This window comes from Mucilaginibacter sp. PAMB04274 (genome assembly GCF_039634385.2).
Classification (GTDB): Bacteria; Bacteroidota; Bacteroidia; order Sphingobacteriales; family Sphingobacteriaceae; genus Mucilaginibacter.
The window spans coordinates 2,075,891-2,133,561 of record NZ_CP155081.2 but is presented as its reverse complement, the minus strand read 5'-3'; the positions used below and the strand labels follow the sequence as shown (position 1 = coordinate 2,133,561).

The following is a 57,671-nucleotide window of genomic DNA, read 5'->3' as shown; positions in this document are numbered from 1 at the left end:
CTTTCGGTGGGCGGGTTTCTCTCCCGCCTTATCGTTACTTATGCCTACATTTGCTTTTCTATAACCTCCACATGCACTTGTCGTGTCATGCTTCGCCGGCGATAGAATGCTCCCCTACCAGTGTATATAAATATACAATCCATAGCTTCGGTATACTATTTAATGCCCGTTTATTATCCATGCCCGACCGCTCGACTAGTGAGCTGTTACGCACTCTTTAAATGAATGGCTGCTTCCAAGCCAACATCCTAGCTGTCTGTGCAGTCGGACCTCGTTAGTTCAACTTAATAGTAATTTGGGGACCTTAGCTGATGGTCTGGGTTCTTTCCCTCTCGGCCCTGGACCTTAGCACCCAGAGCCTCACTGCAGCGTATATTATTCAGCATTCGGAGTTTGTCTGGATTTGGTAGGATTTGACTCCCCCGCACCCAATCAGTAGCTCTACCTCTGTATAACTTTACCGCCACGCTGTTCCTAAAAACATTTCGGGGAGTACGAGCTATTTCCCAGTTTGATTAGCCTTTCACCCCTACCCACAAATCATCCGGAAACTTTTCAACGTTTATCGGTTCGGTCCTCCAGTACCTGTTACGGCACCTTCAACCTGTCCATGGGTAGATCACAAGGTTTCGCGTCTACCTCCTCTGACTGCACGCCCTATTCAGACTCGCTTTCGCTTCGGCTTCGTGTCTTAAACACTTAACCTTGCCAGAGAAGAGTAACTCGTAGGCTCATTATGCAAAAGGCACGCCGTCACAGAACAAGTCTGCTCCGACCGCTTGTAAGCACACGGTTTCAGGTTCTATTTCACTCCCCTGTTCGGGGTTCTTTTCACCTTTCCCTCACGGTACTGGTTCACTATCGGTCTCTCAGTAGTATTTAGCCTTACCGGATGGTGCCGGCAGATTCCTACAGGGCGTCTCCGACCCCGCAGTACTCAGGATTCTACTAGGTTATTATTCCTTACGCGTACGCAGCTCTCATGCTCTATGGCGGGCCTTCCCATGCCCTTCCGCTTCAGTTTAATATACCACATCGTAGTCCTACAACCCCCACTATGCCGTAACATGGTGGGTTTGGGCTGTTTCCCTTTCGCTCGCCACTACTCAGGAAATCACTATTGTTTTCTCTTCCTCTGCTTACTTAGATGTTTCAGTTCAGCAGGTTTGCGCATTATTGCAATCCATCTTCAATGGATTAGGTTTCCCCATTCGGAAATCTACGGATCAATTCATATTTGCTAATCCCCGTAGCTTATCGCAGCTTATCACGTCCTTCATCGCCTCTGAGAGCCAAGGCATCCCCCGTGTGCCCTTTCTTACTTTCTTCTACACATGCCGCTTTTGCTCGGCATGGTATGCTTTATTTAGATAGTTACTTTGTTATCAGGTTTTCCAGTTATTCCTTATCTGCCTTGCGGCTTATAAATAGTAACTTGATTACTTACTAACTCGTAACTGTCCTTCACTGTTGTTTTCTCAGTTTTACAATTACTTCTTCCAATATGTCAAAGAACTTTCGAATTAGACAGGCAAATGATTGCTCATTTGCTTATCACATCTGTGTGGAGAATAACGGATTCGAACCGTTGACCCCCTGCGTGCAAGGCAGGTGCTCTAGCCAGCTGAGCTAATTCCCCATAAAAGATTTCCCTTTGTAGTAGTCTCGAGCAGATTTGAACTGCTGACCCCTACATTATCAGTGTAGTGCTCTAACCAAACTGAGCTACGAGACTTTGTTTAATGGTTACAGCCACTCTATATATTATCTATATAGTACTGATATGGCTTTTCTTTTCTGGGTTTCTTCTTTTTTCTTCTAATCTTAAGAAATACATGTGCGTAGCAGGATTCTGTCTTTTTACTTACCTCTCTTTTTCGGCTCGTGTTACTTGGTACTGAATACTGCTCCAGAAAGGAGGTATTCCAGCCGCACCTTCCGGTACGGCTACCTTGTTACGACTTAGCCCCAGTTACCGGTTTTACCCTAGGACGCTCCTTGCGGTTACATACTTCAGGTACCCCCAGCTTCCATGGCTTGACGGGCGGTGTGTACAAGGCCCGGGAACGTATTCACCGCGTCATTGCTGATACGCGATTACTAGCGAATCCAACTTCACGGGGTCGAGTTGCAGACCCCGATCCGAACTGTGAATGGCTTTTAGAGATTGGCATCCTGTTGCCAGGTAGCAGCCCTCTGTACCATCCATTGTAGCACGTGTGTAGCCCCGGACGTAAGGGCCATGATGACTTGACGTCGTCCCCTCCTTCCTCTCTACTTGCGTAGGCAGTCTGTTTAGAGTCCCCACCTTAAATGCTGGCAACTAAACATAGGGGTTGCGCTCGTTGCGGGACTTAACCCAACACCTCACGGCACGAGCTGACGACAGCCATGCAGCACCTAGTTTCGTGTCCCGAAGGACTGATCCGTCTCTGGATCATTCACTAACTTTCAAGCCCGGGTAAGGTTCCTCGCGTATCATCGAATTAAACCACATGCTCCTCCGCTTGTGCGGGCCCCCGTCAATTCCTTTGAGTTTCACCCTTGCGGGCGTACTCCCCAGGTGGAATACTTAACGCTTTCGCTTAGACGCTGACCGTATATCGCCAACATCGAGTATTCATCGTTTAGGGCGTGGACTACCAGGGTATCTAATCCTGTTTGATCCCCACGCTTTCGTGCCTCAGTGTCAATCACACTTTAGTGAGCTGCCTTCGCAATCGGTGTTCTGTGACATATCTATGCATTTCACCGCTACTTGTCACATTCCGCCCACTTCAACTGTATTCAAGCCCATCAGTATCAAAGGCACTGCGATAGTTAAGCTACCGTCTTTCACCCCTGACTTAATAGGCCACCTACGCACCCTTTAAACCCAATAAATCCGGATAACGCTTGGATCCTCCGTATTACCGCGGCTGCTGGCACGGAGTTAGCCGATCCTTATTCTTACCGTACATTCAGCTCTCTTCACGAAGAAAGGTTTATTCCGGTACAAAAGCAGTTTACAACCCGTAGGGCCGTCTTCCTGCACGCGGCATGGCTGGTTCAGAGTTGCCTCCATTGACCAATATTCCTTACTGCTGCCTCCCGTAGGAGTCTGGTCCGTGTCTCAGTACCAGTGTGGGGGGTCATCCTCTCAGATCCCCTAGACATCGTCGCCTTGGTGGGCCGTTACCCCGCCAACTAGCTAATGTCCCGCATGCCCATCGTTGTCCTATAAATATTTGATCATTATGCAATGCTGCACTGTGATTTTATGCGGTGTTAATCTCTCTTTCGAGAGGCTATCCCCCTGACAACGGTAGGTTACATACGTGTTACGCACCCGTGCGCCACTCTCATGGGGAGCAAGCTCCCCAATCCCGTCCGACTTGCATGTATTAGGCCTGCCGCTAGCGTTCATCCTGAGCCAGGATCAAACTCTCCATTGTAAAATGTTTTGTTTGTATCCAGACCCTATTACTCAAAATAGAAATCTGATTATTTGTATATCTTTATACAGTATTCAGTGTAACTCCAATTTCGAAAGGTTTTCTTTTTTTTGATAGAGTCGACAACCTTAAGTTATCGCTCCCGCTACGCTACATGTTACTTCTTAAAAGAACTTTATCGCTTCCCCGTCACGGTTCCGCTTTTTATATCTGCTCATCCTAGCGATGAGTGATTTTGCTTTTGTTTTTCCCTCTCTTTCCGTCCGCTTTCGCTTTCGTTCCGTTTGGGAGTGCAAAGGTAACTAAGTTTTTGATTTCTCCAAAATTTATTTCTAAATTTTTTTGAGACTCCTCAAACAGCTTTTCGCCGTTTTTCTTATCCCTGTGCCGCTTTTCAATCTATTCCCGATCATTGCGATTGGGAGTGCAAAGGTAGAAATCTTTTTGACATCCCCAAAACTTTTTTTAAAGTTTTTTGTGATGCCCCGACTGGCTATCCGCCTCTCTTCGGATCTCCTCCTCTCTTGCTGACGCATCTTCCAATGCTTCAACAATCCTTCGCCCCTTTTCAATGTACTAACCGCATTCCTTCGTTTGCGGGTTGCAAAGGTAGCGCTTTTTTCCTTTTTATAAAACCTTTCTCCTCTTTTTGTGTTACATCCCCCTTAACTCCCTACCCTTCAACCCCTTTCTTTTTCTAAAACGCTGCTTTCAGTAAAGTCGGTCATTAGCTTTCGATTCTATAAAGCACACCCCATTCTAGTTTATTACATAATCTTTTCCTTATATATATAGATATCTATAACACAACCTTCGCCGAAATTTTCCGTATAAGAAGGCAGTTATAAAACTAGCATCAACCCCTTTTTTGTGCAGTAATTAATGGATACTCTGGTAGACATCGCATCATTTTACAATTTCTTACCTACTGCAAGCCTTATTTTACGGCCTGATGAACCCCGTTTTACCATTGAAGCGGTGAATGATGCTTTTTTAGCCGGCACGGGTACCACTCGCTCCTACCTGATTGGCCAAGGTTTTTTCGAGGCGTTTCCGCCCGATAACGAGGATGACGGTAGCCGGACTATGAATATACGGAATGCGTTTACCTATGTATTACAACACAAAAAGCCACACCGGATAAAAAAGCATAGGTATGATCTTTCTTTGTCTGAAGACAATCCGATTGTTGCCCGATACTGGAGTGTTGACACTTACCCCCTATTAAATGATGATGAAACGGTACAGTATATTGTACAAGGGTCTGTAGATATTACAGCGCTGCATATAGCTGAAATAGAACTAAGGCAAAAGCACCAGCAACTTAAACTAAGCAATGAACTTTACGCTTATGTTAACAAAGCAACCAACGATGTTATTTATGACTGGGATATAGAAAACGACCATATTGGATGGGGTGATGCTTTTTTTCGCCTATTTGGCTATGAGGAAGTTGCAAATTTTCCACTGTCTAAGTGGTCGAGCCTGGTGCATCCGGCGGATGTGACTTTACTAGAGAAAGACTTGCATGAGGCATTGCTTGACAGCAGTCAAAATAATTGGAAAGCAGCTTACCGGCTAAAAAGGCTTAATGGCGATTATGCTTACGTGGAAGAGAACGGTTACATTATAAGGAACGAAGTAAACCAGGCGGTGCGGATGATTGGTGTATTACGAGATGTTACTGAAAGCACGCAGTATGTGCGACAAATTGAAGCACAAAACATACAGCTTAAGGAAATCGCCTGGACGCAGGCACATTTGGTTCGGGCTCCCGTTGCCCGAATTATGGGACTAATAAATTTATTTAATGAGCCGGAAACCGAGGAGTGTACAAGAAGCAGACTATTATCGTGCTTAAATAAATCTGCTGCCGATCTGGACTGCATTATCCGGGAGATTGTGGCAAAAAGCGAGGCTGATAATTTTGATGGTAAAAGCTCTAACTAAAATTGATTGGTTGCTATATGTTGGAACAAGTAACCGTTAATTTAACCACCTATTATAAGCGGCCATAATCTATTGTTTATATAAGCGTAACTTTAGATGAACCTTTTTTATAAAGGCAGCGGTTAATTTCTTTTAACAAGTCATCAATATCAAATGGCTTACGTACAAAGCCTTCGGCTCCACAGGTTTCTACAATGGCTTCAATGTTGGGTGCAGTCGAAAAAATAATAACCGGCACATGCTTCAGTATCTGCATCTTTTTTATCTCACGGCAAAGCATATGGCCTTCCTGTTCATTAATCCATTCATCTAATACAATTAAATCGGCATTGTCATTTATCCATTCAGTTACAGGGCGTGGGTTTGCTGCAACTACTTCGTAACCTTCGTCTTCAAGTATAAGTTGTACAATTGCCTGGATGTCGTCACTGTCTTCAATTAAAAGTATACGTTTCTTTGCCATGGTTTAACCGCTCGTATTTAATGAGGAAAATTGTATGCAAAGATAAAATATTACTTCATCATACACACAAGTAATACATGAGCCGTGTTGTTAGCACTAATACGCACTAAACAAATGAAAAAACCATATGTAATTTGCCACATGATGTCTACCGTGGATGGTAGGATTATCTCGGCCAATTGGGGAGATCAACAACTTATTGACACTTATTCAGGCTTTTTTGAGAAATATCACGATACTTTTGAAAGCGAGGCCTGGATGTGTGGCCGCGTGACAATGGAGAGAGATTTTTCGGGAGGAGTTAAACCCGAGCTTATAACGCCCGAACAACCTATTTCCAGAATAACATTTATTGGGGATAAGAACGCGACTTCATTTGCCATTGCAATAGATGCCCACGGAAAATTAGGATGGGACAGCAACACAACCGGAGGCGACCATATTGTTGAAGTACTTACAGAAAAGGTTAGCGATGAATATCTGTACTACCTGCAACGAAAAAGCATTTCGTACATTTTTGCGGGCGAGAAAGAACTTGATTTTGAGCTGGCATTAAATCAATTGGGGGAATTGTTCCCTATAAAAACGCTGATGGCAGAAGGCGGAGGCCATTTGAACGGTTCTTTATTAAACGCAGGATTAATTGATGAGCTAAGCTTATTACTGCTCCCAATTGCAGACGGTACGCTAAAATCGCTCACGACATTTGAGGTAAGTGAGTTCTTGCAGAAAAGTCCGGCCACTTTAATGCAACTTCAAAAAGCTGAACAATTGGAAGATGATGTAATATGGTTAAAGTACCGGTTTAACAAGAAAGACGATAAATAAAAACCATGAACGGCTTCGACGTTAAGATTATCACTTTACCTGATGCAGATACAAACATCGCTAAGTATCTAGCCGACCTGTTTGCTCAAAACTCCTCGCCCTATAACGAGCTTAAGTATGAGATTCAACGCGAGTATCGTTTTAGTGGATCGCCTGAGGTTACTTCCATGAAATTCGACAGGGTGATTTATGACCGCAACTCGGGTGAAGGCAGTTTTAGAGTGGTGCTGGATATCAATTTTACGTTTGGTTGCGAAGACATAAAAACTGAGAAAGAGGATCAGACATCTGAATGGACCTTTGCCATAAATGCTGCTAACCAGGTAATTCATTTTAAAGGCTCCCCTTATATGGACAGCAGAAGCACAGCCGACGAATTTTGATCTTTTTGCGCAAGCCCGAATTTCTTGTTAAATCGTAACTCGAACCGACACATTGGCGCCCTGAAAAGTGGTAATATCGTTTAACTAGGTAATATCTTTCCGGGTGGCAGCAACGAGGCCTATGTTATCGCATAATTGCCGAAACGGGGCTACCGTATGCTTTATAGACAGCACAACCTCCCCTGCTCGCGTACTTGGCTAATAGTATCAAGCGTCAAGACGATATGTTTTCACTTAGGAATTCGTGGTGGGTATTTTTAAGTAAATGCGGAGGATTGTGCTTAAGGATCTGCTTATATTGGTTTAAATCAGCATTGACTGCACTTCATCTAATATTTTAAGAAATGGTATGGCCACTACAAACTTGCAGTTCCACCGTTCAACATAACTTAAGTTTTTTACAATCTCTTCTTTTATATTCCATGGGAAGATCACAATATAATTGGGTTTCTGATCTTCCAGATAATTTTCGTCGACAACCTTGATGTGGCTGGCCGGCAGATATTTGTTTTGCTTATACGGATTGGCATCAACTACAAAGGATATTTGATTATCGCCTACGCCGCAATAATTTAGAAACGTGTTTCCTTTTGCTGCTGCACCGTAACCGGCAACCGTTTTACCGGCCATTTTTTGCTGCAACAAAAAGTTATTGAACATGCTTTTTGCCCTAATGGCTTTCTCCTGGAAATTATTATAATACTCAAGCGTGGTCATGCCTTTACTCGCTTCCTTTTGTAGCAGCGTACGGACGTTGGCTGATATTGCCTTGCTTTTATCATCTTTGTGCTTGGCATAGATCCTCAATGAGCCTCCATGGGTTGGTATCTCATCCACATCAAATAATTCTAATCCCTGCGATTCAAATATTTGCTTTACGGTATGAAACGACAAGTAGGAAAAATGCTCATGATATATGGTGTCGAATTGATTGTTTTCAACCAGCTGCATGAGGTGAGGAAACTCCATGGTAAGCACGCCGTCGTCTTTTAAAACCAACTTCAATCCGGCAACAAAGTCTAATATGTTGGGCACATGTGCCAATACGTTGTTTCCAATCAACAAATCGGCTTTTTTTCCATCTTTTACCATCTCTCGGGCCAGCTCTGTCCCAAAAAACTCTATAATGGTTTCAATGCCTTTACTTATGGCTACCTGGGCCGTGTTGCCGGTTGGTTCGATACCTAAAACAGGTATGTTGTGTTCTTTAAAATACTGCAGCAGGTATCCATCATTCGAAGCAATTTCAACAACCTGAGAAGCAGCGTTAAATCCAAATCGGTCAATCATGCTCTCTGTATATTGCTCTGCATGCTTTAACCAGCTGGACGAATATGAAGAGAAGTAGACATACTGATTATCAAATATGGTGTCACATTTTTTGTACTCTGCTATTTGCACTAAAAAACAATGGTGACAAGTGTAGACCTTTAGTGGATAAAACGCTTCGGGCTGGCCAAGCTGCTCTTGTGTAAGAAACGAGTTAGAAGCAGGGGATTGCTGAAGATCGATAAAAACGTGTGAAAGCTTTGTTTTACAAAATCTGCATTTCATGATTTGGATTGTTTGTTGTTAAACAAATAAGGATTACTTAACCATTCAAATAAAACTACACTGCAGAAAGGCTTATCAAAATAGGGAAACCTTTTTGCGATTCCAGCTAAATATGACGTCTTCGTATAAAGTTACTGAGGTATTCGAGCTAATCACTTATTAACCCATGGAGGCGGAAATGTATTGAAAGACTTTAAAGGCTATTCGAACTAATTGGTTTTAGGAAGAGCATGGGGCTGAAAATTATTAATTACCCATGTCTTGGCTACCCTAAAATTACATACATATTTGAAAATTATTGCCCTTTTAATTCATTGTGTAATAGATTGAGCATATGTGAGAAGAGATCATTACAAATCCACAATGTATTAAGATCAGGCATCGGTACTAACACGTTCAGCATTCATAACACCTCATGCCCATGCTGTTAACTTTTAGCTGTTAACATGATTTATTAATTCATGTTGGAAGTAATTCTTCTGTTCGCTTCTAAGTCTGTCAACAGTTCTGCCGACAGGTAAAATAACATCTTTGTAAGTAAGAACTTGATCTTTAGGCACATCGTTTTTTAATATGCAATTCTCTGCCACACCTATTGGTAGCAAGTCCTCCAGTTCCACGACGTCAGCATTTTCACATAAACCGTATGTCATATAATGTCCTATTCCATCAATTATATCACCGGCTTTCAGATCCTGTTTTGCAGCGGCCACAACTTCCACGTAAGGCTTTCCAATAGGTGTTAAGGCAGCGTCGTTAAAAAGTACAGCCCTTGCAACCGTTTGCGGAACTTCGAAATGGCATAAATGGTAAGGCGTATAAAACAAGTACAACGGGCCTTCACCCAATTTATACAAGTTAAGATAATGACGTTGTACCGGATCATCATGTGTTCCTAAAACAAACACACCCGGACCAGGCTCAGCGCCAACAACATAATCCACAATACCCGCACCTTCCAGTAGTTTTTCAATGGGGTAAACATTCGCAATATCCTTTAGCGGGGTGCCAGTTGGTACTGTAGGGCCAAGCATACCGCGCCTGGCAACCTGCATACCGGTACCATTAGCTACAATGGCCTGTTCAAACGAAATTTTGCTACCATCGGCAAAAGAAGAAACCATTGCTGGTTTTTGCCCCCATTTTTTGGCAAAGGCCTCTTGTGTAGTTGGGTTACGGTACGGATCATGAAGCCCCTTGATATTGCCGCATAAAACGGGCTTCACCCCTATGGACTTTACAAACCGGTATAAATTCATTTGAACACCGGGCTGGTCGCCATCGGCATTGGTGTACACCACGCCGGCTTTATCGGCATATACTTTAAGTATCGGGCCAACGGTTCCGTCCACTTCGGCATCCATCAAAATCAAATGCTTTTTGTTTTCGATAGCGCATAACGCCACGTTAACACCAAATTCTACGGCTCCTGTAACTTCTATTATAGCATCAATGCCTTCGGCCTGGCAAAGCAACATAGCATTATCGGTTGTGCTGCATACGCCGTTACGTACATTTGCTTCCAGCTCCGATACTGTATTTACCTCCTGTGCATCCAATACGCCTGCTTGCTCGTAAATCTGCTTCGCTTTTTCCGGATTACGGTTTGAGATTGCTACCAGCACTATACCGGGCGAATAATTACAAATTTGGAGCGCTATGCCCTTGGCCATAAAACCGGCCCCAACCATAGCAACCTTTATAGGGTTGTTTTCGGCCTGGCGCTTTGCCAGCGCCGTATCAACTATTATCATTTAAACCTTGTATTTTTAATAACTGATGGAATTCTATTGTGAACCCCATGCGAGTACCCTCTCATCAAACCGTGCATGAGCCTTGTCTTTCTCCGAAACGAGTACCGGCTTAAAGGGCCAGGAAATACCGAATGCAGGATCATCCCAACGGTAGGCCCGTTCGGCAGTGTTGTGGTAAAACTGGGTTACCTGATAAGCAACCGCTGTACAATCTTCAAGGGTTAAAAAACCGTGCGCAAAACCTTCGGGTACGTAAAGCATACGGTAATTCTCTGCACTTAATTCCACCCCTATCCATTCCTTAAAAGTGTTTGATTCGGGACGCAGATCTACTATAACATCGAATATCGAACCGCTTGTACATCTCACAAGCTTGGTCTCGGCATGAGGCTCATTCTGCATGTGCATGCCACGTAAGGTGCCGCTTATTTTGTTGAAGCTGACGTTAGATTGCACCAGGTTTGTATTCAAAGCATGTGCTTCAAACTCGGTTTTACAGTACGACCGTGCAAAAAAACCACGTTCATCCTCCAAACGATTTATATCTACTACAAATGCACCTTTTAATTTCGTTTCAGTAAAAATCATAATTAAGCTGCTTTAACTTTAGATGATGAAGATTCAGCTGTCTTGCAGGTCCATTCCAGTTTGTGATTTATCAGATCCTGATCCTGAAGATGCGTTAGGACCTTCAACCTCATTGATAATGAGTTTCTAAAATTATTATCAGCAAAGTTCATGGCAAGTAATCCCTCATGCAGCTCTTGTATCGTTTGTTGAAGTGTATAACGCGGCTGATGATGGGGCGCTAACAACTTAAATAGATTAAAATCTACCTTATAAGATCTTTTATCTGGCAGTGTATCCGGATTAAAGGTTACTGTAGTTTCAGGAATTACTTCTGCAACTGTATACGCAATTTGTCTTACCTGGTAGTTCCACTCATTGCAACCGGCATTAACAGCTAAAAACGTTCCGCTGCTATCCGGATTTCTACTCACAGCCCAATCAATTGCACGGGCCATATCTTTGATATGTATCAGTGGTCTCCAAGGGCTGCCATCACTCAAAATACTTATTTTGCCTCCCGCTACAGCTCCGGCCACAAAATCATTTAATACTAAATCTAACCTCAAACGGCTGCTCATGCCACAAGCAGTGGCAAAGCGCAGGCATGTAACAGTGAAACTGTCATCGGCTAAGGGTTTCAAGTCCTGCTCGGTCAGCGCTTTTGAACGTGCATATGCAGTGAGTGGATTTAGTGCCGATTGCTCGGTTTGGGGGCCGCCTTCTGCAGCGCCGTACATGCTGCAGCTCGACGCAAATATGAATGCCTTCACACCAGCAGCTTTTGCCGCCTTAGCTATGGCAACGCTAGACTTATGGTTCACATCCATAGTCACTTCTTCGTATCGGGTACCCATTGGGTCATTAGAGATGGCTGCCAAGTGGACAATTACATCTACATTATGCAAAACCTCCGGCGACAATTTCCTTACATCGCCAAATACCTGCATATCCAATTTATTTTCGGGTAATGTGGTTGTGTTAGTTAAACAAGAACCAAAATATCCCATATCACATCCAATTAACATTGCACTCGGATAGGTTTCCCGCAGCTGACTTACCACAGCGGGACCGATATAGCCCATGTTACCTGTAATCAGTATTTTCATTTTAGTTAAGGATTGTATCTAAGACTAATGTTAAATAGAAAACTTTTTGCATTTGGGCTTTAAGCATATGGAACCAAGGGGCTTTACCAGATTGCCAAAGTTCCTCCAAGATGGATTTGTCTCTTAAAGTATCCATAGGTTGCCAGAAACCGGTATGCCGATAAGCCGATAACTCGTGATGCTGAGCAAGATATTCAAGCGGTTCATGTTCCCACATCACATCTTCTGCTGGTATGTAATCAAACACTTCAGGCTCCAAAACAAAGTAACCTCCGTTAATCCAGGGCATATCAGAGTGATTGGGCTTTTCATGAAAACGGTTAATCTGGTTTTCGCCGGGCTGCAGGTTAAAAACTCCAAATCTGCCGGGCTGCTGCACGGCGGTTAACGTCGCTAATCTGCCTTGTGCTTTGTGAAATTGTATTGATTCAGCAATATTTATGTTGCTTACGCCATCGCCATAAGTCATACAGAAGGTTTCGTCGCCCACATAATCTCTGATTCTTTTCAGCCTACCGCCGGTAAGCGTGTTATGTCCGGTGTATACAACTGTTACACGCCATGGCTCCGTTTTGTTGTTGTGCACCTGCACTGTATTTGCAGCCATATCAAATGTCACATCTGAATTATTGAGGCAGTACTGGGCAAAATATTCTTTTATAACGTGGGCTTTATAGCCGGTGCAAATAATAAAATCGTTAATGCCATGGTAAGAATAGATTTTCATGATGTGCCAGAGTATTGGCTTGCCACCAATAGTGACCATGGGTTTGGGAAGGACGCCTGTTTCTTCGCTTATTCTTGTTCCTAAACCTCCCGCAAGTATTACTGCTTTCATAATTTAAGGTTAAGTGGTTTTATAAATGGTTTTCTGTATAAGAATGTATGGGCTTTCAGGATAGAGCGCTGTGAGCGCAATTATATTTTGAAGTAATACAGCGGATATTAACTGTATTATTATATGCTTTAAAGGGATTTGAAACAACTGGGTCGGCCACTTACTATAGATTTTTAAGCCCTGATTTATTTACAAAGCTATAGGGCTCAATTTTACCGAAATCGATCTTGCTAATGCTCCAGTCGGGTGTATAATCGGGGGTTAAAACCCACGATCGGGAAACCTTAACTATTTTATTTTTACCTTTTACCAAGGCGGCATCAAAATAAGTTAAATATTCGCCTAAAGAATCTACATCGCCCTGTGATACACAGTTTCCACTTATCATTGCTTCTTCTGGCGTAAATACAGCCCCACTGAAGTAAGCGCTCCTACCGGTGGCATTTAATATATAAACCGAAGACTCTACCAGGTAAATGTCTTTTTTGGCATCGCTGCAATAAACTTTTTTAAGGGTTTCATTTTTATACAACACTGCAATACCATCTTTTTTATAAAGCACGGTTTGCGCCAGGCAAATACCCGCAAATAAATTAGCAATCAGTACTAAAATCAACGTTTTCATTTTGGCTATTTAAGGTTAAGGAGATCGGCTGTATCTGCAATGATTGGGGCGCAGCCTGAGCGGCTAGCGATATCAAAGCATTATAATTGGGCTATAGTAAAGACATAAAGGCAGTGAGACGGCCTTTAAGCAACCCTTATAGTGTACCTGGATAGCAAATGGATTGCCTTTTTGCCTAATTTGGCGGCAGGCAATTCTACCAGCTTATTAAAAATGGTTGATAAATAAAGCGAAAGCACCGTACCAATACCCAAAGCAAGCTCAAAAGGCGCTGTCGGCATCAATTTGTATACTACGTATAACACGGGTAAATGAACAAGGTATAAACTGTAAGATACCTTACCAAGTTTTAACAGCGGCTTTGACTCTACCCAATGTTTTGTACCGGCAACAGCAATAGCTGCCACCATTAAATGAAAAGAAGCGATACTGGTTAACCAGTCACTAATCAGGAAACTGTATTTGAGTATGGCACCAGCCCCCAACACATGCAGTACACTGAAAGTAAGGTGCGATGTAGTGTAAACCAGCAAAGCTGTAACTAACATAGCATTCCTCATTAGCTTGGGTATAGACCGATATTTACTAATGATAAACGATTGGTAACGGGCTAGCAATGCCCCTAGCAAAAACATGGAGAAATAATGACAGGTGTATACATAACTATTGTTGTAACCAGCCGAAGGATTAACGCCATGTACTATTGCAAAACCAGCTAACACACTTACCAATAAACTAAGGCAAATTACGATACGCCAGTTAAGCTTTAAGATAAGTAACAACACCGGAAATAAGATGGCCACCCTCATTTCATGCACCAATGACCAAATAACGGTGTTTATAGTATCGGTTTTAAAGTTTCCGACCAAAAGTATATGGTCAACTAATAAACTGTTTGAGTAAGTAAATTGCCACTGCGACTTCAAAAAGTTGTTGTAATGCACAGGTGCATTGTCTTTAAAAAATGTGTAGAGCACTAAGCTTAATAATACCGCTACTATGTACGGAATATATATACGAGCTACCCTCCCAATGAGGAAAGACTTGTACTCAAAACTTTTATTTGCATACTGGTAAGTTAGCACATAGCCGCTTAGCAAAAAGAAAAACACAACAGCCTCATGCGACGAGCTTATAATGTGCAAAGGAGTTTTGTCAAGCCAAAAATTACCATTTGGGAAAATACTAGCCAAAACATGGCCCAGCAACACTGTGAGCGACGCTAATCCGCGCATAGAATCAAGTGTTTTGATCCTGCCTTCATGAGGTGCTGCTTGTACTTCACCTAAGGTATTCAACATGATATTTGTATTTGACTGTTATGAGGCTACCTTATTGGGTACAGTATGCATAAACCGCATTTTTGTATCAGGCAACTCTGTTTAATCTCGATAGAAAAAGCAACTTTGTGGACATGCTAAAAAGCATTTTGTTCGCTTTTAAAAATATTGGCTACGGTATAAAAAATAATCTTAAGATCAAGACTTACGGACCAGTTTTCCAGGTACCAAATATCATGTTCTACCCGTTTAGCCATTGATTCGGTTTCACGCGTTTCGCCTCTGAAGCCATTCACCTGCGCCCATCCGGTTATACCGGGTTTGAGGTAGTGCCTAACCATGTACTTATCTATTACATTGCGGTAGTGCTGCGTATGTTTAACCATATGTGGCCGCGGCCCCACAATGCTCATATTACCAAGTAATACGTTAAAAAACTGCGGAAACTCATCTAAACTGGTTCTGCGCATAAACTTGCCTATGGCAGTTACCCGACTGTCGTCTCTGCTGGCTTGTTTATGGTCCGCCTCGTCATTAACCCTCATACTGCGAAACTTATAACACCAAAATTCACGGTTATTTTTTCCGCTTCGCAACTGCCTGAACAACACAGGACCGGGACTTTGTATTTTAATTATAATAGCTAATATTGGATACAGCCAGCTCAGAATAAAAACAATTACAAGAGCGCTAAAAACCAAATCAAACACCCTTTTAACAAAACGGCTGTTCATTTCCTCAAATGGCTCGGTGTTGGCGTTTATAACCGACAGATTACTGATGTGGTTGTATCGTTGAAGCTGTGGAAGTGATTCGTTAAAATGCGGAACCAGTTTTAACCTAACGCATTGGTTATGCGCTTCCACCAATAACGTATCTATTTCACTTGTCTTCTCTGGCGATACTGCTACATACACATCGTTTATGCCATTATCAGCTGCATTTTTAATTTGCTCACATGTTGCTACCAAACTCATTGGAGTTTCGTTGACTATCAAGCAATCATGCTGGTCTAAAAAGCTTTTTAAATCGTACCTGGCGTGAGTTCTACGCAAAAAATTAGCTAGTTGATCACTCGTTTCAGATATACCAACTAAGGCTATCGGTTTTTTAAACCTAAATTTCAGCTTTAATATGGGCTCTACTAAACGGTACGTAAGCTGACTGCACAATAAGTGTATGTTTAGCAGTAAATAAAACAGCAAATAAAGCGCAACAGAAACCTTTACCTGGCTGGTTATTAATATGTAAGCTGCAAAAAAAGTAAGGTGTACCAAGCCACACTTCCACCTTAAGGCAAATAGTAATTTGGAGCTGTAAACTGTTTTTTTGTGGTATAAATGCATAAAGTTAGCATTTAAAACCCACAGCAGGTTATTTACAAATAATAGTTGCAAATAATAGTCGGCCGAAAAATTGTAGTGTATTGAAACGGTAATGTGGTAAGCAATTATAAAAGCAATGTTAATACATACAAAATCAACAGCAGCTAAGATGATACGTAGTGAGTATAAATAACGGTTCTGCATTAAATTTGAATTTAAATTGTAAGCAATTCAATTATCTACTATCCAACTGTTCAATGTATTGCATTTAGCAACCGCTAAGCCTCAAGGGCTTGCGGTTGCTGATATTTGCTTAAAAAGTCGTTGTACGCTACCCTGATACCATCTGGCAACTCAACAGTATGCTTCCACCCGCTGTTGGCAAGTTTGGATACGTCCATGAGTTTACGGGGGGTACCGTCTGGCTTGGAAGTATCATAGGTGATGTCTCCTTCAAAACCCACAATTTCCTTGATCATTTCGGCGAGTTCTTTAATAGACAGATCCTCTCCCACCCCTATATTGATAACACCAGGCTCATTATAGTTTTCCATCAGATAGTAGCAGGCATCCGCCAGGTCATCGGCAAATAAAAATTCGCGTTTAGGTGTGCCAGAACCCCATATGGTTACTGACTGAGCATCGTTTTGTTTAGCCTCATGAAATCTACGGATCATAGCTGGTAATACGTGCGAATTTTCAGGATGGTAGTTGTCATTAAGCCCATACAAATTAGTGGGCATTGCCGATATGAAATTGCACTGATATTGAGCCCGGTACGCATCGCACATTTTTACGCCTGCTATTTTCGCAATGGCATAAGGCTCGTTAGTGATCTCAAGCGGACCGGTCAGTAAGCTATCTTCACTCAAGGGCTGCGGAGCAAGCTTTGGGTAAATACAGCTCGATCCTAAAAAGAGGAGTTTCTTTACGCCGGTAAGGTATGCGTTATGAATAACGTTATTTTGAATTTGCAGATTTTCATATAAAAAGTCGGCGCGGTAAATGTTATTGGCTACTATGCCACCCACTTTTGCGGCCGCTAAAAATACGTAGTCAAACTGTTGCTCTTCAAAAAACGCTTCAACATCACCCTGCCGTCTGAGATCTAACTCGGACGATGTACGGGTAACAATATTAGTGAACCCTTCCTTTTCTAATTTACGATGGATGGCAGATCCTACCATGCCTCTATGGCCCGCTATAAAAATTTTTGATGCTTTTTGCATATGCTTAAATTATTCGTATTGGTTTTTGATAACGTAGCCTGAGTCTTTCAGCAGTTTTTCACGTTGGAACAGGTCTACGTCCATGGCAACCATCTCGGCCACCAAACCTTGCAGGTCATACTTCGGTTTCCAGCCCAGCTTGGTCATTGATTTAGTTGGATCACCAATCAGTAATTCTACTTCCGTAGGACGGAAATACTTAGGATCTACACAAACTACTTCAAGGCCTTCAGGCAACTGGTAGTCTGGGTTTGAACAGCTTACCACGTAACCTTTTTCCTCTACACCTTCGCCTTTGAATTCAACCTCGATACCCACTTCAGCAAAAGCCATGCGCACAAAGTCGCGTACATAAGTGGTTACACCGGTGGCTATCACAAAGTCTTCAGGTGTTTCCTGCTGCAGGATCAGGTACATTGCCTCCACATAGTCTTTGGCATGTCCCCAGTCGCGCTGTGCATCCAGGTTACCCAGGTAAAGCTTGTCTTGCAAACCCATGGCTATCTTGGCTACCGCACGGGTAATCTTACGCGTTACAAAGGTCTCACCCCTGAGCGGGCTCTCATGGTTGAACAGGATGCCGTTACAGGCATAAATGCCGTAGGCTTCCCGGTAGTTGACCGTAATCCAGTAAGCATACAGCTTGGCTACGGCATAAGGGCTTCGGGGATAGAAAGGCGTCGTCTCACTTTGCGGAACGGCTTGTACCAAACCGTAAAGCTCTGAGGTGGAAGCCTGGTAGATGCGGGTCTTTTTCTCTAATCCTAAAATACGGATAGCCTCCAGCAAACGCAGGGTGCCGATACCATCGGCATTGGCTGTATACTCGGGCGTATCAAAGCTTACCTTAACATGGCTCATCGCACCCAGGTTATAGATCTCATCAGGCTGTACCTGCTGGATGATGCGGATCAGGTTGGTCGAGTCAGACAAATCGCCGTAGTGCAAAACCAGGCTGGGATGTGGTTCATGCGGATCCTGGTACAGGTGGTCTATCCTATCGGTGTTGAACAACGATGAACGGCGTTTGATGCCATGTACTTCGTAGCCTTTTTCCAATAGTAACTCCGTTAGGTAGGCTCCGTCCTGACCTGTAATGCCTGTTATCAGCGCTTTCTTTTTCATAAATTATAGGGGATTTTTATTTTTTTTGAGAATGTTGTATAAAGCGCCGCAAGCAAATACTACAGCCGAGGCGTCAAAAATCGTATCGGTACTTTGGTGGGTTAAGCACCTGTGTTGGCTCATTAATGTTTAGATAAAGGATGTTTAGAAACGTTAGTTCCTGAGCTGAAAATTCTTTTGTATCTGTTAGCCAGCTTTATTTTTTTGCCTAGCAAATGCAATGTGAATACCGGCCCATAGTATAAGTACCTTCTCCACATCCTGCGAGGCTCCAAAATAAGACGGCCAAACCATTCCAAACCTAACGATATCCACATTCTGGCGGGGCGTTTAACGGTACCTGCATAAAAGTCGAACACTGCTCCTATCGAGCCAATTACCTTTGTATTAAGCAGCTGCTTGTTGGTATGAATCCACTTTTCCTGCTTCGGTGCAGTCATACCAATAAACAAAACATCCGGAGCATGCTGATTAACCGCAGCAATCATTTTTTCGCTGTCTTGTTCATCAAACACCGCCTTATACGGCGGAGCGTAAGTATGTACACTTATGTTAGGGTACTCCTTTTGAATGCGGTCCTCAATTTTCTTCAGCGTAGCTTCAGAAGATCCAAGATAAAAGCATGAGCCGCATTCCTCGTTAAGTTTAGTCAGCAAATGCTGGTGTAAATCAGCACCGGCTATTTTTTGGATTTTCACATTTTCTAAAAAAAACGATGCGAAAACCATCCCTACTCCGTCGGGCAATAACATGTCCGATCCCATTAAAGCTTCTTTAAACTCATCGTCCTCTTCTGCAATGCAAAATGAATATTGATTTATCGTATTTACAATAGTCTTATCTTGAAAAGAAAGATCCATCAAGGAACCATTAAATAGCGGATAACCCATGCAAGGAGTGGAAGAATTATTCATAGCAATATTTGTTAGGTTTATAATAGGTGTTTATTGACAACGGTTAAGGGAATAAGAAGGCTTACAGTGTTCTTATAAAAAGCCAACTGCCTTAATGGTCTCTAAACCGAGACCCTGGTACAAATGGCTTATAATAACCTTGCTGCTTGAGATTTTAAAAGCGCGATAAAGTTTTTTGCCTGCAGGTATCTAAACAGGTATTTTGCTAAATGTTTAAGTAATCCTCTATGGTGTTCGGCAACTCTTTTTGTAGAAGTAAAGTTCATCACATCAAACCTTTCACTATTAATTAGTATGAGCTTTTTAATGTGTTCGTCTATATTCACAGAATTGGACTGAAAACCGCTTGGCGGTCTTTGCTGCAAATTTGTATTGCGGTATCTTAGAACGAGTGCGTGTCTTCTAAAATTAGAAATGTTGCCGGAAGCGTGCCATGTAAGGCTGTCAAGAATAATGAATTCTCCTTCAAACAAGTCAATCTCAACAAGCTTTGCATCAGCAGAAATCTCTTGGGCAGAAGCCAACACTTCACTGTCATTATAAATATCAACACCTCGGTGCCTAAGGTCCTGAGGGGTCAGCTTAAACTTGTGAGATGACGAAATAACTTTTATACATTTCTTACACTCTGCACTGCTTAAGCCTATCCATACGGTCAGCCCTTCCCAACCTGTATGTTCAACGTCAACATGCCAATCGTGTGCTTTATCCGCATGGCCTATCAACTGACTGCCAGACAGCAAGATATTATCACCAAGCAGGAGCTTCATTTTTTCTAATATCTCATCGCGAAGCGCAACGCTGGCTATTGTTTGGTTGGTTACATGCCGCTGTCTGTTTTCTGAGTATTGCAGCTCGAGTGATATATTGTCTAACGGGAATAAACGTTCGCCTTCCCCTTTTTTTAGTAGCGGATATGGGCCCGCGTACCCTTGTTCCAGGATATCATCTAAGTACGACATGACTGAATTAATTAGTGTGAGTACATTTCGGGCGGCCAATAATAATGGTGTATCAAGAGCTTTGATTTTCGCTAATTGCCTGATTATAAATATTGATCAGTTGTTCGTAGTTATTGTCGGGCGTATAATATTTCATGTACGTGTTGACGGCATTTTCGCGAAACTTATGTTTCTCGCTCTCTGCATATTTATCCCAAAGGTTTATAGTTTTCCTCAGGCTTTCGGCATTGCCAGGTTCAAAATGAAGCCCGTTTACACCATGGCTTATAAGAGAGGATGCAGCACCAATATTAGCAGCAATAACCGGGGTTGATACCGCAAAAGCTTCGATAATTGTAAGCCCAAAAGTTTCGTACCATATTGATGGGAATATTAAAGCGGTACATTCGCTCATGGCTTTTGAAATATTTTCTTTATCCTGAAAGCCAATGTATTTGATATTAGCATTCACTTTTGTTGCCGCTAACACCTGTTCTTTATAAGGACCATCGCCGATGATGTTTAATGAAAGTGACGAATTAGTAAAGGCATCCATTAATACCTGTATACCCTTTTCATCACTCAGGCGCCCTACGTATAAAAACTCATTGTTTCTGATACTATGAGCCGATTCGTTATGCTCCGTAAAGTTGGGCTTAATAACCAGTTGAGCTTGTTTAACTGATAACTGACTTTCTTCTATTAGTTTTTTAGAATAGTCGGTCAACACAATAAAACGGTTAACCAATTTCCACACGCCTAAGGTATGGTTTAGCCATATGGTAGCTGATAACCACATGGTTAACAGTGCCGAGCCTTTATAAACCCTGTTAAAAACCGCATTTAACGGAAATGTTGTTTTAAGACTGCGCAGGTACAACTTGCCTTTGCTAAAAAGTGTACCCGACGGGCATATTAAGCGATAGTTGTGCAGCGTGTAAACTACTGCGGCACGCTTCTTTACTGCATACAGCACCGATGTAGATCCTGTAAAATGCAAGTTGTGAATGTGAACAATATCTGGCTTAAACTCGCTGATTTTTTTCTCTGTTGCGAGGTATGATTTGATATTGAACGGCAACTGCAGCAGATTAAACAGCGGTACCGAGTTATTTGAAAAAAGCAAAAGCTCTACCTCATTGCCCTTTGAGCGCAGCAAATCGAGTTCTTTGGCAACCGTAACATCTTCGCCTCCCAGGTAATGGTAGGCACAATGAATCAATAAAATGCGCATATGTGTGTTTTGGAGTTAATCCGGATGTAATTCTCTTGCCAGCAGTTTCTGCTTCAGTTTCCTGCTATGGCAAAATTTACCGATGCCAGTATACCTTCGGCAGACAGCTGGTGGTTATAGTGCTGCACTTTCTCGGCAGCGTTTATAGAAAGCTTTTTTAGTTTAGAGGGCGTTTGCAGTAAGTCGCAAATGTGCTCCACCCAGGTATCTGTGTCTAACGGCAAAACGTATCCGTTAACATCATGAAGTATTAAATCATTAGCTACTCCTGCGTTTTCACAGGTAATTACGGGCAAACCCGACGCACAAGCCTCATTGGCAACAATGCCCCACGGATCATTAAGTGTAGGGAAAAGAAATATTTTAGACTGAGCATAGTACCATGGCAGGCGTTTGGGTTGTACAAAGCCAGCGTAATCATAATCAACTCCGTATTTTATTAATAAGGATATCAGATTATTCCTAAGCGGCCCGTCGCCTAAGATCAGTACAGTGCACTTACCCATCTTCTCCTTTACCTGCCGGGCTACTTCTGCAAAAAACATAGGCATTTTGCGCTCAATTAATTGGCCCGAAAACATCAGGTCATATTTCTTTTGCTCGGTATTTGAGTTAAAATCGCCGTTTTCGATACAAAGACAGGATGTAAATACTTTTTTCTTTGGTATCTCATAGCTTTCATACAGCTTGGAACTACCAGCACTAGCTCCTATAAAAGAAGCTGAGAATTTAAAAACGATTCGGCGTACCAGTTTGTGAACTGCAGACAAGCTTTTCTCTGAATTATAGGTACCATCGGTAAACGGTATAAACTTTTTGCCCTTGATCATGCACCATAAAAAGCCATACAACATGGTCGGATTGAAGCCGGTTGATATGACCACATCCGGGTTATGCTGATTGAGGAATTTGATAACACTAACATTGTTATGTATCATTTTATCGGCTGTATTGCTCAGATATACCATCTGATAATTGCCTTTATCAAATTTCCATTGCCTGTTAGGTTCTAACTCCGAGCAATAAAAAACAGTGTATTTAATTTGAGTACTTGCAGAAAGTATCTCATGCATTTTTTCCCTGTACGGTGCTGGTATATTAGTTAGATACACCACGCCCGTTTTAGATTCATTGGTCATGATTGATGGTATAATAGAATGCCGAAAGCAGAGTACGACAGTAAGGCACCCCTTATTTGTACAAGCGGATGTGCTAATAGCAGATTAGCCTAGGGCTATAGATAGTTAAACAGTTGCTGATGTTACCGAGGTTGCACTTGCAGGCTTATCTCCTTTTTTACTTTTAAATAAGCCGATGATAGGCGCCTCTACAAAGCGGTAAAAAGCACAACCAATAAGAACGGTTGCAAGTAGGATGGCAACTGAACCGATGTTGTTGGCAAAGTAAGTTTGTATCTTTAATACGAATAGGATCTTTATCAGTATAGAAATTACGGTTCCGTGTATTAGGTATAATGAGTATGACGCATTGCCTATGTAAACAAACAAGGGAGCAATGGACTTTTTGTAAAAAACAATCCCGCTGATTAAAATTGCTGCAGGCACGCCAAAAAGGTAAAGACGACTGATGTAAGTGCTAAATGCATTGGCATCATTGTTTTTGGCCATCCAGTATATCACCCAATTAACAGCAAACCACATAAAACCAATCGTTGATAGTATGTAGTGGTACTTAAATTCACGATAACGATTGTAAAAGTAAGCGATTAGGCAACCGAAGAAAAATTCAATAATAATGGGGTTAACCAACATGTTTAGTGCAACACTTGCTGGTTTTACATCTGCTGCGTACAAAGCAAGTATTACAGCAGCCCAAACAAATAACACGGCAAACAAAAATTTCTTTCCTATAGAATAAGCAACAGCAAATACAACGTAGAACAATAACTCAAAAGTGAGTGTCCAGGCTATGCCGATGATGTAAATCTTTTGTGGCACTAAAGCCAATGAGCCTAAAATGATACGCCAATCTTCTTTATAAGGTTGCACACCTTCGGGCGCTATTTGGTATGCAATGATAACAGCCAGAGTAACTACCCAGTACACAGGGTATATCCTTACAAAACGTTTTTTTAGAAACGTAAAGGCGTTAAAATCTTTACCCATGCAGGTATGCAATATAATGAAGCCACTGATTACGAAAAAAACGTCTACTCCTGAATAACCTGCATCGAAGAAGTTATTTAAGAAGAGGAAATTAAGCTTGTTATCAATGATGTGCGTACCATGAAAGAATAACACAGAGACAGTGGCAAAGGCACGCATTACTTGTACGCTATCAATTGTTGCAGATATTTTTACCATGCTAAAAGTGTATAGGTGCAATGTCTATTTTTTGAAAACCTGCCACAGAACGGGCAGTAAGGTTTTCATCCACAATTTTGTAAACGCAAAAGGATAATAAAGCGGAAAATGGGTTTTTATAAACAGCAAATATTCTTTGTAAGCTAATCCCTTCGGGCTTTTTAAGTATTTAATGCGATCTGATAACCGCGATGTTTGCGATTTCCAGCTTTTGCCGTGATCATCCGTGCAGTAGCCTAAAACTGCTGGTGCCACTATTACCTCAAAGCCGGCCTTCTTAACCTTAAGTGTATAATCGTAATCGGCAATACCATGTGTATAATGATCCGACAAAATACCTACAGACTTCACAATGACATCAGGTACGAGCATAATGTTGGCATTACCTAAATCGCATTTTTGATAGTCGTCATTATCATACACCAAAGCACTTTTAAGGTAGTACCTGGAGGTGAGCTTTTTACCACCATATGAAATTCCGCCAGTGAAAACGTCCTGGGTACTTCCAATGCATACGCAATGCGTTTGCTTTTGGGCTAAAACCTCTTTACTGCAAGCCAACAGGTTGGCAACAGCGTTATCAATTAACGTTGTGTCATCATTCAGGAGCAGGTAATAGTCATAGTTACCTTTTCGGGCTTCATTCCATGAATTCCTCATGCCGCCTGCCCAAAACAATTGGCCAGTTCCATGCAGAATATAACTATCCGGAAATATTCCCTTTACAGCATCCACCGTATCGTCGGCCGAGGCATCATCGGTTAAATATATGTCGATGTGTACATCAGCAGGCAGTTTTTGCACTTTCAGACTTTGCAGGCAAGTAATAGTCTTGTCTTTACGGTTAAAAGTGGTGAGTAATACAGCAATCTTTGTCATTATTGGTAAGAAATAAATACGCTCAGGAGATACGGTTAAAATGCTGTTATTGTAATAGCACTACCTGTATTACCTGGCTTTTTACTACTTTTTTTCTGTTACTTGATAAAAACTTGTTTTGTATTAAGCCGGTAAGATGCGAAGCGTTAAGTGTAGGATATGATACATTGCCGATCATGATCTTGTCGTTCTCAAGCACGATATAACCTTTGCGCCATGAAAGATGAGCACTGTTAGTCATAACCTGGTGAAACATACAAAGCATAGTGTCTAAAGTGGCCACACTGTCTGTGCCTGTTATTTTATCTCTAGAAATGTTCAGAGCCTTGCCGGTGTGCAGGTTTGTAGCTGTCAAATTTTGCGCCTGAGCGTTTATGACAAATAGTGTGAGCAAAGCGGCCAGCATAAATGACGGAATCAATTTTTTAGTCGAGATCGTTTTCATATTCTTTAATGTTTAAGTAATTAAAATTTGGCAAGGGTGAAAGTTTAACGCAGAACGGAATTACCTCAATGGTACATTTCTATCATCTGCTCTACATTGGCTACGCCATGCTTTTGAGCTACATATTGCTGGGCGTTAGTGGTCAGATGATTATATCGCTCTTCGTCCTGGCTTATTGCCATAATTTGGCTGGCAACCAGGCCTACATCCGAGAAATCGGTAATGATGCCGGTGTGGTCATTTTTTATCAGGGTGTTCAACCCCGGAGCATCATTTACAATACACAGCAGGCCGGCAGCCATTGCCTCCAGGCAGGCATTACCAACACCTTCAAACAAGGAAGGCATGACGTAATAATTACAGCCCGACAGGAATTGAGCAACGTTATGGGTATGGCTAATAAATGTTACATGTTCACGCAGGCCGTTCTCATAAGCCCACGTTTTCTCTTTGTCTTCAAGCTCACCGCAACCAATGTGCGTATAGTGGCAATCGACGCCTTTGTCAATCAACACCTTTACCAGTTCCAGCACTTTTTGATGCTGTTTCTCAAAAAGGCACTTACCTACGCTTATGATCTTTATGGGGTACACATTTTTGACGTGACCGGCAGCTTGATTTTCTAACTGCCTGGTTTTGCTAAAACTGTCAACGTTTATCCAGTTGTGAATAAGTGTTGTATTGGTATTGTAAATAACTTTCTCTGTTTCCTTAACGCTCTCGCTTATAGAGATAAACTTCACATTTAGGAGCTTTAAAGCAAGGAAGTGGTGAAACCTCCGCCGACGTTGCAGGTATCCGGTAAACAAAAAATTGTTATGTACAGTGGCTACAACCTTTTTTACGCCTGCCCAATTGGTAATAAATGCCTTGTATATAAATGCACCTTCGGTATGTATGTGTACTACATCAAAACCGCCGTTTTTAATGAGCGAATAAAGCTTTGAGAAAAAGGACAGACTCTTTTTAAACGGAATATGCACAACCGTCCAACCCAGCTTTCTGAAATAATCGGCGTAAATACCTTCCACCTGCCCGGTAGCTAAAATGGTTATTTCAAGGCCGGAAGCTTCAAACTTTTCAGAAGCAGTGTGCAACATTAACTCAGCTCCTGAAAATTGCAGTTCGGCAAGTATGTGTAACACTTTCATGCGCTTAGTACTTCTTTATAGGCTGTTAAATACTGATTGATGACCACTTCTGTAGAGAACATTTTTAAGGCTACTTCGCGGGCCGTGTTCGATACCTTATGGTTAAATTCAGGTGATGACAGGTGTAACAGTTCGGCTGCTATCTTATGTTCATTATTGATGTCTACCAGTTTACCACCGCCATTTTCCAACATCCAGGGTATCCCACCTGCTTCTTCGCCGGCAATTACCGGGATGCCCATGGCCATAGCTTCAATTAATACCATAGGGCAAGATTCTTCGAGCGAGGTATGCATGAAAATATGCGCTTCAGATAAGGCAGTCATTAATTCAGCAAATGGTTTTTCGCCATGGAAATGAATATTACCCTTAATATTGTTTTCTTCACACCATTTATATGCATCCTCACCGATGCCGTGTTCGGTGCCATATAAATTCAATTGTGCATTCGGGTGTTTTTTGCTGTATTCTACAAATGCTTTGACGCCCTTGGCCACGTTTTTCCGTTTATGAAAGCCGTTGTTAATCATCGTAACATTTATTTCGTTACCTACAGTTTTATTGGCATCATAAAGTGAAAAAACGCCGGCCGGCTCAAAATTGGGTATTACGGCGGCCTTTAGTTTGGTAAAGAAAGTTAAACCCTTTGCGGTATATGGTGATACAGCAGTTAAATGTTTAGCCTTTCTGAGGCATATTGCAGCTACAACAAGCCTGATTAAACGATATAGATCTGTTTGCGACTTCAGCACTTCAATAGGCGAATCATGACATGTTAAAAGCGTAGGCACTCCTGAATCTAAAGCAGCCCAGCCCCATTCGTATTGCCAGTGCGCATGTACAATATCAGGCTTTGATTTCAGAATGGCATTTTTTAGATACCTCCGTTCGGCCTGAAAAAGATCTTTACAGCAATGCCGGGCCCTTTTGCGCGAACAACCTACATAAACGTGCAGTTTTTCGCCGTGCCATTCCCGCTCTTCGCCTACATTCAGTTCAGGAGTAATAGAATAAACATGTACTTCAAATCCTTTTTCTAACAAGGCTGTAATTTGATGGTTAACGGGCGTGCCGCCCATACCTTTAATATCAATTACACTGTCTGGCGCTAAATGCTTCGCTAAGAGGGGCAAAAATATGGGTCCGCAGATTCCAATTTTCATTATATCTGTATATAGTTAGTAAAAAGGTTTTCTTAATTAGATTCGCAGTATGCAGTACTGCTTCTATTTTGCTGTGGTACGTTTTATACCTGATAAGTGAAGAACTTATCCATAGAAACCGTGTCTTTGTTGTTGTGCATAAAAAATATTGGCCGTCGGCCTAAGAATGCAGCCCAACCCGAAAATGTACTTGGCGGACCAATAATATAGTCGCAACTGGATAGCACACACAAATCTTCAATGTCTGAGCCTTTGGCGTAAACCAGGTGCAGATCATGCGTATTATCAAATGCTATTTTTTCGTTAGAACATATGATGAATACACAGTTGCTGATTTGCTCAGCTATCTGCACCATTTGAGCATAATAAAAACTCAAATCGAAGTAAAATTTACCACCGTGCCAGGTGGCGTAATCGCCGCGGCGTACATGGATACCAACCAGGGCGGCAGGTGCAAGTTCATGGTGTATATTTTGTATAAAGCTGTGTGGGCGCGACGAGTGCTGTCCATGGAATGAAAGCACATTCTTGATCTCGTCTTGCTGATCTTCCACTCCGGCATAAAACCTGAACATCCAATCGGTTATAAAAATTGAGGACGGAAAGCTTTTACCGGCCTCCTGTTCATCAATCACATACCGTTTATTAATCACAAGTGCCCCTAAGAACTGTAAGTTGCGATTAAAGGTGAGGTATTTAATGAATTTTATAACACAGTATGAGAACCACTTTTTACCTAAAGTTTTGCTAAAAGTAAGCCGTGTGTTTTTAACTTTTTGATCGTCCAGACACTTTTTAAGCTGTTCTGAATATGGATAAATGATTTGGTAATCGTACTTGTTGGCAAATGCAATCAGATGCGCCAATATAGCCAGCTGATTACCTAACTGACCAAAATTAGGCAAGTAATATATTTTCTTAGTCATGCTAAATAAGTACGTTAAAGAACAGCAAACGCTATCGTTATTTAATAATCAGTTCCAAATCCGGCGATTTCACTTTTCGGATAATACCGTTATAAATAACCAGCAAAATCAAAATGACAACTGTGTAATTAGACTCCCGCAAAAAAATGATCTTATATTGATTGAGCAGGAAGAACAAGAACAGCGTGGTGAAACCCAACAGCAAATCGGCATCAAATGATGCTATGTTTTTAATACGCCGTGCTATAATGCCCCGGTATATAGTGAGAATAAATATCAGGATGAAAGCTACAGCCCCGGGTATTCCCCAAAACACAGCAATGCTTAGATACAAATTATGGTAATCTCCAATTGGCGGATTTGGAATGCCAAAGTGAGCAGTGTTGTAGTCATCAGGGTGAGCAAAATACCCCTCTCCTATCAATCCCTTCGACCGCTTGATTTTTTCAAAAGCATAAGCAAACAGTCCGCCTCTGCTTATTTCGTTACCTGAGGCTACGTCAGATACACTTTTTATCTTCATCTCCTGGCTACGCTCAATAAAAGATGAAATATCGAATATTTTAATTTTGAAATTAATACCAACACCCAATGCTATAATCAGCAAATAAGGAACGATTGCTTTCAATTTCATCCGTTTATACTGGCTAAGCAATATCACTAAGATTACAAACGGCAACAGAAATAATGAAGAACGGGTTACGGTTAAGATGATTGATAACACTGACATAATGGTGATACCAACAGTCATGTAATAGAATTTTTTGCTAACCTCTCTAAACGATCCGGATATAATACCCGGCAGCAGCAAAGCAACCATTGAAAGTGAGTACTCCGCATATGCTTCAAAGTTCACGAAAGTGCCCACGCATCTGAATATATCGTTCTCATACTCAATATTCTTTTCCATTGGCAAAAGCGGTGTTGACAAGCCTATTAACCCATATTTTTGGTTAAGCGATACAACAAGCTCGAACATACTGAAAAAGAACAGAATGGTAACAAATCTGATTATGTCTGATTTACGAACCGGAATTTTGGAAAGTTGGTATATAAGCAATATGATGCCTGAGAAACTCATTAAACCACCTAATTTACCTAGTATGCTCGCATGTACATTAGCCGTTAAACTAAGCAACTGAAATGCAAAAAGTATTAACAGCAAACCTTTAAAAGAGCGGCTAAAGGAGGATGTTCCTCTAAACACCTGATGTCCTGAAAGACCAAAAAAGCCTAAAGCAAGTAACGCAGCAATATTAAAAACGCCGCCTTTATCATTACCAAAAACATAATGATTAGCAAAAAACAGCTGTATCAGTAATGAGAAATTATCCTTCTTAAGCAATGTGTTCAAAAACACAAGAACTATAGCACCGAAGGCGGCCAGGTTTACAACAGGCGAATATGCCGTTAAACAAAGCGTACCTAAAAAACAAACGCCAAACACCTTTGCACCAACATGTATAACAGATTCATGCTCTTTAGGGTTAACCGTATTGTCAAAGAACCACGCGGGTAGTTTAATTACCATATAATAACAAAATTTAGTATGTCCTGGTTAAATGATAAAGGCTTTTCAGATGCCATTTTAAACGCAGGATAGGTGTATTGGCTTTTAAAAAATAATGTGCTATGTGATAAGAATCAAAATCGGCGTTGGCTTTAACTGGCTGGTTGGCCGATATATCTATTACATTACCCCAAGGGATAGCTTTGCGATAAAATGAACTTTGATCTTCACTGTTATCAGCATGTGCACCCTCAACGCCTATATTAGTAATGAGGTTGCCCCGAGGCACAACTGACAAGCCCTGATGTTTAAACAAGGTATATTGCCATTGGTAGTCCCAGGTATCTTTAGCGAAAGTATCTTTCTGATACATACGCTGAAAATTATCGATCCAGAATTGGGCCTGAACCCGGCTTTTTAACTGCTGGTAGAGCATCTGCCCGTCTTTTACTGGGTTCCAGGTCTGCATTTCAAAATCATACAGGTCCCACGCACGTTTCCAGGTAGCCCAACCCCACACATGTCCAATGCGGCTAAAAAAATAACTGGAGGCGCCGGTTTCAAACTCATCGTTCCAGCGAGTACCGGCCACATGCATTACTGCAGTATTGTTAGCATACTTATTTAGCATATGGGCGCAATACTTAAAAAAGGTTATATCGGGCAGGCAATCATCCTCGAGTATTATACCGCTTTGCTCGGTCTTGAACATCCAGCTTATTGCAGAGCTCACCGCCCTGCCACAACCCATATTCGAATCACAAAACCACTTTTCTATTTTACAATCCCATGTAATGTTCTGTTCGTCAAAAATGGACCTGCACTTTTGTACAGCCTTTGCTTCCTCATCTCTTCCATCACGTGCAGCGTCAGAAAAAACGTAGAGTTTACTTGGTTGCAGTTCTTTAATCCTCTCAAACACTTGTAAAGCAGAATCCGGCCTGTTAAATGTGATTAATAGAACAGGAATATCGAACGATTGCTCTCTCATAATTTAAATAGTAGCGTATAGTTATAATTGTGCTAAACGGTGTTCCCTGAGCTTTTTTGCGATAAAGAAGAGCAGCACAGTCACCAGTACCAGGTGTGTAAACGCTGTGGCCATAGCAACACCTGTTTGCCTGAAATAGTAAGCGGCCAATGTGTAAGTTGTAATGCTTAATGTTGCGCCCAGTATATTTAAGGCCAAATTAACCTTGGTCTTTTGCCATGCTAAAATAATGGCATCTAAAAGCGAGTATATAATGATTAAGCCATACGTAATGGCTAATATGTTAGAGTACCGGATTGCCTCGGTAAATCTACCGGCCGTTAAATAATGCATTAAGTACGGCGATACAAATACAAAAACAATGGTGGTAACAATTACCAGCGCCACTACCATAATACCCGTTTTTTTAAGGCCTTTTATATTGTAGGTAGAAGCATACTTATAAATATCGGGTTCAAATGCCTGAAAAAAGGATTGTAAAGCGATGAACAAGTAATTAGCAATGCCTTTACCTATGTTGTATAAACCCATTTGTACAGGCTGGTTAAGTTTTTCAACAACAATGTTATCAAAACTCATTAGCGGCCAAAACAAAAAGGAAGCAGGTATTAAAGGCAGCACTTTGCGCATGGCTATCTTTACCGTTGCCTTATCTAGCCTTAAGCTCTGCCCTTTCAATATGGTATACAAAGAAATGATGAAGAACAATATCTCGACTACAAATACGCCCAGCATACGGCCCTTTAAACCCATATCTGCCGATATAATGAAGTATAAAGACAGTAATATGCCCAACACTCTGTAGCCGGCTACAATAAGCAGATATTTTACTGGCTGATTACCCAAACGGTAATTTACCTGGACAAAGCCTTTAAATATGCCCACTACACTGGTAGCGAGCGCTAGTAACGCAAATGGGTAAAAAGGTATTTGTGAGTGCGAATACTTTAAGTAAACATAAATACCCAGGTAAGCAATTGGAAAAAACAGGAGGTTCCAAACCAGCGTAAATATAATAAGCGTGGTTTGTATAGCTCTGCGCTGTTCTTCGGTCTCTTTAAAAAAGACCGACATATAGTACGTTTGCAATGACAGGCTGGAAAAAACCAGCAGGAACGAAGCCAGCGTTGAATAATAGCCATAGTAACCATATTCTTCGGCCGATAAATGCTTCGCAAAAATTGGCGATGTGATGAACGAAACGCCAAAGTTTATGATAGGTACCAGCAAATAAATGCCGGTTGACCTGATCTTATTGATGACATTTTGATTTAAAATTAAATTTCTTAGAAAAAGGAGCTTGGAACTAATGAATGCTTCGGGCATGTTATTCGGCATATTGTAAGATAATGCGTAGCGGTATGTTATTTATTTTGGCAGCCCTGCCCGAGAAACTACTATCATGCGATCCCCAAATCTCGCGGCACATACTTAAACAGCACAGATCTGTTAGCGCTGCTATGATCCCTGCTTTCGAGTCGCGGGTTCTTACCGATATGCCGGTTATGATATTGCCGGGAAACATAGCGGTAAGGATATTAGTAACCTCTTGCGAATCTGTAGACAGATAGAACTTTGCTTCGGGATTGATAGCAATTGTGCAGCTTATTTCATTGACAAAGGCATCCAGTGGCGATTTTTCGATAGCATTAATGTTATCTGACCTCCTGATGTGTACTCCTGTAACCGAGCTCAGATTCAATAAAATCTGCTGGCTCTCACGCTGTATACTTTGGGCAATCTGTACCTGAAAGTTACTACTATCGGTATAAAACTCGTAGCATGTATCTATATAAATGCCGCTGTGGTTATGAACCAGATTGTCAAAATAGCTGTTTAAGGCACCCTGCCCCCATCCATGTTGCCTAATTTCATTTTCGATAGCTACATCTGTTACCGAAAAGCTGGTTAACGTGTTTACCACTCCGTCAATTGCAATTGTTAGCAGCCTGCGTTTTACTTTTGCAAAAGAATTACTGCCATGCAGATTCAATTCAATCACAGTCATGTTGGGCACTGGTTCAAAACACTCCGAATATTTCGCATTCAGATTGCCGTTTCTCTCCCAAAGAACTACAAGCTTTAAAGAGGCAGCTTTTGAAAACTTGTACGCTGATTCGAGTACACGCATGCGGTTGGCTATGCCACCTACAGGCCGCACTAAGAGCAACTTCATATCAATTCTGTTTAAGGCTGAAGTTAGAATCTTCTTAAAAAGGATTTCATCGTACTGCCAGAAGCGTACTCGGTAGCATATTTACCGTAACCGTAGCTCGAGTATCCCTGATTATAAGTATAGCTGTACTTATCTTTACGTATACCATTGAATATGATATTCATTTTAGGCACCTGCTGCTGTTTGAACAGTTTTTCGGTAACGTCTAATTCCCATGACTTGGTCAAACCCTGCCTGATTACATAAAGGGTAACATCACTAACACGCGATAATACCATGGCGTCGGTAACAATATTTATGGGTGGAGTATCCAATAAAATATCATCGTAACTACTGCGCAGTTCATCCAATAACACATCTATCTGCTCTTGCTCCAGCATTTCTGAAGGATTAAAGGTCGATGTTCCGGCAGTTATGACAAACAGGTTGTCATCATAATTTGAGGGCTGGATAATTTCGTCAACACTCGCAGTTCCATTAATATAGTCGCTTAAGCCTTTGTGGTTAACAGCCAATTTAAAGTTCTTGTATATCTGAGGCTTACGTAAATCGAGCTCCAGTATAATGGTTTTACGGCCCGACGCAGCCAAGGTGGCACCCAGGTTACTGGTTACAAAGCTTTTACCTTCGTTTGCAATACTTGAGGTAAGCATGGTAACCCTGCCTCTTTGCCGGGTGGCGTGCGCAAAATGGAGATTTGTTCTTAACAACCTGAACTGTTCACCAATCACAAAGTTATCGTCTTTGCCGCCAATAACCATAGCTTGCTTACCCTCATGAAAAACAAGCTCACCTAAAACAGGCACCGTTGTTTTACTCGCAATATCATCGCGGGTGTTTATCCGATCATTTAAACTATCGCGGCAATATATTACACCAAGGGGTATAAAGATGCCTAGCATAAACGCAATGATATAAATGATGCGTTTGCTTGATGACACTACGTAATTGTAATCAATTAACCGGCTATCATTAATAGTGGATGCATAACTCAGCGCCGCTTCCTCACGTTTTTGCAGCAGGTATACGTATAAGTTTTCCTTGTTGGTTTGCTGGCGCTTAATGTTAATAAACTGGCGCTCTTGCCCCGGAATATTCTTTATAGAGGACTCAAAGCGATTGCTGTTTGATAAAAGTTGACGCTGGCTTGCCTTTAAAGATGCCTTTATCCCAGAAATGTTGTTTAGAATTGACGACTTGGTTGAGGCAATTTGTTTATCTACGGCTTCAAAAATAGGGTTACGTTCGGGTGTTGTAGCCAGCATCTTATCGCGCTGTACTTGCAAATCCATTAACTGGCGTATCAAGCCGCTCAAACCCGGATCAGATATACCGATAGTGGCAGGCGCGCTGTTTACGCTCATTGATGATTTTACGTAGCGTTCAACGCCACCTATAATGTCAAGCTGTAAGGCAATTTCATTTAATTGAGTATCGTTATTTTTTACGTTATCTAAATAGAGCTTAGCTTCTGATGATACATCAATTAAGCCTTTGTCACTCCTGAATCCTTCAAAGTCTTTTTCAACCGACGAAAGCTCACGTGTAACATCCTTTAGCCTGCCGTCTATAAATAATAAAGCATTTTCGGCAGCGCGTTTCTTCTGCCTAACTGATTGATCATTGTAAGAAGACACTGTGTGGATCAGTATATCTCTTCCTCTTTGCAATACATTGTCTTGTAAAGACAATTCAATAACGGAGGCCAGCTTATTTAACCGGCTTGATTTGATTTTGTTAACATAACCGTTTATTACCTGCTCGGTGTCTCTAATACCTACGATTATATCTTTACCAATGTATTTATTAAGATTAGCCGTTTTATTTAGGTGCCATATACCAAACTTGTTTTTGATATTGTCTGTAAATTTAAACGTCTTGTTGCCTCCGATGGAGTTCTTTAACACAAACTCGTTCTGATTTTTGATATGGATAGCAAGCGACTTGGCAAACTTATCGCTGGTTTGCTTAGTTACTACTAAATGAACAGGTGTGCTGCTATAAATATCTACATCCCTGAACTTTGACGGTTTACTATAAGTTGCATAAAGATTTAAGTCTTTAATTACTCGTGCAATAAGGTTTCTGGACTGCAGTATTTCGCTCTCGTTGTCGATCACCTTCGATGATTCAAAAACGTCCATTTTTTGCATCATCTTATCAACCGAATTCTGTTCCTTATTTTCCTCAATGAGCAGCTTGGCTGTTATGGTATAAATAGGATCTGTATACTTGGTATAAAAGAAAGCACAAATCAACGCCAACGCTACACCCAGCACAAATAATGGCCAGTGATAAAAGTATTTGTTGAACGTTACCTTAAACGAGTTCGTTTTGGCGCTATCCTGCGTATACTCAAACGGAGCAATAACAATTTTTTCGTTATTCATATGGGTATTTTATTTACGTGTGAGTATAATGGCTATAATAGAGAGTGCCGATAATACTAAACTAATGGTGCGGTAATTATTATCTACGCTGGCAAACTTGTTTTTACCAGGTTGCACGTAGATCACATCATTACTCTTTAAGTAATAATAGGGTGAATCAAATATATCTTTTGAAGTAAGATCGATTGGTATAAACTCACGTTCGCCGTTAATTTCTCTAATCAATAGTACTTTACGTAATGCTGTGATGTTCAAGTCGCCGGCTAAACCAATGGCTTCATTAAGTGTTACGCGCTCACTCGGTATTTGAAAAACACCCGGGTGCTCAACATCGCCTATCACTGAGATTTTGAAGTTGATCATCCGCACATTAACTATACAGTATTTAAGAAAAGGTGTAAGCTCTTTCTTGAGTCTCACCTCAAGCTGCGATACGGTGCTTCCAGCAACCTTTATACTGCCTAACAGTGGCAAAACTATTTCGCCTTGTGTGTTTACCAAATATCCTATTACCGGGTTATTGGAGCTAACGTTAGAGGTACCATTAATAGAAGATAGATTGTAATTAAATACAGCGCTTGCTTCGGGGTTGGAACTGCTGATGTTAATACCCAGGATGTCGGCCGGCTGGATGGTGAGTGGTGTGTAATTAGTTATGCTTTGTTTCGTATTTCTCGATTTATCTAAATTTTGAAAGTACGGGATCTTCTTGTATGAGTTACAGGAAGAGTAAGCCACCATAATAGAAATGAGCACAACAGAAATTACTCCTCTGAGCTGGAAGATTGATTTTATCACGATAATATTTGTTTATGTAACTGAATAAAAGATGGATACTTTGATTTGAGCCTGATAACCTTAGGCGTAGAGGGTGTTTTTTGCAATCGAGAATAGCTTCGCCACTCCGGTCACACCGGCTATTTTTTGTTGAAGAAGTAACCTTTAAATGCTAACGCTTTTTAAAACTAAAGCTGCGCACTGATTACTTACCGACAAACATAAGGCAAGCCAGTAGCAAATAAAATAGCGCTAAGATGGATGTACGTTAAACGTGAAATCAACTGGGAAACGAGATACGAAACTTGGGAAACAGCACAGTTGACTGAGAAAAAAATGCGTGATTCCACAAATAATACGGTAATAATACTTTACACCTCACGAACTAAACGCAATTGAGGTGTGATTTGTGACAAAGACCGTATAAAATGCGAACCTTTTACCGGCCTGTTGTATAGAAGTGATAAAAAAAGCGTGTCGCTTAAAAATTTCTATAAAAAATTTCGTCTTAGAAATGGCCTTTAGAGCTATAAATAACTGTAACGAAAAAAATAATAACAAATATTTAAAGATTAGGCGATTTGTTGCATGACGGTATAAATCTCTAAGTATAATTTTACGATATAATCAAAGCAAATGTTTTATTAATTAATAAGAAAACATATCTGTTCGATATATAAATGCTCAGTTTTTCTCATGCGCTTATACATATATACACATTGAATAACCGGGAGATAAGTTATTGAACTGAAAAAGGATTATAATACAGCATAACAGATGGCTGTATTTAGCTGATAGTTACAACTGCATTTTATAGTTTACTTGTTTGTACCGCTACTTAATAATTAATTATACACTATGATAACAACACAACCTAACGCAAGATCATCTGCGGCGAAGCGCTGGATGGTTGTTTACACCCGCTCTAAGTGGGAAAAAAAAGCTAACAGGCTACTCGAAAATCAGGGAGTTACCAGTTTTTGCCCTTTAATAAAGGTAAAAAGCAACTGGAGCGACCGGACTAAGATTGTTGAAACCCCACTCTTTAACTCCTATCTGTTTGTTCACATTAACCATTTTGAACATGACAGTGTACAACAAACGCCAGGCGTTGTAAACTTTGTTAAGCACTGCAACAAACCTGTAGTGTTAGAAGATCAGGAGATTAACCGCATACATACCTTACTGGCCTCCCACTCCAATTTAGAAACGATAGGCGTTGGACGCTATTCGGTTGGTGATGTGGTTAAAATTAACGAAGGGCCATTGGTTGACTGCCAAGGCGAGATATTGCAAATTCAAGGCAAATCAGTGCTGATGGTGCTTGAAAAACTGGGATGTGCAGTAGTCATCAAGGTTGATCAAAAAAGCATTAATTAAGCTGATGCCTCACTATAAAAACAAACTCTGCAATTAATAAAATTATTATGTCAACAGTTATTTCCTTAGGTACATATATGAATAAGCATTACGGTCAGATAGTGGAAAAAGTAATAAGGCGAGATGGTTACAGCATAAGTGAACTTGCACGCCTGATGAACGTAAACAGACGTTCTGTATACAACTGGTTCAATAAAAAGCGTTTAAAAACCGATATCGTGTTCAGGATAGGCGGCGTGCTAAACTATGATTTTTCAACCGAATTCCCTGAACTGTTCAGGGCTAACGAATTTGGCTACTTAAATGATAATGCCCCCGTGCAAATGGCACATGATGAGGTGCAGACTGAGCCTACTTTTGACAAGCAATGGAAAGATAAGTATATTGTATTACTTGAAAAATACAATGAATTGCTTACGCAAAGTATACAAGTTAATGCCCGCCATTAATTTGTACACAGCATAGTTCAGACCCATGTAACTAGCTTGTCCTTGGCAAAAGTCGGCGTTTTATCCTGCTGCCTTGCCATTACAGATTCAAACTTAACGTTGCAATACAACGCACTACCTAATAAGTCTGCCTCTCCTTAGGCAACATAATAGCTACTAGTAGCTATTGCACATACACATTTCAATCATTTATCTTTATTTAAAAGGGCCTTTGCTAATAAAAGGCCCTTTTTCAGTACGGCAGAATGCCTCATTGTACTGCTTACTATTCTATCATCCTAAAATTTAAAAACGATGAAAATAATAGATCACCTGCTTGTTAACGATGATGACACACCTGTTACGTTCAAAGCCACACCTAATCATGGTGGTATTTACACCCCTCAATACCTTGTAATGCACTACACGGCAGCAACTACAACCTTGTCTACCGTTAGCTGGTTCCAAAGCACTTTAGCTAAAGCTTCGGCCCATTTACTTATTGCCCGTGATGGCACTGTTACACAGTTTGCTCCGTTTAATGTTATTACATGGCATGCCGGCAAAAGTCAATGGAAAGGGTTAGTAGGGCTGAATCAGTTTTCAATTGGCATTGAAATGGTAAATGGCGGGCGTTTAACAAAAAGCATAGGAAAATGGATATGCCCGGTTGATGCCAAAAGGGTACCTGATGACGAAGTGGTTATAGCAATCCATAAAAATGAGAGCAGTAAGGCCGCATGGCATGATTACACCGAGAAACAATTAAAGGCAGCAATAGAAATATCTGCTTTACTGGTTAAAACTTATAATTTAAAAGATGTGGTGGGCCATGAGGACATTGCACCCATACGTAAGTCAGATCCAGGCCCGGCATTTCCAATGGCCAGTTTCAAGTCCAAGGTTATGGGCAGAGAAACTGATTTTGATGAAGATTTTGTAACCTCAGCCGATGTAAACATACGAGCCGGCGCAGGCACTGCTTTTGCCACCGTTGCCCCACCTGTACCTGGTGGCACACCAGTGAGAGTGCTAAAAACAAACGCCAACTGGAGCTTTGTAGAAGTTCTAAAATCGGTGAATGGAATTATGGACTTAGAAGGTTGGATTGCTTCCCGATTTATTGTTTTGGAGCAAGGAGTAAATAGCTAACATTGCTTATATTATTCCAAAAGAGACGGCAAACTTAACTAACTGCGAAAGTGAGGTAATTCCTAACTTATGTATAATATTTTTTCGGTGGTTGTTTACTGTGTGTATCGACAAAAAAAGCGTGTCGGCAATCACCATACTGCTTACACCCTTTGCTATTAAACAAATAATTTCCTTTTCGCGAGCGGTTAACAAATTGAACAGGTGGTAATTTCGTCGTACAAAAATATCATCAGCAATTAAGTTACCTAACTTCTTGCCTGCAAAGCTTAATGAATTAGCTTCAACCGCTATATGAATAAGCTTAGGTGACTCTGCCTGGTCTTGAATGGGATATAATTTCGAAGTAGTTAAATACCACTTATATTCCGTGTCACTATCCGGTCTTACACGCTGAAAAACTGATTGCGATTTGTTGTAATCTCCAAGAGCAATAAAGTGTTTGAGATCTTCCTTTAAAATTTCAATTTCTTGTGCCGGAAAAAAACGACTAAAGTAATCGCTTCCCAAATTCCGCAATTCTTCGCTGCTATGCCTTAAAAAGTCACAACCATTTTTGTTCATGTAGGTATTGGCCATTATACCAAAGTCCTGAACCATAATACTACCCGGAATATAATCTCCTACGTCTTCTATACGCAGTATGTTTTTGTTAATATTCACCCCCAAAACATGTAACTGCGCGCGGCAGTTATTAATGTGTTCTGATTGCGTATGCGCTTTCATAAACAATTGTGACAGATACAGATCTTAACATATCGCTTCGGCATAAACCATAATCTGTTGGCCAACAATCAAGGTCAACAAATTATAAAATTAAGGATCGTAAAAATCGTGCGGGTATATCTGTCCAAAAAGGATTGAGCTTTATTTAAAGTTGCCAATAAGTAAAACTCAGCGGGTACTTTGACAGTGTAACGGTATAGTGTATAAGCTCGTACTTTTAGTTTTTATTTACATTCAGCCCTGTTAACCAGTGGTATCGGGTAACCAATATTTCCACATTGTATCTTTTAATATTTTCGTCATCAGTAAATAAGTAGGTAGTCATTTTCCCCTCAATAGATATTAACGCGCCTTTCTTAAAATACTGAAGATCAGGTTTAGCGATGTAGGTAGGCATCACAATTTTGTGATGCTCAAGGTGTTCAACCTGTTTGCCATTTTTAACAAATGTTTCTGATGTAAGTATCGAAAAATATATGTTATCAGGGTTATTTCTTAACATCTCTAAGTTAACATCATTTTCAATGACACCGGTAAGAAAGACCCGGTTTATTCCTGCGTTCCTATACATTTCTGTTATTATCGCATTTAAATAGTGAAGTATTGTTTTTAGATATCTGCATTTAATAGTAATTAAGACTTCTTCATATCGTACCGGCTATCCGGCTGTGTCTTTACATATAGTAAGCTATACTTGTTTATGGAACAAAATACAGCTTAAACTATACATGTTGTTACAGGTTAAGGTACTTGCGAATAATATGTGTACAGATATAATGTATATTCTCATTTAGCTACACACAGGTTCAACTCAAACTAAGCAAGTTTTTCATAATAGGTAAACACACTACGTACTATACCTTATGAGCTTGTGTACTTACAGGTAATAATTTTGCTAAACATTTAAGTGGCACAATACACGTGCTGCGAAATATCGTAGGTAGCAATTTAATTATATGCACCTCCCGCATCACATCAATTAAAGTAGGAAAGTGTTATGGTTGTTACCCACGAAGTGCTCTGTATAAGGCCCCCATAAGTATATTGTGAATTAAACTGTATACCTGAGTGATAAGCTTATTGCTTTAATTTGAAGTAATGGCGTTAGAAAAGTCATTTCGGTTATGAAAATGTTTTATACAGTTGTGACGGCGCTGCTGCTACTGGTTAAAGAGTACTTTACAAACGAAAAGTTGAACGATTCAACGCACTAACTTCATATAAAAACCGGGGCCGTTTTTGTCTTACAATTGCCGCCTTACATTCCATTTATGCTATTACGTTAACCCTTACATCGAACCCCTCAATGAACATTAAATTTTACCATCGCTTTTTTAAGCCATCTGATATTGATAACCTGCCACACCACTATTTTTATGGTGCAACAGAATTGGAAAAACACAACATCAATGTTTCAATTTGCGAAGACTCATCCCTGGGTAACAGACTGATCAGGGGAATGAAACTTGCTTTAAAGCTGATCTTCACCAGTAAACCTTACGATGCACTGTACGCTGCAACTGCTAACGGACTCGAACTGCTGGTACTGCTCAGAAGTATGGGACTGTATAGCAAGCCGATAGTGGTATGGCAGCACCGTGCACTGAAAAATACAGATAAGTTTATAGTTAAAAAGCTGCTCCAGTTTTACTACCGCGGTTTTGATAAAATGCTGATGTTTACCGAAAAACATGTAAAGGAGTCTGAAGCAGCTGGCGTAATAGCACCCGACAAACTTACCTGCTTAAAATGGGGACCTGATTTAAAGTATTACGACAATATTATAAATAAAGAGCAGGAAAGCTCAAACGCAGCAAACGAAGCTTATTTCTGCTCTACAGGTAGAGAGAACCGCGACTTCCCGACGTTAATTAAGGCGTTTGAAAAGCTACCAAACTCTAAGCTGAGAATTTACACTACAAGGCAGCACGGCAATATGAACAATGAGCAAATATTGGCCGATGCCTGTAAAGATGCACCAAATATCAAAGTATCTATTGTAGATGGGTTGGCAACACAAAACAACTTTCTATCTAAAGAGATCTATCGCAGCTTTTGTACAATCATTTGTACTAACGAGCATAACTATACGGTTGGCCTTACCTCTTTATATGAAGCAATGGCCTTAGGAAAAGCAGTAATCACTTCCAATAACCCATACTTTCCTATTGATGTTGAAAAAGAAGGGCTCGGAATTAAAATTGGATACGGCAATAGTGATGACTGTATAAAAGCCGTAAACTATTTATCGGAAAACAAGGAGGTCGCTGCAGAAATGGGAAGGAAGGCCAGAAGGTTTGTTGAACAGCATTATAACCTCGATTCACTGGCCTACGATGTGGCAACTACATTAAGGGCAGTGTCTAAAACGCCGCAATACAGTACACCAACAGCATCATATTAATCACCTTTGAAAAACACTACTTTAAGTGTTTTGATGCACACCTCTGCAGGCACTTGCATTTTGTTTACTAATAAGATTTATCGTCATCAGCAAAAGGCAACATGTCAGGAATAAATAAAGTAATTTTAATAGGGCATTTGGGTGAGAACCCCGATTTAAGGCGCCTGGCCGACAATATCACTGTATCAAGCTTTCCGTTAGCAACAACCGAAATGCAGAATAAGGATGGTGGGCGGGTTGAAGTAACCGAATGGCACAATATTGTAATGTGGCGCGGAATGGCCGAGAGCGCCGGCAGGTTGCTCCATAAAGGCGACCTTGTTTACATTGAGGGCAAGTTACGTACCCGGTCTTTTGTGGACAAAGCAGGTGTTAGAAAAGCTGTTACCGAAATTATGACCGAAAACTTTGTGGCGCTCAGCAAAACCACAGACCTTGCTGAGATAGCTGAAGAATAGCCTCAAAAATAAATAAAAGCCATCCTAAAGGTGGCTTTTATTTATTTATAGTAATTATACAGTCGTGCGTCGTGAATTCTCTGTTACGCTTGCACCTCTACCCTGCCCGGGTAAACTTTTAGGGCTTCTTGTAAGCAAATCATGGCGCTTTGTAAATCCGCACGGTTAAGTACATAGGCCATGCGCACCTCGTTTTGGCCGGCACCTGGTGTGCTATAAAAGCCGGTTGCAGGGGCCATCATTACGGTTGCGTTATTGTGACTAAAGCACTCCAGCATCCACTGGCAAAACTTGTCGGCATTATCAATCGGGAATTTAGCCACTACATAAAATGCACCACCTGGATTAGGACAAAACACACCGTCCATTTGGTTCAGTGCATTTACCAATACATCGCGTCGGTGGGTATATTCCTCATTTACGGTTTCAAAGTAAGCATCGGGTGTATCCACAGCAGCCTCTCCGGCTATTTGCTCTACCAAACCCGGACTTAAGCGCGCTTGGGCAAATTTTAAACCTGCCTTAAGTACTTCTTTGTTTTTGGTAATCAAGCAACCTAAACGTGCTCCACAGGCGCTGTAGCGCTTACTTACAGTATCCATCACAATTACGTTCTCTTCTAGCCCGCTCAGGTGCATGGGCGAAGTAAATTCCCGTCCATCATAACAAAACTCACGGTAGGCCTCGTCCGAAAACAAGTAAAGATCATACTTCAATACCAATTCCTTCAACGCTTGCATCTCCTCGTTAGAGTATAAATAACCGGTAGGATTATTAGGATTGCAAATGATGATTGCCTTAGTCTTATCTGTAATCAGTTTCTCGAACTCCACAATAGACGGGAGCGCAAAACCATTCTCGATATAAGACAAAATGGGCTTCACCACAATATCGCTCTGACAGGCAAAACCGTTGTAATTGGCATAAAACGGCTCCGGAATAATCACCTCGTCGCCCGGGTTAAGGCAGGCCATCATGGCAATAGTAATAGCCTCCGAGCCACCGGTAGTTACAATAATGTTCTCGGGAGCTATACTGTAATTGAGCTTGTTATAGTATTCGGTAAGTTTTTTTCGGTAAGATAACGTACCTTCAGATGCGGTATAAGCCCAAACTTTAAAGTCGATGTTCTTAACCGCATTCAACATGCCCTCGGGCGTTTCAATATCCGGCTGACCAATGTTCAGATGGTATACTTTTTTACCTTCCTGTTTAGCCTTTTCGGCAAATGGCGTGAGTTTACGTATGGGCGAGGCCGGCATATGCTGCCCCTTTAAAGAGATACTTGGCATTGGGCAAAATTACAAAAAAGGGCCGTAAACAAGCAGAGGCGCAAAAATTTGCGCCTCTGCTTTAAGAACTATATAATAATGTATTATTTACTGTTGGTAACGCTCTCTACCACTTCACCTAAAATGATCAGATTTTTTACCGGTGTTTTGGCATTTGAGGTAACCACAATGGTTTTACTGAATGGAGAAGCAACTGCAGCATTGTAAGTGATGGAGATAGTACCCTTCTCACCTTTTTTAACCGGTGCTTTGGTGTAATCGGCAATGGTACAGCCGCAGGTTGGTCTAACATCCGTCAAGATAAGCGGCTCAACGCCTACATTGGTAAAAGAAAAAACAGTAGTTACCGGTTTGCCTTTAGCAATTTTACCGAAATCGTGTTTTTCTTCGTTAAATTTAAACTCAGCCTTTTGACTGTCCTGAGCAAATGCAGTAATACCCAAACCCAGAATTACGGCAAATAGTATGATTATCTTTTTCATATGTGTTGTGGTTATAGACACAAATATAATTTAATAGTTTAACAAGTAACAAAAATCGTGCATAGTTTTAAAAGTTACAATAGGCAGGGGCTTTACGCATATTAGCTATGCAATTATTTTTTATTTTTACCGCCTAAACAAATTATGTATGCCAGAAAGCACACTACCGGCTACGGGCAATTTTACGGAACACGAGTTGAGCTTTAACGATTTTAAAAAAATTGTTATTGAAGACTATCGTATTGGCTATGAAAGCAGGCAGGCAAGCTTGCTGGGCCGCCGCGAGGTGTTAACCGGAAAAGCCAAGTTCGGGATTTTTGGAGATGGAAAGGAAGTAGCGCAGCTGGCAATGGCTAAGGCCTTTAAAAAAGGCGACTGGCGCGCCGGCTACTACCGCGACCAGACTTTTATGTTTGCCACCGGCATGAGCACGCTTAAAGAATTTTTTGCGCAGTTATATGCCCACCCCGATATTGAAAAGGATCCGGCATCGGCAGGCAGGCAAATGAATTGCCATTACGCCACCCGCTTTGCCAACCCCGACGGCACTTGGGTAAACCAGGCCGAAACCATGAATTGCTCGGCCGACATATCGACTACCGGCGGCCACATGCCGCGCTTGCTGGGTTTGGCTTATGCTTCGAAACTATATCGTCAGAATAAGGAGCTCGAAGAGCTAAAGCAATTTTCAGTTAATGGTAACGAGGTTGCTTTTGGTACTATTGGCAACGGCTCAACTTCCGAAGGTATCTTTTTAGAAACCTTCAACGCAGCCGGTGTATTGCAAGTGCCTATGGCTATCTCCATTTGGGATGATGCCTATGCTATTTCTGTACCTGCAAGTTTGCAAACCACAAAAGAAGACATATCCGAAGCGCTAAAAGGTTTTCAGCGCGAAGACGGCACCAACGGGTACGAAATATTTAAAGTACGCGGCTGGGATTACCCTGCCCTGTGCGAAACTTATACCATAGCCATTGAGCTTTGCCGTACGCAACACGTACCGGTACTTATACACGTTACCGAAATAACCCAGCCGCAGGGTCACTCCACCTCGGGCTCGCATGAGCGTTATAAACCGGCCGAACGTTTGGCCTGGGAGGCTGAGCACGATTGCCTTTTGCAAATGCGCAAATGGATGATCAATTCGGCCATAATTAATGATCAGGAACTTGATGAGTTAGAAGAGGCCGCTAAAAAGCATGTGCGTAACTGTCAGCGCGAAGCCTGGAACGAATTATCTGCCGAAATAAAAGCTGAACTGGAAGAAGCCGCAGCTTTGATCGAACAGCTTGCCCAGCACTCCAGCGTGCAACAACTTTCGGCCATTGCAACTGGCTTGCGCGCCTGCGTTGATCCCGGCCGGCGCGATATTGTGAACTCTGTACGCAAAGTGCTTCGTTTAACCACTCGCGAAACCACACCCGAAAGGCAGTCTTTGATTGACTGGCTGAACGGCGAGAACGAGCTGAACCGCGAGCGTTTCAATTCTAAACTGTTTACCGATACCCCACTATCTCCGCTGCATGTGCCCGAGGTACCGGCTAAATTCTCGCCCGATGCAAAACTGCTCGACGGGCGCGAAATACTAAATGCCTGCTTTGACGCCGCTTTTGAGCGTGATGAACGTATTGTAGCATTTGGCGAAGATGTTGGCGCCATTGGCGATGTAAACCAGGGTTTTGCCGGCCTGCAAGCCAAATACGGCGACCTGCGCATCACCGATACCGGCATACGTGAGGCAACCATCATTGGCCAGGGTATGGGACTGGCTATGCGCGGACTTAAACCAATTGCCGAAATTCAGTACCTCGATTACTGGATTTGGGCTATAACCGTATTGAGTGATGATTTAGCCAGCTTAAGCTACCGTACCCGCGGTGGTCAAAAAGCGCCGCTCATTATACGCACACGCGGACACCGGCTGGAAGGTATATGGCATTCGGGATCGCCAATGGCCGCATTACTGGCTAACCTGCGCGGCATACACATTTGTGTTCCGCGCAATATGACACAGGCTGCCGGCATGTACAATACCCTGTTGCAGGGTGATGAACCGGCCATGGTAATCGAGAGCCTGAACGGCTATCGCTTAAAAGAAAAACTGCCGTTAAACATAGGCGATTTTACCGTGCCGCTGGGTAAGGCCGAAGTTTTAGTAAATGGCACCGATGTAACAGTAGTATCTTACGGCTCTACACTGCGTATTGTAGAAGAAGCCGCTGTTGAGCTGCAAACCTTGGGCATTAACATAGAAGTGGTTGACCCGCAAACCCTCTACCCTTTTGACCTGGATAAAGCCTGCGTAAAGTCATTGCAAAAAACCAACAGGCTTTTGGTGGTAGATGAAGATGTTCCGGGCGGTGGCTCAGCTTATATACTGCAAAATATACTGGAAAACCAGGGCGGTTATAATTACCTGGATGCAGCACCAAAAACCCTATGCGCCAAGGCCCACCGCCCCCCTTATGGCTCAGATGGCGACTACTTCACCAAACCATCGGTTGATGACATAATAGAGGTAGTATATGCCATGATGCATGACACCAACCCGGCTAAGTATCCGGCTATTTATTAAATAAACAATGTACAGGCCCTTCTTAAAATAAGGGCCTTTTTTATTATAACCCTACTGCCAAACACACATGAAAGTATTCAGCATTTTATGTATGGTAACAATGATGACTGTTTGCGCCTATGGTCAGGATACCGTACGCCGTACCTATACACGCACCATTCAAAGCAGCACACGCTTGGATACCAACGAGGTTGTTTATAATGAGCAAGGTAAGGCTTTGCATTATTATCAATACCTGCGGCTACTTAACTCAGGCGAGTATACCGTTACAATTAAGGGCGGCATGCCCGGCGACCCGACTGCTAAAAAGTTTTTAAAACGCCTGAGCGTTGAGGAGCAGAACAGGCAGTACACAATGATGAAGAAATTCACCATTATTAAAAGTCCGCAATTGCAGGAGGGCATGGAACTAGACGTAATGCCGTTATTACAGGTAATGAAACCTGCCGAGCTGAGCAATAAGGTAATCGTTTTAATATTTTGGAGTGCAGGCTGCCCGCCCTGCACCGAAAGTTTTGCCGATATTAACGATTTTTTGAAGCAGATACATAATCCAGAAGAACTGGTGGTTTTAGCCATAAGCAGAGACAGCAAGCAAGTAGCACAAGCCAAGCTGAAAGAGAAGCCCCTTTTATATGCCCAATTTTTAAATCAGGCAAGCGCTGCATACAGTGCTTACCAGCTTAATCACATGCCATCATACGTGGTGGCCGATAAAAGCCATATCATCCGCTACTCAGCCACTGGCACGGGGCAAACAACGCTACCATCTTTCAAGAGCACCATAAAGGCAGTATTACAACAGTAACTTCGTTAAGGCCCTCCCAAACAAAGAATTGTTATCCCAAAACTGAGATACGCCTTTTCAAATAATAACTTTAGCGTACTCACTTAGAAAAGATATGTAATGTATGCTAGAATTAAATTGGCGCTAAGAACCAAATATGCTTGCAAAACATAAGATATTGTTGGCTTCCAAATACACTTATAAAAGTTAAGAAATGAACATTTTAGTCACCGGTTCAGCAGGCAAATTGGGTACGGTGGTGATGCAACGTTTAAAAGCTGCCGGATATAACGCAATTGGTGCCGACTTGGTTCCTGGCGTTACGACTGACGTTTTACTAAATGTAAACCTTAAAGAACAAGTACTTGAGGCAACACGCCATATAGATGCTATTATCCATACCGCAGCCATTCATGGCCGACACTATGATCTGGGTTACTCCAGGGAGGCATTTATAGACATTAATATTTACGGAACGCTTAATTTGTTGAACGCTTGTACCAAGCAGGGCATCAATAAATTTCTGTATATCAGCACAACATCAATATACGGCAACGCGATGGTTAGCCCTCACCAGGCGGTGTGGGTTGATGAATTATTAACCGAACAACCGCGCGATATTTATGACATTACCAAACAGGCCGCTGAACAGTTGTGCAAAGACTTCTTTTACAAAGAGGGCGTACAAGCATCCGTATACAGGGTTGGCCGTTTTTTGCCCGAAGAAGCTAACCTGGAGGCCAATCACCGGCTTTATCGTGGTCTTGACGAACGTGATGGTGCAGAAGCTTTATATTTAGCCTTACAGCATACTTTCCAAGAATTCGAAGTCTTTAATATAGCAAGCAGTTCATCATTCTCGAAAGATGAACTGGTAACGTTGAAGCATAACCCTACCGAAATAATCCTAAAACACTACCCAGAAGCCGAAGACTTTTATAAAAAAAATGGATGGAAGTTTCCGGAAAGTATTGACCGGGTGTATGTGACCGATAAGGCTAAAACTATGCTGGGTTATACCCCTAAGTATACCTTCAACTCTTTATTAAACAATAGCTCTTAAGAGGCAGAGCTGCTTGCGGATAATTGAAACAGACTGTTGCGTCATGATTCTAAGTAGATACCGACCTATGGCAGGGCCAGTATGATCTGTGCGTAATAGCCTGTTCTGTAAAAACATGCTGAACTGGTTATCTCTTAGGCGTGCCCTACTTCCTCAATATTTGGGTCAGCACTTTAGCTGTGCCATTAAATTTTGCACTTTCCATAAAAGGTGTTATGCTTTTCATTTATTCGCTTATTTTTGCTGCCTTACAGCAAAATTGAATTTTTATGAGCGATCAAAATTTCACTATTATAGCCGAAACCATTAAAAACCGTCGTACCATTAAACCAGGTACAATGAATGGTCAGAAAATACCCAATGCTCAGGTAGCCGCCTTGTTAGAACTGGCCGATTGGGCCCCTACCCATGCTTATACTGAGCCATGGCGCTTTGTGGTATATGAAAACCCTTTAACCTTTACTCAACAACACGCCGAATTATACAAGCAGGCTGCTGAACAGGCCGGAAACTTCAACCCTGCTACGTACACTAACCTGGCTAATCTGGGCAACAATGTATCGCACGTAGTAGTAGCTATTATGCACCGCAGCGAGTTGTCTAAAATTCCGGTTGTGGAAGAGGTTGCAGCGGCATCATGTGCCATACAAAACATTTTGTTAGCCGCAGCATCTTTAAACATTGGCTCTTTTTGGAGCACTGGAGGTGCTACTTTAAAACCTATTATGAAAGAGTACTTGGGTTTGGGTGCCGAAGACCAGGTGTTAGGTATACTGTACCTTGGTTATAGCGAAACAAAACCCGAAGGCGTACGTAAAACACCACTGGAGGAAAAAGTAAAATGGGTGCAATAAGCACTCATTTTTAAACATTTTGCTTAACCGCCGGTTAATATAAATGAAAATACGATGACGTATTAAGGCTGCGTTTCGATTATATTTGTAGTACAATCACAAACAATTATAACCTCCAACTTAAGCCTGTTGACTTTTTAAGCACTACCATGATTAAAACTATCAACGGACATATGAAAAGAAGATTTTGGTTAGCCATCACTCTGCTTGTTATTTTAACCAGCGCTATTTTAAGCTCGCGTTCGGCTACAGTAAAAAAAGCAGTTGTATTAACTAAAAAAGAAGCCAAAGCAAACGCTGTAACCAGTGCTTATGCAGGCTACGTATCTGACATTTATCAAACTGCGGGTTTAAAAACCACAGGATTAGATTACCCTGTTTTTCAAAAGGCGGTTACCGGATACTATAATTTAAAGCAAAACCGTAAGCTGGCAACATCAAGCAGCGTGGTTGCCATTGTTGATTTCAATAAGGCAAGCACTCAGAAACGCATGTGGATAGTTGATTTGGTTAAAAAACAACTGTTGCTAAACACATGGGTAGCTCACGGACAAGGTAGCGGCGGAGATATGCCCACTCAGTTTTCGGATCGTAATGAATCGCACCAGAGCAGTTTGGGCTTTTATGTAACCGACGACGTATATTACGGTAAACATGGCCGTTCGTTACGCCTGGATGGCATGGATTCCGGATTTAATTCACATGCCCGCTCCCGCGCTGTTGTATTACATGCTGCCGATTATGTTTGCGAGAACACCATTAAACAATTAGGCCGTTTAGGCCGCAGCTTTGGTTGCCCTGCAGTATCGCCTGAGGTATCAAATAAAATTATTGATTTAATAAAAGGCAAAAACATGCTTTACGTGAACGCCGATGTAAACGGATATACATCCAAATACCTGAACGAAAATTTTGTGGCTGATTTTGCCAACCCTGCCGATAGCTCAATGGCCATTACCAAAGCAGGCTTATAAGAAAATAATGAACAAAAAAGGCGCTCATAAAAATCATGAGCGCCTTTTTTGTTTGATGTGTTCCCAATCTTTACTAACCGCTTCGCTACTCACCATAAAAGCAGTCACAAAGGGGGGCGTTTCGCAAGTTCTATCTTAAATCTCTTGAAGAGATTCCGAAAAGGTTAACTTTCAGTAAGTAAACTACTTAATAGCACTCACCTTACTGACAAAAGCTAAATAACTTCTACAATGCTGACTGTGGGAATGTTTTTACAAGAGCCTCGCACCAGATGAAAGAGGCGTTTTGATTATTAGGACCTCAGGATTCTGCTTCAGCACTCACTCACTACATGTGCGCATTTGTTGTTACCTTTACGCCATGTCTTCCATCCTTATTAAATCTGCAACTATAGTAAACGAAAACCGGCAAACTGTTGCCGATGTGCTGGTTAAAGACGGCCATATTGAACGCATTGATGCCACCATTAATACTGCGGCTACCCAAGAGATTAACGCCGAAGGGCTCTACCTCCTACCCGGCTGTATTGATGACCAGGTGCACTTCCGCGAACCGGGGTTAACCCCTAAAGGCGATATTTATACCGAATCGCGAGCTGCGGTGGCCGGTGGCATTACTTCCTTTATGGAAATGCCCAACACTGTGCCCAACACCCTAACACAGCAACTATTGCAAGATAAATATGATATAGCAGCCCAAAAATCATTGGCCAATTACTCGTTCTACATGGGCGCCTCTAACGATAACCTGGACGAGGTGTTGCAGACCGATGCGCTGAATGTATGTGGTGTTAAAGTTTTTATGGGTTCATCAACCGGCAATATGCTGGTGGATAACCCTAAAACACTCGAGAACCTGTTTTCACAATCGCCCATGTTAATTGCTGCACACTGCGAAGACGAACAGACCATTAAAGACAACCTGGCGCATTTCAAACAGTTAATGGGCGAGAACATCACTATTGAATATCATCCCAAGATACGCAGCGCTGAGGCTTGCTACTTGTCATCATCTATGGCCATAGAGCTGGCTAAAAAGCATTGTGCACGGTTGCATATCCTACACATTTCCACAGCCAAAGAAACTGAGCTGTTTGACAATACAATACCGCTTAAAGACAAGAAGATAACCGCTGAGGCCTGTGTACACCACCTTTGGTTTAGTGACGGGGACTATGCCACGAAAGGCAACCTTATTAAGTGGAACCCAGCCGTTAAAACAGCACAGGATCGTGATGCCATATTACAAGCCGTACTGGATGGCCGTATAGATGTAATAGCAACCGACCATGCACCGCACACCGCCGATGAAAAAGCACAATCTTACCTGCAAGCCCCTTCGGGTGGCCCGCTGGTGCAGCACGCGTTACCGGCCCTGTTGGCCATGTATAATCAAGGCAAAATCACTTTAGAGCAAATAGCCGAGAAAACAGCTCACAATGTGGCTACCTTGTTCCAGATTGAAAAGCGCGGGTTCATCCGTGAAGGCTATTGGGCCGATCTTGTTTTGGTTGATTTGAACAAGCCGTGGCAGGTTGCCAAACAAAACATCCTATACAAATGCGGTTGGAGCCCATTTGAAGGAACAACGTTTCCAGCCTCCATCAGGCATACGTTGGTATCGGGGCATTTGGCTTATACCGATGGTAATTTTAACGAGACATTACCTGGCCAAAGGTTAACATTTATACGTTAATTGCTATATTAAGCACTTTCAACTACTTCAGCCCCTATGTATAACCGCCGTAAGTTTGTTAAGCTCTCCGCCGCAGGAGCATCTTTGTCATTGTTAGATAAAATTGCTGCGGCAAAACCCTTAGTTCCACCGCAAGCTGCCGGCTATCCCATTGTTATCTCTACCTGGGGCTTTGGTGTTGATGCAAATAAAGAGGCCTGGAAAACACTTTCTAAAGGTGGTCGGGCATTGGATGCTGTAGAGGCCGGTGTTAAGATACCGGAGGCCGACTTAACTAACCACACCGTTGGTCGATCGGGTTATCCCGACCGTGATGGCCATGTTACACTGGACGCCTGCATTATGGACGAAAACGGCAACTGCGGCGCCGTGGCAGCAATGGAATACATTGCGCACCCCATTACAATAGCACGATTGGTAATGGAAAAAACTCCGCACGTATTTCTGGTTGGCGAAGGTGCCACCCAGTTTGCGGTTGAACAAGGCTTTAAAAAAGAAAAATTATTGCTGCCTGAATCGGAAAAAGCCTGGAAACAGTGGCTCAAAAAAGCCGAGTACAAACCTATTATCAATATCGAGAATAGCAAAGGCTTACCCGGTAATCAGTATAACCACGATACCATAGGCATGCTGGCAATTGATGCCAAAGGAAACATCTCAGGCGCGTGCACCACCAGCGGTATGGCTTTCAAAATGCATGGCCGTGTGGGCGACAGCCCCATCATTGGCGCTGGCTTATACGTAGATAATGAAGTGGGGGGCGCAACCTCTACCGGTGTTGGCGAAGAAGTAATTCGTAACGTAGGCAGCTTTTTGGTAGTCGAACTTATGCGCCAGGGCTACTCGCCCGAGGCTGCCTGTAAAGAGGCCGTACAGCGCATTATAAAAAAGAAACCCGAAACAGCTAAACAAATACAGGTTGGGTTCTTGGCAATTAACAAAAAAGGCGAGTATGGCGCCTATGCCATTCAAAAAGGTTTTTCTTTTGCAGTTTGCGATAAAGAAAAACAAGATCTTTTAATTGACGGGAAAAGCTTTTACTAAATGGCATGCTTTCTATTTTAATTATGTTGAGGATTCAATAAAATATTTCGACAACCTATTTGACTTAGCTTACCGTAAACACGATACTTACTTATATCATGACTATATCGCTAGAAGTTTGCGCCAACTCTGTACAATCGGCAATTGCGGCACAAGAGGGTGGCGCCAAACGCATAGAATTGTGCGATAACCTGCACGAAGGCGGCACTACTCCTTCTTACGGACACATTAAAATTACTCGTCAACTTCTTCAAATTCCAATTCATGTGCTGCTGCGCCCGCGGGCGGGCGATTTTTTATATACCAGGCACGAGTTAGAAATTATAAAAGCAGATCTGGAATTTTGCGGGCAAAATGGCTGTGATGCGGTAGTAATCGGAATTTTGAACGCCGGCGGCACAGTTGACAAACCCCGATGCGCCGAGCTGGTGCAAATGGCGAAAAAAGCAGGTATGCGCACTACTTTTCATCGTGCTATTGACTTATGCGCCGATGTTTTTGCTGCTATGGAAGACATTATTGAGCTAGGGTTCGACTACATCTTAACATCAGGCGGTAAAACCAGTGCTATGGAAGGCGCCAGCAAAATAGCTCAGCTTATTCAACGGGCAAATGGCCGTATAGGCATCATTCCAGGTGGTGGCGTGAGTGAGTACAACGCAGCAGACCTGGTTCATTTTACCGGCGCTTCCGAAATACATTCCTCAGCCCGTGTACACCGCGATAGCGCTATGGTTTACCGTAACACTCAAATCATTATGGGAACGTCTGCCAGTGAGTATGGTATAGATGAAACGGATGCGGATCGTGTACGTAACATCATAAAAAAAGCCAATGAAGCCTGCCTCGGCTCAAAAGATACTTAACGGCAATATCAGTGTGAAGCGATTGCGCCCCTTACCACCAAAAATATCGTTATCAAGCAAATAGGTATACCGTACACCAAAAGTTATGGAGCTTTCATTAAACCATTGTGTATCAAAATAAAGCTCTGCCCCTGCCGACCTAAAATCAGCCTTAAACGCAGCGCCGCTCCGGTAAAAATCCTTACCATGTGCATAATCATAAAACAAGTTCCCTCTTAAACGCATAAGGTAAACCAGGTTGGCAACACCGGCATCTGGATAAGCTATCGGGAAATGATAGTTTACCCCAGCTTTGTATAACCTGTATAGGTTGTCGGAAGTGTACCCTCTGGAAAAAGGCAGCTGGTTCGAAAAAATACTATAGTTGCGGTCGCGCCGCTGGTGGGCCACGTTAAAAACGAGGCTGTGTGTTTTGACCAAGCCCGGAAAGTAAAAGGTGCCCGATGCCAGCAACTGATGCGCACCTAAATTGTTGATGGTATTACGGTAAGTTAGCGTTAGGCTTTGAGCCAGCTGCGGATTTATAAGCTGGTACGGCTTAGCAACCTGATTGCTGATGGTTATAGAGTTATTTAAATAAGTGTTGTTCGGCAAAGCATTTTTAAACGCAACCTGCTTAACGTCATTAATACTGTAGTTAATACTGCTGGTATAGGTAAACCGCGTAGTATTACGTCCGCTAGCAAAACTTAGAGGTATTTGCAAACCAGCTTGCAAATTGGTCTCGTTCCAGTTCACTTCTACAGCATTCCGATTTTGATCGAAGCCAAAGTCTCGCCTATCGAGTGTGTAGTTTACACTGCCAAACAGGTAAGGGAACAGCGCGCCATAAATTGTGTTGAAACCGAACTGCTTATAACCCTCGTTTCGGTTATAATTGAAAGATAGTTCACTTTGAAAAGTGTTTAGGATGTTTTCTCCCAATAAGGAGAACGAATACTCCGGGTCGTCTAAGTACGGCACCAGGCTGTGAAAGTTAAAAGGACGCGTAAACTTTGGATACTTTTTGGCGGGCAATACCTGCGTATGGATTGACGCCAGCAAATTAGTGCTTGAATCCTGTTTCAACGAGGCCACCTGAAAATCCGGTAAGGGCGGCAAAGCATCAACCGGGTTAAATGCCAAATTCTTTTTGTCTGCCTGATGTAACTGGTAACCAAATGCACTGAAACTAATCCAGGCCAGCTTTTTGTTTCCTACAGCAGGCTGGTAGTTACCAATGTAGTTCATCAAAGAGTCACCTTGCATCTCATACAGTTTCCGGTTGTTTATAGTTAGCGCAAACAGCTTATCGTTAATACCTGATGTAGCCGAAAAATAAACGGTGTCGCCTCTTACAACCGGGAAAGCTTTCGGTGCCATATCAGCAATTGTAAGCTCATCAACCTTACCTGAGCTAATATTAACCAGGGCAATTGATGTCTTTCCATCTTGCCTTCGTACGGCCGATATGATTTGGTCATTGTTGTAAAACTTAGGATACGTATATAAGAGGTTTGCCGGATTAGGTACTGCTGTAATGAGCTTGCCATTATTGGCGTTTAGGATATGTAAGGTATACCTACCCGATGCTGGTACATCGACAGCTACAATGCGGCTGTTATCGGCATTAAAGGCTGGTGCAAAATATTTTGTTTTGGCAGTTAGTTGCCGTTGTGAGCCTGTTTTTACATCGATAACTTTCAGTTCATTATATTCCCGGTAACTCCAGCGTGCATCCGGCCGGCGGGAGGCATATACAATCTGTCCGTTATTGTAATGGAAATAACTGTCAACGGTAAAGTCACTCAGGCGGATTATACGCTCATTGTCACCTTTGCGCATCACAAACGCTGGCCGTTGCGTATAGGATGACCTCCGGTAAATTACAGTGCTATCATTTGCAAAAGCCGGAAACTCCTGGTTACCTATAAAGTGCTGACTGTTTTTGTACTGCTGCGCACCTTTTTGCAAATCAGGTGTAATCAACTGCGATTTAAAATGATCTAAAGCTGCCGTACGAAAAGCAATATACTCCTGACCGGTATGCTTTTTAAGCGCGTTTTGAAACGGATAAATTAACGACTTGTAAGCTGCGGCGTCATGATTAACTTTCCGCCATACATCACTACCATAACTGTCCCGCCCGTACGAGATAAGCATGTAGCCCAGCGGGTACCAATCGGGTACATAGTCACGATAAGAACCATTGCGCAGCTTCATCCAGCTATAGTTCTTGCCTGCGGCCCACAAGCTTCGGTAGCCGTTAAAAAAATAGGGTAAACGCCCGCGTCCCTGCGTAGTTAAAAGGGTTTCGTTATATACGGCATCTCCCTCGGCAAACCAGTTAGGCACAGCAAGGCCATAAGCGAGCACCTGTCCGCCTTCGCCAAAAAGAGTATGCAGTAAGCGGGTAAGTCCAACATCGGAGTTATTATATTGCTGTACGTGCCTAAACTCATGCAAGGTGAGCTGATCTACCGGCAGTATGGTGCCTAAGCCAAAACTGTTTTGCGCCGGCGTCAAATAAAACTCACTCCTAAACGGCGCCAGGCCCACATAGCCATTGGTATTTATAAGCTGGTTTTGTAATACTATATTAATTTGCCTTTGCTTAAAGCCAATAGTTGGCTTTATAGCGTTATTGGCCTGCTGTATGATACTGTTTACCCGCTGCCCGGCCGAATCCATTCCCACAGGATAGATAACTCGTGCGGCAGGCGTGTTAATCTCTTTCCATTTTACAGATGGCGGATTACCGCCAAACTGCTGCGCTTTTGCAGCACCGGTAAATAACAACAGGCTTGTGGTTAGCACGCCCCAAAAAGTAGGCTTAAACATTGTGCTGAAAATATACAGAAAATATTGGTTAAGCAATGCAAAGCAATTCACATAAGCATGACATGGGTTAAGCTAAAACTACCTACATTTGCCGCTTGTTAAGCAAGTACTATGGCTAAAGTTTCCATTAACCTGGCTACAGGTTCGTTACAAAAGGAAGATATTATTGTAGGTATAGATTTGGGTACTACCAATTCGTTGGTAGCCTTTATTGATCCGGATAAAAACCCAAAGGTGATTAATGATGCCGGCAAAGGTGTGTTGGTACCCTCTGTATTGCACTTTGATACTACCGGAAGCATAACGGTAGGTAACGAAGCTAAAAACTATTTGATAACCGATCCGCAAAACACTATATTTTCAGTGAAACGGTTATTAGGCC

At 42.0% G+C, this 57,671-nt stretch carries 49 protein-coding genes, 2 tRNA genes and 2 rRNA genes (2 of these 53 running past the window's edge); 17 read left to right on the top strand and 36 right to left on the bottom strand.

Annotated features, from left to right (window positions below):
• The 4 genes from ABDD95_RS08995 to ABDD95_RS08980 form a co-directional block, all read right to left on the bottom strand.
• A 23S ribosomal RNA gene (locus ABDD95_RS08995) occupies window positions 1-1,329 on the bottom strand; it reaches 1,556 nt to the left of the window's first position.
• 236 nt (window positions 1,330-1,565) lie between these two features.
• Window positions 1,566-1,639 (bottom strand) — tRNA-Ala (locus ABDD95_RS08990).
• A 21-nt stretch (window positions 1,640-1,660) separates the two neighbouring features.
• Window positions 1,661-1,735: transfer RNA gene (locus ABDD95_RS08985), tRNA-Ile, on the bottom strand.
• Between the two features lie 178 nt (window positions 1,736-1,913).
• Window positions 1,914-3,434 (bottom strand): 16S ribosomal RNA (locus tag ABDD95_RS08980).
• The 16S and 23S rRNA genes sit together here with 2 tRNA genes alongside, the layout of an rRNA operon.
• Before the next feature lie 882 nt (window positions 3,435-4,316).
• On the opposite strand from ABDD95_RS08980, the gene ABDD95_RS08975 reads away from it, so the two are divergent.
• Complete coding sequence (locus tag ABDD95_RS08975) at window positions 4,317-5,384, top strand: PAS domain-containing protein (RefSeq protein WP_345951553.1); 1,068 nt, start codon at window positions 4,317-4,319, stop codon at window positions 5,382-5,384.
• Between the two features lie 76 nt (window positions 5,385-5,460).
• Here the strand turns inward: ABDD95_RS08975 and ABDD95_RS08970 are convergent, their stop codons facing one another.
• Window positions 5,461-5,847, bottom strand: a complete 387-nt coding sequence (locus ABDD95_RS08970; protein ID WP_345951552.1) for a response regulator — start codon at window positions 5,845-5,847, stop codon at window positions 5,461-5,463.
• Between the two features lie 114 nt (window positions 5,848-5,961).
• Here ABDD95_RS08970 and ABDD95_RS08965 point away from each other — a divergent pair, with 114 nt between their 5' ends.
• Together ABDD95_RS08965 and ABDD95_RS08960 are read left to right on the top strand one after the other, a co-directional pair.
• The gene (locus ABDD95_RS08965; protein WP_345951551.1) at window positions 5,962-6,675 is read left to right on the top strand and encodes a RibD family protein; all 714 of its coding nucleotides are present in this window, start codon (window positions 5,962-5,964) and stop codon (window positions 6,673-6,675) included.
• Window positions 6,676-6,680: 5 nt separating this feature from the next.
• Complete coding sequence (locus ABDD95_RS08960) at window positions 6,681-7,058, top strand: hypothetical protein (RefSeq protein WP_345951550.1); 378 nt, start codon at window positions 6,681-6,683, stop codon at window positions 7,056-7,058.
• 303 nt (window positions 7,059-7,361) lie between these two features.
• On the opposite strand, the gene ABDD95_RS08955 is transcribed toward ABDD95_RS08960, so the two are convergent.
• From ABDD95_RS08955 to ABDD95_RS08830, 26 genes are all read right to left on the bottom strand, one after another.
• Window positions 7,362-8,612, bottom strand: a complete 1,251-nt coding sequence (locus ABDD95_RS08955; protein ID WP_345951549.1) for a class I SAM-dependent methyltransferase — start codon at window positions 8,610-8,612, stop codon at window positions 7,362-7,364.
• Between the two features lie 434 nt (window positions 8,613-9,046).
• Entirely contained in the window at window positions 9,047-10,366 is a 1,320-nt protein-coding gene (locus tag ABDD95_RS08950; RefSeq protein ID WP_345951548.1) for a Gfo/Idh/MocA family oxidoreductase, read from the bottom strand.
• Window positions 10,367-10,399: 33 nt separating this feature from the next.
• Window positions 10,400-10,954, bottom strand: a complete 555-nt coding sequence (gene rfbC, locus ABDD95_RS08945) for a dTDP-4-dehydrorhamnose 3,5-epimerase (RefSeq protein ID WP_345951547.1) — start codon at window positions 10,952-10,954, stop codon at window positions 10,400-10,402.
• A 2-nt stretch (window positions 10,955-10,956) separates the two neighbouring features.
• Window positions 10,957-12,042 (bottom strand): SDR family oxidoreductase, encoded by a 1,086-nt coding sequence (locus ABDD95_RS08940; protein WP_345951546.1) that lies wholly within the window; start codon window positions 12,040-12,042, stop codon window positions 10,957-10,959.
• A gap of 1 nt (window position 12,043) precedes the next feature.
• Window positions 12,044-12,880: a glucose-1-phosphate cytidylyltransferase gene (gene rfbF / locus ABDD95_RS08935; RefSeq protein ID WP_345951545.1), complete on the bottom strand. Its 837-nt coding sequence runs from the start codon at window positions 12,878-12,880 to the stop codon at window positions 12,044-12,046.
• A gap of 163 nt (window positions 12,881-13,043) precedes the next feature.
• Window positions 13,044-13,505: a hypothetical protein gene (locus ABDD95_RS08930; RefSeq protein ID WP_345951544.1), complete on the bottom strand. Its 462-nt coding sequence runs from the start codon at window positions 13,503-13,505 to the stop codon at window positions 13,044-13,046.
• A gap of 125 nt (window positions 13,506-13,630) precedes the next feature.
• The gene (locus ABDD95_RS08925) at window positions 13,631-14,806 is read right to left on the bottom strand and encodes an acyltransferase (RefSeq protein ID WP_345951543.1); all 1,176 of its coding nucleotides are present in this window, start codon (window positions 14,804-14,806) and stop codon (window positions 13,631-13,633) included.
• 116 nt (window positions 14,807-14,922) lie between these two features.
• Entirely contained in the window at window positions 14,923-16,314 is a 1,392-nt protein-coding gene (locus tag ABDD95_RS08920; RefSeq protein WP_345951542.1) for an undecaprenyl-phosphate glucose phosphotransferase, read from the bottom strand.
• A gap of 74 nt (window positions 16,315-16,388) precedes the next feature.
• Window positions 16,389-17,339, bottom strand: coding sequence for a GDP-L-fucose synthase (locus ABDD95_RS08915; RefSeq protein ID WP_345951541.1), 951 nt, complete (start codon window positions 17,337-17,339; stop codon window positions 16,389-16,391).
• Between the two features lie 9 nt (window positions 17,340-17,348).
• Entirely contained in the window at window positions 17,349-18,464 is a 1,116-nt protein-coding gene (gene gmd / locus ABDD95_RS08910; protein ID WP_345951540.1) for a GDP-mannose 4,6-dehydratase, read from the bottom strand.
• Window positions 18,465-18,586: 122 nt separating this feature from the next.
• Window positions 18,587-19,378, bottom strand: coding sequence for a WecB/TagA/CpsF family glycosyltransferase (locus tag ABDD95_RS08905; RefSeq protein WP_345951539.1), 792 nt, complete (start codon window positions 19,376-19,378; stop codon window positions 18,587-18,589).
• A gap of 128 nt (window positions 19,379-19,506) precedes the next feature.
• Window positions 19,507-20,340, bottom strand: coding sequence for a phytanoyl-CoA dioxygenase family protein (locus tag ABDD95_RS08900; protein WP_345951538.1), 834 nt, complete (start codon window positions 20,338-20,340; stop codon window positions 19,507-19,509).
• A gap of 52 nt (window positions 20,341-20,392) precedes the next feature.
• Complete coding sequence (locus ABDD95_RS08895; RefSeq protein WP_345951537.1) at window positions 20,393-21,553, bottom strand: glycosyltransferase; 1,161 nt, start codon at window positions 21,551-21,553, stop codon at window positions 20,393-20,395.
• A 53-nt stretch (window positions 21,554-21,606) separates the two neighbouring features.
• Window positions 21,607-22,692 carry a glycosyltransferase family 4 protein gene (locus tag ABDD95_RS08890; protein ID WP_345951536.1) on the bottom strand — a complete coding sequence of 362 codons (1,086 nt, stop codon included), beginning with the start codon at window positions 22,690-22,692 and terminating at the stop codon, window positions 21,607-21,609.
• Window positions 22,693-22,797: 105 nt separating this feature from the next.
• On the bottom strand, window positions 22,798-23,877 hold the full coding sequence (locus ABDD95_RS08885) for an acyltransferase (RefSeq protein ID WP_345951535.1): 1,080 nt from the start codon (window positions 23,875-23,877) through the stop codon (window positions 22,798-22,800).
• A 24-nt stretch (window positions 23,878-23,901) separates the two neighbouring features.
• Window positions 23,902-24,756 carry a glycosyltransferase family 2 protein gene (locus tag ABDD95_RS08880; protein ID WP_345951534.1) on the bottom strand — a complete coding sequence of 285 codons (855 nt, stop codon included), beginning with the start codon at window positions 24,754-24,756 and terminating at the stop codon, window positions 23,902-23,904.
• A gap of 46 nt (window positions 24,757-24,802) precedes the next feature.
• On the bottom strand, window positions 24,803-25,201 hold the full coding sequence (locus tag ABDD95_RS08875) for a hypothetical protein (RefSeq protein WP_345951533.1): 399 nt from the start codon (window positions 25,199-25,201) through the stop codon (window positions 24,803-24,805).
• Between the two features lie 65 nt (window positions 25,202-25,266).
• Window positions 25,267-26,352 carry a glycosyltransferase gene (locus ABDD95_RS08870; protein ID WP_345951532.1) on the bottom strand — a complete coding sequence of 362 codons (1,086 nt, stop codon included), beginning with the start codon at window positions 26,350-26,352 and terminating at the stop codon, window positions 25,267-25,269.
• The gene (locus tag ABDD95_RS08865) at window positions 26,349-27,515 is read right to left on the bottom strand and encodes a glycosyltransferase family 4 protein (protein WP_345951531.1); all 1,167 of its coding nucleotides are present in this window, start codon (window positions 27,513-27,515) and stop codon (window positions 26,349-26,351) included. Before ABDD95_RS08865 ends, ABDD95_RS08870 begins: the two co-directional genes overlap by 4 nt.
• 83 nt (window positions 27,516-27,598) lie before the next feature.
• Window positions 27,599-28,441: an alpha-1,2-fucosyltransferase gene (locus tag ABDD95_RS08860; RefSeq protein WP_345951530.1), complete on the bottom strand. Its 843-nt coding sequence runs from the start codon at window positions 28,439-28,441 to the stop codon at window positions 27,599-27,601.
• 37 nt (window positions 28,442-28,478) lie between these two features.
• The gene (locus tag ABDD95_RS08855; RefSeq protein WP_345951529.1) at window positions 28,479-29,972 is read right to left on the bottom strand and encodes an O-antigen ligase family protein; all 1,494 of its coding nucleotides are present in this window, start codon (window positions 29,970-29,972) and stop codon (window positions 28,479-28,481) included.
• A gap of 13 nt (window positions 29,973-29,985) precedes the next feature.
• A complete protein-coding gene (locus ABDD95_RS08850; protein ID WP_345951528.1) occupies window positions 29,986-30,942 on the bottom strand; it encodes a hypothetical protein in 957 nt (318 codons plus the stop codon).
• Between the two features lie 21 nt (window positions 30,943-30,963).
• The gene (locus ABDD95_RS08845; protein ID WP_345951527.1) at window positions 30,964-32,280 is read right to left on the bottom strand and encodes an oligosaccharide flippase family protein; all 1,317 of its coding nucleotides are present in this window, start codon (window positions 32,278-32,280) and stop codon (window positions 30,964-30,966) included.
• Window positions 32,270-33,118, bottom strand: coding sequence for a hypothetical protein (locus ABDD95_RS08840; RefSeq protein ID WP_345951526.1), 849 nt, complete (start codon window positions 33,116-33,118; stop codon window positions 32,270-32,272). Before ABDD95_RS08840 ends, ABDD95_RS08845 begins: the two co-directional genes overlap by 11 nt.
• Before the next feature lie 23 nt (window positions 33,119-33,141).
• Window positions 33,142-35,508 (bottom strand): polysaccharide biosynthesis tyrosine autokinase, encoded by a 2,367-nt coding sequence (locus ABDD95_RS08835; RefSeq protein WP_345951525.1) that lies wholly within the window; start codon window positions 35,506-35,508, stop codon window positions 33,142-33,144.
• A 9-nt stretch (window positions 35,509-35,517) separates the two neighbouring features.
• Window positions 35,518-36,306 carry a polysaccharide biosynthesis/export family protein gene (locus ABDD95_RS08830; RefSeq protein WP_345951524.1) on the bottom strand — a complete coding sequence of 263 codons (789 nt, stop codon included), beginning with the start codon at window positions 36,304-36,306 and terminating at the stop codon, window positions 35,518-35,520.
• An 837-nt stretch (window positions 36,307-37,143) separates the two neighbouring features.
• On the opposite strand from ABDD95_RS08830, the gene ABDD95_RS08825 reads away from it, so the two are divergent.
• The 3 genes from ABDD95_RS08825 (at window position 37,144) to ABDD95_RS08815 (ending at window position 39,245) form a co-directional block, all read left to right on the top strand.
• Complete coding sequence (locus ABDD95_RS08825) at window positions 37,144-37,665, top strand: UpxY family transcription antiterminator (protein ID WP_345951523.1); 522 nt, start codon at window positions 37,144-37,146, stop codon at window positions 37,663-37,665.
• Window positions 37,666-37,742: 77 nt separating this feature from the next.
• Complete coding sequence (locus ABDD95_RS08820) at window positions 37,743-38,114, top strand: helix-turn-helix transcriptional regulator (protein WP_345951522.1); 372 nt, start codon at window positions 37,743-37,745, stop codon at window positions 38,112-38,114.
• 294 nt (window positions 38,115-38,408) lie between these two features.
• Complete coding sequence (locus tag ABDD95_RS08815) at window positions 38,409-39,245, top strand: N-acetylmuramoyl-L-alanine amidase (RefSeq protein WP_345951521.1); 837 nt, start codon at window positions 38,409-38,411, stop codon at window positions 39,243-39,245.
• A 6-nt stretch (window positions 39,246-39,251) separates the two neighbouring features.
• Here ABDD95_RS08815 and ABDD95_RS08810 read toward each other — a convergent pair whose 3' ends face one another.
• On the bottom strand, window positions 39,252-39,971 hold the full coding sequence (locus tag ABDD95_RS08810) for a helix-turn-helix transcriptional regulator (RefSeq protein ID WP_345951520.1): 720 nt from the start codon (window positions 39,969-39,971) through the stop codon (window positions 39,252-39,254).
• Window positions 39,972-40,188: 217 nt separating this feature from the next.
• Window positions 40,189-40,542 (bottom strand): single-stranded DNA-binding protein, encoded by a 354-nt coding sequence (gene ssb / locus ABDD95_RS08805; RefSeq protein WP_345951519.1) that lies wholly within the window; start codon window positions 40,540-40,542, stop codon window positions 40,189-40,191.
• 735 nt (window positions 40,543-41,277) lie between these two features.
• Between ssb (ABDD95_RS08805) and ABDD95_RS08800 the strand changes: the two genes are divergently transcribed.
• On the top strand, window positions 41,278-42,375 hold the full coding sequence (locus tag ABDD95_RS08800; protein WP_345951518.1) for a glycosyltransferase: 1,098 nt from the start codon (window positions 41,278-41,280) through the stop codon (window positions 42,373-42,375).
• A gap of 101 nt (window positions 42,376-42,476) precedes the next feature.
• Window positions 42,477-42,833 (top strand): single-stranded DNA-binding protein, encoded by a 357-nt coding sequence (ssb, locus tag ABDD95_RS08795; RefSeq protein ID WP_345951517.1) that lies wholly within the window; start codon window positions 42,477-42,479, stop codon window positions 42,831-42,833.
• Window positions 42,834-42,916: 83 nt separating this feature from the next.
• Here ssb (ABDD95_RS08795) and ABDD95_RS08790 read toward each other — a convergent pair whose 3' ends face one another.
• Window positions 42,917-44,125 carry a pyridoxal phosphate-dependent aminotransferase gene (locus ABDD95_RS08790; RefSeq protein WP_345951516.1) on the bottom strand — a complete coding sequence of 403 codons (1,209 nt, stop codon included), beginning with the start codon at window positions 44,123-44,125 and terminating at the stop codon, window positions 42,917-42,919.
• An 83-nt stretch (window positions 44,126-44,208) separates the two neighbouring features.
• On the bottom strand, window positions 44,209-44,607 hold the full coding sequence (locus ABDD95_RS08785; protein WP_345951515.1) for a DUF1573 domain-containing protein: 399 nt from the start codon (window positions 44,605-44,607) through the stop codon (window positions 44,209-44,211).
• 148 nt (window positions 44,608-44,755) lie between these two features.
• Here ABDD95_RS08785 and ABDD95_RS08780 point away from each other — a divergent pair, with 148 nt between their 5' ends.
• The 8 genes from ABDD95_RS08780 (at window position 44,756) to ABDD95_RS08745 (ending at window position 54,469) form a co-directional block, all read left to right on the top strand.
• A complete protein-coding gene (locus ABDD95_RS08780; RefSeq protein WP_345951514.1) occupies window positions 44,756-47,185 on the top strand; it encodes a thiamine pyrophosphate-dependent enzyme in 2,430 nt (809 codons plus the stop codon).
• A 67-nt stretch (window positions 47,186-47,252) separates the two neighbouring features.
• Window positions 47,253-47,993, top strand: a complete 741-nt coding sequence (locus ABDD95_RS08775) for a TlpA disulfide reductase family protein (protein ID WP_345951513.1) — start codon at window positions 47,253-47,255, stop codon at window positions 47,991-47,993.
• Window positions 47,994-48,186: 193 nt separating this feature from the next.
• Window positions 48,187-49,035, top strand: a complete 849-nt coding sequence (locus ABDD95_RS08770) for an NAD(P)-dependent oxidoreductase (RefSeq protein ID WP_345951512.1) — start codon at window positions 48,187-48,189, stop codon at window positions 49,033-49,035.
• Window positions 49,036-49,304: 269 nt separating this feature from the next.
• Entirely contained in the window at window positions 49,305-49,889 is a 585-nt protein-coding gene (locus ABDD95_RS08765) for a nitroreductase (RefSeq protein ID WP_345951511.1), read from the top strand.
• 173 nt (window positions 49,890-50,062) lie between these two features.
• Window positions 50,063-50,863, top strand: a complete 801-nt coding sequence (locus ABDD95_RS08760; protein ID WP_345951510.1) for a murein L,D-transpeptidase catalytic domain family protein — start codon at window positions 50,063-50,065, stop codon at window positions 50,861-50,863.
• A gap of 361 nt (window positions 50,864-51,224) precedes the next feature.
• The gene (locus ABDD95_RS08755) at window positions 51,225-52,559 is read left to right on the top strand and encodes a dihydroorotase (protein WP_345951509.1); all 1,335 of its coding nucleotides are present in this window, start codon (window positions 51,225-51,227) and stop codon (window positions 52,557-52,559) included.
• Between the two features lie 36 nt (window positions 52,560-52,595).
• Complete coding sequence (locus ABDD95_RS08750) at window positions 52,596-53,603, top strand: N(4)-(beta-N-acetylglucosaminyl)-L-asparaginase (RefSeq protein ID WP_345951508.1); 1,008 nt, start codon at window positions 52,596-52,598, stop codon at window positions 53,601-53,603.
• A 98-nt stretch (window positions 53,604-53,701) separates the two neighbouring features.
• A complete protein-coding gene (locus ABDD95_RS08745; protein WP_345951507.1) occupies window positions 53,702-54,469 on the top strand; it encodes a copper homeostasis protein CutC in 768 nt (255 codons plus the stop codon).
• Here ABDD95_RS08745 and ABDD95_RS08740 read toward each other — a convergent pair.
• Window positions 54,455-57,289 (bottom strand): hypothetical protein, encoded by a 2,835-nt coding sequence (locus tag ABDD95_RS08740; protein WP_345951506.1) that lies wholly within the window; start codon window positions 57,287-57,289, stop codon window positions 54,455-54,457. The genes ABDD95_RS08745 and ABDD95_RS08740 overlap by 15 nt on opposite strands.
• Window positions 57,290-57,400: 111 nt before the next feature.
• Between ABDD95_RS08740 and hscA the strand changes: the two genes are divergently transcribed.
• On the top strand, window positions 57,401-57,671 hold the 5' end (the start) of the coding sequence (gene hscA, locus ABDD95_RS08735) for a Fe-S protein assembly chaperone HscA (protein ID WP_345951505.1). 1,589 nt of this gene lie beyond the right edge of the window; only the first 271 of its 1,860 coding nucleotides appear in the window; it begins with the start codon at window positions 57,401-57,403; its stop codon lies off the right edge, out of view.

Excerpts from the sequence above, each read along its gene's own strand:
- ABDD95_RS08760 (WP_345951510.1), top strand. The coding sequence starts at position 50,063 with ATGAAAAGAAGATTTTGGTTAGCCATCACTCTGCTTGTTATTTTAACC.
- ABDD95_RS08940 (WP_345951546.1), bottom strand. The coding sequence starts at position 12,042 with ATGAAAATACTGATTACAGGTAACATGGGCTATATCGGTCCCGCTGTG.
- gmd (WP_345951540.1), bottom strand. The coding sequence starts at position 18,464 with ATGAAAAAGAAAGCGCTGATAACAGGCATTACAGGTCAGGACGGAGCC.
- ABDD95_RS08925 (WP_345951543.1), bottom strand. The coding sequence starts at position 14,806 with ATGTTGAATACCTTAGGTGAAGTACAAGCAGCACCTCATGAAGGCAGG.
- ABDD95_RS08950 (WP_345951548.1), bottom strand. The coding sequence starts at position 10,366 with ATGATAATAGTTGATACGGCGCTGGCAAAGCGCCAGGCCGAAAACAAC.
- ABDD95_RS08905 (WP_345951539.1), bottom strand. The coding sequence starts at position 19,378 with ATGAATAATTCTTCCACTCCTTGCATGGGTTATCCGCTATTTAATGGT.
- ABDD95_RS08880 (WP_345951534.1), bottom strand. The coding sequence starts at position 24,756 with ATGACAAAGATTGCTGTATTACTCACCACTTTTAACCGTAAAGACAAG.
- ABDD95_RS08885 (WP_345951535.1), bottom strand. The coding sequence starts at position 23,877 with ATGGTAAAAATATCTGCAACAATTGATAGCGTACAAGTAATGCGTGCC.
- ABDD95_RS08785 (WP_345951515.1), bottom strand. The coding sequence starts at position 44,607 with ATGAAAAAGATAATCATACTATTTGCCGTAATTCTGGGTTTGGGTATT.
- ABDD95_RS08860 (WP_345951530.1), bottom strand. The coding sequence starts at position 28,441 with ATGACTAAGAAAATATATTACTTGCCTAATTTTGGTCAGTTAGGTAAT.
- ABDD95_RS08740 (WP_345951506.1), bottom strand. The coding sequence starts at position 57,289 with ATGTTTAAGCCTACTTTTTGGGGCGTGCTAACCACAAGCCTGTTGTTA.
- ABDD95_RS08825 (WP_345951523.1), top strand. The coding sequence starts at position 37,144 with ATGATAACAACACAACCTAACGCAAGATCATCTGCGGCGAAGCGCTGG.
- ABDD95_RS08855 (WP_345951529.1), bottom strand. The coding sequence starts at position 29,972 with ATGGTAATTAAACTACCCGCGTGGTTCTTTGACAATACGGTTAACCCT.
- ABDD95_RS08840 (WP_345951526.1), bottom strand. The coding sequence starts at position 33,118 with ATGAAGTTGCTCTTAGTGCGGCCTGTAGGTGGCATAGCCAACCGCATG.
- ABDD95_RS08820 (WP_345951522.1), top strand. The coding sequence starts at position 37,743 with ATGAATAAGCATTACGGTCAGATAGTGGAAAAAGTAATAAGGCGAGAT.
- ABDD95_RS08750 (WP_345951508.1), top strand. The coding sequence starts at position 52,596 with ATGTATAACCGCCGTAAGTTTGTTAAGCTCTCCGCCGCAGGAGCATCT.
- ABDD95_RS08870 (WP_345951532.1), bottom strand. The coding sequence starts at position 26,352 with ATGAAAGTGTTACACATACTTGCCGAACTGCAATTTTCAGGAGCTGAG.
- ABDD95_RS08780 (WP_345951514.1), top strand. The coding sequence starts at position 44,756 with ATGCCAGAAAGCACACTACCGGCTACGGGCAATTTTACGGAACACGAG.
- ABDD95_RS08875 (WP_345951533.1), bottom strand. The coding sequence starts at position 25,201 with ATGAAAACGATCTCGACTAAAAAATTGATTCCGTCATTTATGCTGGCC.
- rfbF (WP_345951545.1), bottom strand. The coding sequence starts at position 12,880 with ATGAAAGCAGTAATACTTGCGGGAGGTTTAGGAACAAGAATAAGCGAA.
- rfbC (WP_345951547.1), bottom strand. The coding sequence starts at position 10,954 with ATGATTTTTACTGAAACGAAATTAAAAGGTGCATTTGTAGTAGATATA.
- ABDD95_RS08965 (WP_345951551.1), top strand. The coding sequence starts at position 5,962 with ATGAAAAAACCATATGTAATTTGCCACATGATGTCTACCGTGGATGGT.
- ABDD95_RS08955 (WP_345951549.1), bottom strand. The coding sequence starts at position 8,612 with ATGAAATGCAGATTTTGTAAAACAAAGCTTTCACACGTTTTTATCGAT.
- ssb (WP_345951517.1), top strand. The coding sequence starts at position 42,477 with ATGTCAGGAATAAATAAAGTAATTTTAATAGGGCATTTGGGTGAGAAC.
- ABDD95_RS08970 (WP_345951552.1), bottom strand. The coding sequence starts at position 5,847 with ATGGCAAAGAAACGTATACTTTTAATTGAAGACAGTGACGACATCCAG.
- ABDD95_RS08895 (WP_345951537.1), bottom strand. The coding sequence starts at position 21,553 with ATGCGCATTTTATTGATTCATTGTGCCTACCATTACCTGGGAGGCGAA.
- ABDD95_RS08745 (WP_345951507.1), top strand. The coding sequence starts at position 53,702 with ATGACTATATCGCTAGAAGTTTGCGCCAACTCTGTACAATCGGCAATT.
- ABDD95_RS08920 (WP_345951542.1), bottom strand. The coding sequence starts at position 16,314 with ATGCAGAACCGTTATTTATACTCACTACGTATCATCTTAGCTGCTGTT.
- ABDD95_RS08790 (WP_345951516.1), bottom strand. The coding sequence starts at position 44,125 with ATGCCAAGTATCTCTTTAAAGGGGCAGCATATGCCGGCCTCGCCCATA.
- ABDD95_RS08850 (WP_345951528.1), bottom strand. The coding sequence starts at position 30,942 with ATGAGAGAGCAATCGTTCGATATTCCTGTTCTATTAATCACATTTAAC.
- ABDD95_RS08775 (WP_345951513.1), top strand. The coding sequence starts at position 47,253 with ATGAAAGTATTCAGCATTTTATGTATGGTAACAATGATGACTGTTTGC.
- ABDD95_RS08810 (WP_345951520.1), bottom strand. The coding sequence starts at position 39,971 with ATGAAAGCGCATACGCAATCAGAACACATTAATAACTGCCGCGCGCAG.
- ssb (WP_345951519.1), bottom strand. The coding sequence starts at position 40,542 with ATGTATAGGAACGCAGGAATAAACCGGGTCTTTCTTACCGGTGTCATT.
- ABDD95_RS08770 (WP_345951512.1), top strand. The coding sequence starts at position 48,187 with ATGAACATTTTAGTCACCGGTTCAGCAGGCAAATTGGGTACGGTGGTG.
- ABDD95_RS08755 (WP_345951509.1), top strand. The coding sequence starts at position 51,225 with ATGTCTTCCATCCTTATTAAATCTGCAACTATAGTAAACGAAAACCGG.
- ABDD95_RS08900 (WP_345951538.1), bottom strand. The coding sequence starts at position 20,340 with ATGTCGTACTTAGATGATATCCTGGAACAAGGGTACGCGGGCCCATAT.
- ABDD95_RS08865 (WP_345951531.1), bottom strand. The coding sequence starts at position 27,515 with ATGAAAATTGGAATCTGCGGACCCATATTTTTGCCCCTCTTAGCGAAG.
- ABDD95_RS08800 (WP_345951518.1), top strand. The coding sequence starts at position 41,278 with ATGAACATTAAATTTTACCATCGCTTTTTTAAGCCATCTGATATTGAT.
- ABDD95_RS08815 (WP_345951521.1), top strand. The coding sequence starts at position 38,409 with ATGAAAATAATAGATCACCTGCTTGTTAACGATGATGACACACCTGTT.
- ABDD95_RS08930 (WP_345951544.1), bottom strand. The coding sequence starts at position 13,505 with ATGAAAACGTTGATTTTAGTACTGATTGCTAATTTATTTGCGGGTATT.
- ABDD95_RS08890 (WP_345951536.1), bottom strand. The coding sequence starts at position 22,692 with ATGACCAATGAATCTAAAACGGGCGTGGTGTATCTAACTAATATACCA.
- ABDD95_RS08960 (WP_345951550.1), top strand. The coding sequence starts at position 6,681 with ATGAACGGCTTCGACGTTAAGATTATCACTTTACCTGATGCAGATACA.
- ABDD95_RS08765 (WP_345951511.1), top strand. The coding sequence starts at position 49,305 with ATGAGCGATCAAAATTTCACTATTATAGCCGAAACCATTAAAAACCGT.
- ABDD95_RS08845 (WP_345951527.1), bottom strand. The coding sequence starts at position 32,280 with ATGCCGAATAACATGCCCGAAGCATTCATTAGTTCCAAGCTCCTTTTT.
- ABDD95_RS08915 (WP_345951541.1), bottom strand. The coding sequence starts at position 17,339 with ATGCAAAAAGCATCAAAAATTTTTATAGCGGGCCATAGAGGCATGGTA.
- ABDD95_RS08975 (WP_345951553.1), top strand. The coding sequence starts at position 4,317 with ATGGATACTCTGGTAGACATCGCATCATTTTACAATTTCTTACCTACT.
- ABDD95_RS08835 (WP_345951525.1), bottom strand. The coding sequence starts at position 35,508 with ATGAATAACGAAAAAATTGTTATTGCTCCGTTTGAGTATACGCAGGAT.